This window comes from uncultured Rothia sp. (assembly GCF_916049665.1).
In the GTDB taxonomy this organism is placed as follows: domain Bacteria; phylum Actinomycetota; class Actinomycetes; order Actinomycetales; family Micrococcaceae; genus Rothia.
This window is the reverse complement of record NZ_CAJZIE010000010.1, coordinates 1-42,044: the sequence shown is the minus strand read 5'-3', so window position 1 is coordinate 42,044 and position 42,044 is coordinate 1. Positions and strand designations below refer to the sequence as shown.

General features: G+C 58.5%; 40 protein-coding genes, 1 tRNA gene and 2 rRNA genes. 28 read left to right on the top strand and 15 right to left on the bottom strand.

What is annotated here, in order from left to right; all coding sequences use genetic code 11:
• From rrf (QZ540_RS01935) to rrf (QZ540_RS01905), 7 genes are all read left to right on the top strand, one after another.
• Positions 1 to 109: ribosomal RNA gene (gene rrf, locus QZ540_RS01935) — 5S ribosomal RNA — on the top strand; the annotation flags it as partial.
• Positions 110 to 657: 548 nt separating this feature from the next.
• Positions 658 to 1,884: an inorganic phosphate transporter gene (locus QZ540_RS01930; protein WP_294627311.1), complete on the top strand. Its 1,227-nt coding sequence runs from the start codon at positions 658 to 660 to the stop codon at positions 1,882 to 1,884.
• 14 nt (positions 1,885 to 1,898) lie between these two features.
• Positions 1,899 to 2,192, top strand: a complete 294-nt coding sequence (locus QZ540_RS01925) for a hypothetical protein (protein WP_070737430.1) — start codon at positions 1,899 to 1,901, stop codon at positions 2,190 to 2,192.
• A 50-nt stretch (positions 2,193 to 2,242) separates the two neighbouring features.
• Positions 2,243 to 2,695 carry a DUF3349 domain-containing protein gene (locus tag QZ540_RS01920; protein ID WP_060824122.1) on the top strand — a complete coding sequence of 151 codons (453 nt, stop codon included), beginning with the start codon at positions 2,243 to 2,245 and terminating at the stop codon, positions 2,693 to 2,695.
• A 204-nt stretch (positions 2,696 to 2,899) separates the two neighbouring features.
• Positions 2,900 to 4,093, top strand: a complete 1,194-nt coding sequence (locus QZ540_RS01915) for an acetamidase (protein ID WP_294627308.1) — start codon at positions 2,900 to 2,902, stop codon at positions 4,091 to 4,093.
• Positions 4,094 to 4,183: 90 nt separating this feature from the next.
• A tRNA-Ala gene (locus tag QZ540_RS01910) sits at positions 4,184 to 4,256 on the top strand.
• A gap of 3 nt (positions 4,257 to 4,259) precedes the next feature.
• Positions 4,260 to 4,376 (top strand): 5S ribosomal RNA (rrf, locus tag QZ540_RS01905).
• A gap of 257 nt (positions 4,377 to 4,633) precedes the next feature.
• Here the strand turns inward: rrf (QZ540_RS01905) and QZ540_RS01900 are convergent.
• Positions 4,634 to 4,969, bottom strand: coding sequence for a hypothetical protein (locus tag QZ540_RS01900; RefSeq protein ID WP_049345994.1), 336 nt, complete (start codon positions 4,967 to 4,969; stop codon positions 4,634 to 4,636).
• A gap of 173 nt (positions 4,970 to 5,142) precedes the next feature.
• On the opposite strand from QZ540_RS01900, the gene QZ540_RS01895 reads away from it, so the two are divergent.
• The 3 genes from QZ540_RS01895 (at position 5,143) to QZ540_RS01885 (ending at position 7,546) form a co-directional block, all read left to right on the top strand.
• Positions 5,143 to 5,670, top strand: a complete 528-nt coding sequence (locus tag QZ540_RS01895; RefSeq protein WP_005508008.1) for a peptidylprolyl isomerase — start codon at positions 5,143 to 5,145, stop codon at positions 5,668 to 5,670.
• 171 nt (positions 5,671 to 5,841) lie between these two features.
• A complete protein-coding gene (locus QZ540_RS01890; protein ID WP_049338659.1) occupies positions 5,842 to 6,666 on the top strand; it encodes a rhomboid family intramembrane serine protease in 825 nt (274 codons plus the stop codon).
• 58 nt (positions 6,667 to 6,724) lie between these two features.
• Positions 6,725 to 7,546, top strand: a complete 822-nt coding sequence (locus tag QZ540_RS01885; protein ID WP_049326841.1) for a rhomboid family intramembrane serine protease — start codon at positions 6,725 to 6,727, stop codon at positions 7,544 to 7,546.
• A gap of 342 nt (positions 7,547 to 7,888) precedes the next feature.
• Here QZ540_RS01885 and QZ540_RS01880 read toward each other — a convergent pair whose 3' ends face one another.
• From QZ540_RS01880 to QZ540_RS01860, 5 genes are all read right to left on the bottom strand, one after another.
• Positions 7,889 to 8,707, bottom strand: coding sequence for a shikimate 5-dehydrogenase (locus QZ540_RS01880; protein ID WP_294627305.1), 819 nt, complete (start codon positions 8,705 to 8,707; stop codon positions 7,889 to 7,891).
• A gap of 1 nt (position 8,708) precedes the next feature.
• Positions 8,709 to 9,029: a glutaredoxin domain-containing protein gene (locus QZ540_RS01875; protein ID WP_049326839.1), complete on the bottom strand. Its 321-nt coding sequence runs from the start codon at positions 9,027 to 9,029 to the stop codon at positions 8,709 to 8,711.
• A 470-nt stretch (positions 9,030 to 9,499) separates the two neighbouring features.
• Positions 9,500 to 9,664: a ribosome recycling factor gene (locus QZ540_RS01870; RefSeq protein ID WP_294627303.1), complete on the bottom strand. Its 165-nt coding sequence runs from the start codon at positions 9,662 to 9,664 to the stop codon at positions 9,500 to 9,502.
• A gap of 433 nt (positions 9,665 to 10,097) precedes the next feature.
• Positions 10,098 to 11,495 carry a galactokinase family protein gene (locus QZ540_RS01865; RefSeq protein WP_294627301.1) on the bottom strand — a complete coding sequence of 466 codons (1,398 nt, stop codon included), beginning with the start codon at positions 11,493 to 11,495 and terminating at the stop codon, positions 10,098 to 10,100.
• Positions 11,496 to 11,773: 278 nt separating this feature from the next.
• Positions 11,774 to 12,376, bottom strand: coding sequence for a TetR/AcrR family transcriptional regulator (locus QZ540_RS01860; protein ID WP_294627299.1), 603 nt, complete (start codon positions 12,374 to 12,376; stop codon positions 11,774 to 11,776).
• A 292-nt stretch (positions 12,377 to 12,668) separates the two neighbouring features.
• Here QZ540_RS01860 and QZ540_RS01855 point away from each other — a divergent pair, with 292 nt between their 5' ends.
• The 4 genes from QZ540_RS01855 (at position 12,669) to QZ540_RS01840 (ending at position 16,670) form a co-directional block, all read left to right on the top strand.
• Entirely contained in the window at positions 12,669 to 13,619 is a 951-nt protein-coding gene (locus QZ540_RS01855; RefSeq protein WP_294627297.1) for a biotin synthase, read from the top strand.
• A gap of 250 nt (positions 13,620 to 13,869) precedes the next feature.
• Entirely contained in the window at positions 13,870 to 15,612 is a 1,743-nt protein-coding gene (locus QZ540_RS01850; protein WP_294627296.1) for a sodium:proton antiporter, read from the top strand.
• 179 nt (positions 15,613 to 15,791) lie between these two features.
• Positions 15,792 to 16,292, top strand: coding sequence for a hypothetical protein (locus tag QZ540_RS01845; RefSeq protein WP_294627294.1), 501 nt, complete (start codon positions 15,792 to 15,794; stop codon positions 16,290 to 16,292).
• 12 nt (positions 16,293 to 16,304) lie between these two features.
• Positions 16,305 to 16,670, top strand: a complete 366-nt coding sequence (locus QZ540_RS01840) for an ATPase (RefSeq protein WP_294627292.1) — start codon at positions 16,305 to 16,307, stop codon at positions 16,668 to 16,670.
• Between the two features lie 161 nt (positions 16,671 to 16,831).
• Here QZ540_RS01840 and QZ540_RS01835 read toward each other — a convergent pair whose 3' ends face one another.
• The 6 genes from QZ540_RS01835 to QZ540_RS01810 all read right to left on the bottom strand — a co-directional run bounded on the left by QZ540_RS01835 (position 16,832) and on the right by QZ540_RS01810 (position 22,745).
• Positions 16,832 to 17,356 carry a hypothetical protein gene (locus QZ540_RS01835; RefSeq protein ID WP_172855766.1) on the bottom strand — a complete coding sequence of 175 codons (525 nt, stop codon included), beginning with the start codon at positions 17,354 to 17,356 and terminating at the stop codon, positions 16,832 to 16,834.
• A 146-nt stretch (positions 17,357 to 17,502) separates the two neighbouring features.
• Positions 17,503 to 18,276 carry an HAD family hydrolase gene (locus QZ540_RS01830; RefSeq protein WP_049340065.1) on the bottom strand — a complete coding sequence of 258 codons (774 nt, stop codon included), beginning with the start codon at positions 18,274 to 18,276 and terminating at the stop codon, positions 17,503 to 17,505.
• 172 nt (positions 18,277 to 18,448) lie between these two features.
• Positions 18,449 to 19,303, bottom strand: coding sequence for a PTS system mannose/fructose/sorbose family transporter subunit IID (locus tag QZ540_RS01825; RefSeq protein ID WP_049352264.1), 855 nt, complete (start codon positions 19,301 to 19,303; stop codon positions 18,449 to 18,451).
• Positions 19,304 to 19,314: 11 nt separating this feature from the next.
• Positions 19,315 to 20,184, bottom strand: a complete 870-nt coding sequence (locus QZ540_RS01820) for a PTS mannose/fructose/sorbose transporter subunit IIC (protein ID WP_294627289.1) — start codon at positions 20,182 to 20,184, stop codon at positions 19,315 to 19,317.
• On the bottom strand, positions 20,181 to 21,161 hold the full coding sequence (locus QZ540_RS01815) for a mannose/fructose/sorbose PTS transporter subunit IIA (RefSeq protein WP_012902658.1): 981 nt from the start codon (positions 21,159 to 21,161) through the stop codon (positions 20,181 to 20,183). Before QZ540_RS01815 ends, QZ540_RS01820 begins: the two co-directional genes overlap by 4 nt.
• 714 nt (positions 21,162 to 21,875) lie before the next feature.
• Positions 21,876 to 22,745 (bottom strand): PRD domain-containing protein, encoded by an 870-nt coding sequence (locus tag QZ540_RS01810; RefSeq protein ID WP_294627286.1) that lies wholly within the window; start codon positions 22,743 to 22,745, stop codon positions 21,876 to 21,878.
• A gap of 249 nt (positions 22,746 to 22,994) precedes the next feature.
• Between QZ540_RS01810 and QZ540_RS01805 the strand changes: the two genes are divergently transcribed.
• From QZ540_RS01805 to QZ540_RS01765, 9 genes are all read left to right on the top strand, one after another.
• Complete coding sequence (locus tag QZ540_RS01805) at positions 22,995 to 23,738, top strand: response regulator transcription factor (protein ID WP_049354120.1); 744 nt, start codon at positions 22,995 to 22,997, stop codon at positions 23,736 to 23,738.
• Between the two features lie 93 nt (positions 23,739 to 23,831).
• The gene (locus tag QZ540_RS01800) at positions 23,832 to 25,496 is read left to right on the top strand and encodes a cell wall metabolism sensor histidine kinase WalK (RefSeq protein ID WP_294627283.1); all 1,665 of its coding nucleotides are present in this window, start codon (positions 23,832 to 23,834) and stop codon (positions 25,494 to 25,496) included.
• A gap of 279 nt (positions 25,497 to 25,775) precedes the next feature.
• A complete protein-coding gene (locus QZ540_RS01795; RefSeq protein WP_005507988.1) occupies positions 25,776 to 26,477 on the top strand; it encodes a TetR/AcrR family transcriptional regulator in 702 nt (233 codons plus the stop codon).
• A 197-nt stretch (positions 26,478 to 26,674) separates the two neighbouring features.
• Positions 26,675 to 29,461, top strand: a complete 2,787-nt coding sequence (locus QZ540_RS01790; protein ID WP_294627281.1) for an MMPL family transporter — start codon at positions 26,675 to 26,677, stop codon at positions 29,459 to 29,461.
• Between the two features lie 145 nt (positions 29,462 to 29,606).
• The gene (locus QZ540_RS01785) at positions 29,607 to 30,011 is read left to right on the top strand and encodes a CrcB family protein (RefSeq protein ID WP_294627279.1); all 405 of its coding nucleotides are present in this window, start codon (positions 29,607 to 29,609) and stop codon (positions 30,009 to 30,011) included.
• On the top strand, positions 30,011 to 30,463 hold the full coding sequence (locus tag QZ540_RS01780) for a CrcB family protein (protein WP_294627277.1): 453 nt from the start codon (positions 30,011 to 30,013) through the stop codon (positions 30,461 to 30,463). Before QZ540_RS01785 ends, QZ540_RS01780 begins: the two co-directional genes overlap by 1 nt.
• Positions 30,464 to 30,689: 226 nt before the next feature.
• Positions 30,690 to 31,331, top strand: a complete 642-nt coding sequence (locus QZ540_RS01775) for a VanZ family protein (RefSeq protein ID WP_294627275.1) — start codon at positions 30,690 to 30,692, stop codon at positions 31,329 to 31,331.
• A gap of 113 nt (positions 31,332 to 31,444) precedes the next feature.
• Positions 31,445 to 31,990 (top strand): ArsR family transcriptional regulator, encoded by a 546-nt coding sequence (locus QZ540_RS01770; protein WP_161799639.1) that lies wholly within the window; start codon positions 31,445 to 31,447, stop codon positions 31,988 to 31,990.
• 40 nt (positions 31,991 to 32,030) lie between these two features.
• Positions 32,031 to 32,465, top strand: coding sequence for a HEPN domain-containing protein (locus QZ540_RS01765; RefSeq protein WP_065423910.1), 435 nt, complete (start codon positions 32,031 to 32,033; stop codon positions 32,463 to 32,465).
• Between the two features lie 162 nt (positions 32,466 to 32,627).
• Here QZ540_RS01765 and QZ540_RS01760 read toward each other — a convergent pair whose 3' ends face one another.
• From QZ540_RS01760 to QZ540_RS01750, 3 genes are all read right to left on the bottom strand, one after another.
• The gene (locus tag QZ540_RS01760) at positions 32,628 to 33,635 is read right to left on the bottom strand and encodes an MIP/aquaporin family protein (protein WP_294627272.1); all 1,008 of its coding nucleotides are present in this window, start codon (positions 33,633 to 33,635) and stop codon (positions 32,628 to 32,630) included.
• 458 nt (positions 33,636 to 34,093) lie between these two features.
• A complete protein-coding gene (argE, locus tag QZ540_RS01755; protein ID WP_294627270.1) occupies positions 34,094 to 35,323 on the bottom strand; it encodes an acetylornithine deacetylase in 1,230 nt (409 codons plus the stop codon).
• A gap of 132 nt (positions 35,324 to 35,455) precedes the next feature.
• Positions 35,456 to 35,998, bottom strand: coding sequence for a flavin reductase family protein (locus QZ540_RS01750; protein WP_294627268.1), 543 nt, complete (start codon positions 35,996 to 35,998; stop codon positions 35,456 to 35,458).
• A gap of 395 nt (positions 35,999 to 36,393) precedes the next feature.
• Here QZ540_RS01750 and QZ540_RS01745 point away from each other — a divergent pair, with 395 nt between their 5' ends.
• The 5 genes from QZ540_RS01745 (at position 36,394) to QZ540_RS01725 (ending at position 42,015) form a co-directional block, all read left to right on the top strand.
• Positions 36,394 to 38,415, top strand: a complete 2,022-nt coding sequence (locus tag QZ540_RS01745) for a DUF6541 family protein (protein ID WP_294627266.1) — start codon at positions 36,394 to 36,396, stop codon at positions 38,413 to 38,415.
• A 196-nt stretch (positions 38,416 to 38,611) separates the two neighbouring features.
• A complete protein-coding gene (locus QZ540_RS01740) occupies positions 38,612 to 39,355 on the top strand; it encodes a glycosyltransferase family 2 protein (protein ID WP_294627264.1) in 744 nt (247 codons plus the stop codon).
• 2 nt (positions 39,356 to 39,357) lie between these two features.
• On the top strand, positions 39,358 to 39,735 hold the full coding sequence (locus QZ540_RS01735; protein WP_294627262.1) for a DUF2304 domain-containing protein: 378 nt from the start codon (positions 39,358 to 39,360) through the stop codon (positions 39,733 to 39,735).
• A gap of 49 nt (positions 39,736 to 39,784) precedes the next feature.
• Entirely contained in the window at positions 39,785 to 40,660 is an 876-nt protein-coding gene (locus QZ540_RS01730) for a glycosyltransferase (protein ID WP_294627260.1), read from the top strand.
• 155 nt (positions 40,661 to 40,815) lie between these two features.
• Complete coding sequence (locus QZ540_RS01725; RefSeq protein WP_294627258.1) at positions 40,816 to 42,015, top strand: hypothetical protein; 1,200 nt, start codon at positions 40,816 to 40,818, stop codon at positions 42,013 to 42,015.
• Positions 42,016 to 42,044 lie beyond the last annotated feature (29 nt).

Here is a 42,044-nt window from a genome sequence, read left to right as displayed (position 1 = left end):
TTATAGCAAGAGGGAAACGCCTGGTTCCATTCCGAACCCAGAAGCTAAGACTCTTCGCGCCGATGGTACTGCACTTTTGTGGGTGTGGGAGAGTAGGTCGTTGCCGGTTTATTTTTGAGAAAGACCCCGTATCGAAAGATGCGGGGTCTTTTGTTGTATCCGCCGAAGTGATGCGGAGGAATCGGCGTGAATACCTCGCGAAGCTGGTGTGCTGCGAGTGTTGCGGGTTGATGGGCTGGGGTTGATCCTGTGTAAGGCCTGAGGCGTGCGGTGCTAGGACATGTGGCGCTACGGAAAACCCACAGGGACATCCTGCACGGGTAGTTTGGTGGCTCAAATGAGGTCTGAATAATAAAGGTGTGTCACAAAAAGAAAGCTGGGAGGTTCCTGAAAGTGAACACTTGGTGAACACACTTTAGCCTCTTGATGGATATAATCGCCCCTCTCCCCCGCACTCTCGTATAAGCCACATAAACCAACTTAAGCATTCCGATAGGTGCACCATTTTTGCCGCGGAATATCGGGAGTATTACCCCTAGGATATGGGCTCAATAGTAAAACCCTCATGAAAACCCGCTCAATACTGTGGGTTTATCTGTTATTTCGTGTTAATTCGGAATACTTTAGATTTCACGAAAACCGACAGATAATTTTCTTGTGACTACAGAACTCATTATTCTCGTGATCGTGGTGCTTACCGCGCTCGCCTTCGACTTTACGAATGGCTTCCACGACACCGGTAACGCGATGGCAACCTCCATTGCGACCGGTGCGCTGAAGCCTAAGACCGCCGTGGCGTTGTCTGCGTCCCTGAACCTCGTTGGCGCGTTCCTCTCTGTTGAGGTGGCGCGTTCGGTCGGTAGCGGCATCGTGAACCTGGATCGTATCGATGTAACAACGGACGGTCCGGCGCTGATGCTTATCGTCTTTACTGGCCTGGTGGGCGGCATCCTTTGGAACGTTTTGACCTGGCTTCTGGGTCTGCCCTCCTCCTCGTCGCACGCTCTGTTTGGCGGCCTGATTGGTTCGGCTATTGTCGCTATCGGCTTTGACGGCGTGCAATGGATGGGCGTTCTGTCCAAGATTATTGTTCCCGCGGTCCTCTCCCCCGTTATTGCGGCTATCGTGGCGGCAACCGGCACCTGGCTGGTTTACCGTATTGCTGCTCCGGTTGCTGACGACCGTAAGCACGGCGGTTTCCGTAAGGGACAGGTTGCAACCGCATCCCTGATGTCTCTGGCACACGGTACCAACGACGCGCAGAAGACCATGGGCGTGATCTTCCTGGCTCTGGTTGCTTCGGGTACCCTGAACAACGATGATGCGATCCCCCTGTGGGTGAAGGCTTCCTGTGCTGTTGCTATTGCACTGGGTACCTACCTGGGCGGTTGGCGCATTATCCGCACCCTCGGTAAGGGCATCGTTGAGGTGGACACCCCGCAGGGTGTTGCAGCTGATGGCGCTTCCGCCGCGATTATTCTGACCTCCTCCCACTTCGGTATGGCACTGTCCACCACTCACGTGGCATCCGGTTCGATTCTGGGTAGTGGCCTGGGTCGTAAGGGTGCCGAGGTTCGCTGGTCTGTTGCTGGCCGCATGGTGGTTGCTTGGCTGATTACCCTGCCGGCTGCCGCAATTGTGGGTGCTCTGACCTGGCTGATTGGTCACGGCCTGAATGCTCTGACCGGCACCCAGTTTGTTGGCGAGATGACCGTGTTCGCTCTGCTGGTGATCTTCTGCTTCCTGATGTGGCGTCATTCCCAGAAGGACAACATTGACGCTTCGAACGTGACTGGCGACTGGGATGAAAAGGAAGGCGCTGCAGTCACCAGCGCTGACGCATCCGCAGATCAGACCCTTGCTACTGAGAAGGCAGGTTCGTAGCCGTGGAATATCTGATGGACATTGTGAACAAGGTTATTCCGGTGCTGATTGCCGGTTTGTTCTTCGGTGCGGGCCTTCCGGCGCTGTATGCGTTCGGTCTGCGTCTGCTGGCTGGTCGTACCGAGTACACTGCGGACGGCAAGCTCGTTGAAATTGAGCCTCCGGGAACGGTGGCGAAGATTGCCGCGTCCTGCATTTTTGCTATTATCGTAGCAATCGTAATCATCGGTATTCTCTGGGTCGCTAAGGACTTTATCGACCACACTTTCGGCTGGAATATCTTCGGCGTAACCGGTGGAGGCCACTAATCCCGTGAACACTAAATTGCATATGATGACTGCTTCGAAGGAGGGGCTCGATGCCTGATAAGAGCATAATCTCTCGAGTAATCGACTGGCTGAGCGTCGGGTATCCCAAGGATGTTCCGGTGCAGGACCGCGCGGCAGTGATGGCTATTTTGAAGATGCGTCTGACCGATGAGCAGCTGCAGGAAGTTGTTCGCCAGCTCATGCAGTCTCGTGCTGCTCGTGGCGAGGCGTACGTGAGTGACCAGCGCATTAACGAGTACATTCGTCGAGTGGTGGATCATACCCCGACCCCGCAGGATATTGACCGCGTCGCTAAGATTCTTGGTGCGCACGGCTTCCTGATTGCGGAGAACCACGTGAATGAGGACGCCGAGCCTACGGCTGGCGGTACCGAGTACGTGACCTACGATGATCCGACGACCGGTGAGATTCGTATCGCTGAGTTGGCTGCCGAGTCGGCTAATATTCCGGCTCCGAATGCTACTACTGCGCAGGACGACTAAATAGCCTGCTGTGAGAGTTGAGAGCTCTCATAAAGCTTGTGACCTATGGGGTGGACTGAAGTCCACCCCATAGGTTTTCTTTATGCCCTTCGAATGCTGCGCCGCGGGTTGTCAGCTCACCCATAGGTGCGGGCGGTATTCTAGAGAGACTCACTCCCTCAAACTAATGGCGGGCTTTGTTCTCGTCCTAAAACTGGAGAATCTGTGTCTTCTTCCCCTACTCCTGAACCCGAGAACTCTCACCTTACGTCCACTCAAGAACCCTCTCAGAGCGTTTCTGAGGCAGCACCCGTCGCCGTTGAGGAATCCTCCGCTAAGAGCTCTTCAACCCGTGTAGATGCCGCTAAAGAGGCTATTGCGGGGCAGGTTCGCCGCCTCGTGGTTCCTCGTCGCTCCCTGCTTCTGACCGGTGGCGTGATTGCTGCCGCCGGGGTGCTTGCCGCGATGCCGCAGATTGCCGCCACCGGTGTTCTGGGTGAGGACGCTGCGGTGGTGGTTTCAAACGAGAAGCTGTTGGCGCGCCGTGAGCGTCTGGTTCGCGAGAATATTGATACCCGCTACCTGAAGATTGAGTCGCTGGGGCGTATCTATGTGGGTCAGGGGCGTACTGAGCAGGATCTGCGTCTGGTGGGTTCTTTCTCCCTCACGGAGGCGGCGCAGGCTGATTTGGCGGCGGCTGCTACGGCGCTGACGAATCTGTCCGTTTACGGCTCTTTGCACCGGCTGAGTGTCACCTATGGCGGCGTGGACTCGGCGAATGACCCGCAGAACGTTGCTAACACCGCTACGGATGCGCCGGTGGGCCCGCTGCGCGTCAATGATTCGGCAACTCTGAAGGAAGAGCAGTGGCTGAAGGTGCTGACCGCTAACGCGGCGCTGGGTACTAATGCGAGCTACGCTCAGGTGAGTCTGCTGGCGGATGAGCTGCGCCTGAACGCCGTTGTGATTGATGAGAACTATGAGTCCCTGCTGAAGCGCTTCCGTGCGCTGGCTGAGCTGGATCTGAAGAACGAGCAGGTGCAGCAGATTCACCTGAATATTCAGTTGGCTCCGGATAAGGCGCTGACCCTGCCCTCGGGTGCGCAGTCGAAGATCTCGGTGAGCGTTGCGGAGTCTTCACGTGTGGCAACGGTGGCTGATGTGCTGTCGAAGGCCGCCACGAGAAAGGAACTAAATACCCTGGCGTCGTTCTCGCTGGTGTGGAACGCCCGTGAAAAGTACCCCTCGGCGAGCCAGTGGGACGCGTTCAAGCTGGGATTCAAGGCGCCGGAATCGAAGGAAGAGTCCGCGAAGGAGGCGCAACGCACCGCGGTTCGTAAGTATCTGCAGGAAGTGAGCGGTCCGCTGCAGGCTCTGACGAAGCGTGAGGCGACGGTGCCGGGTGAGGTTATTTCCTAACCCCTCAGTAATGTGATGGGTCTAACTAAAAAAATGCGCCTGAGGATTTGGTGAAGTCGTAAAAGGTGTTATAGACTAATAAAGCACCGCGGGGGCGTGGCGCAATTGGTAGCGCATCTGCTTTGCAAGCAGAGGGTTAGGGGTTCGAGTCCCCTCGCCTCCACTTTCCGGTGATTATAGCAAGAGGGAAACGCCTGGTTCCATTCCGAACCCAGAAGCTAAGACTCTTCGCGCCGATGGTACTGCACTTTTGTGGGTGTGGGAGAGTAGGTCATCGCCGGTTTATTTTTGAACCGAGAACCCCATGTCGAAAGACATGGGGTTCTTTGTGTATCCGGGAAATATCAAGGGGATACCCGGGGAAGGTTAGCGCTCTAGCTACAGCCACCTCCCCCCTCCAAAACCAAGAAAAACCCAAAACAATAGCCGCCCGCCAGAGCATTACACTCTAGCGGGCGGCTATCTCTCATAAAGCGCTCCCTCACGCCGCCAGCGGCGCCTCAGAAAGCCTTAGAGAAAAAGATACGGGGAACCCCACGCTTATGCGTTCTTCCAGGGATCCTCCACGGGACGAGCTGCGTTGTAAGCTGCTGCGCCTGCAACGCCCAGCGCAACCAGCAGACCCAGGAATGCCAGGCCCTTACGGGGGCGCTTGCCGCCGTTACGCTCGATACGAGCCAGTTCCTTCTCAGCGGCGCGAACGGTCTTCGCGGTAGCCTTACGAGCCTTCTTCAGGGCCTTCTTGTTGCCGGTCAGCTTCTCAGCGAACATCTCAGCGGTCTTGCCTTCCAGTGCGGACTCAACAGCAGCCAGGGAAGAGACAACAGCCTGAGCCTTAGCAGCCTTGCGTGCCTTGCGCTTCTTGCAGCAGAACATGGGGTGACCTCCATCGGTTGAAATGCGCCAGCGACTAGAAAACGCCGCCGCGCGCGTAGTGTTCACCTCTCAGGATATTCAATTCCCGCCCAAAAAGCCCGCTCGACGGTGCGCCCGGGGCGAAAAAACATGTTAGATGGCGAATGAGCGCCGCCCCGTGCCACAATAGAGCCATGACTAATGCAACTGCTAAGGCAACTATCCACACTAACTACGGTGACATCGTCGTCGAGCTCTTCGGCAACCACGCACCGCTGACTGTTGAGAACTTCATCGGCCTCGCTGACGGCTCCCGTCAGTGGAAGCACCCCCGCACCGGTGAAATCATGAACACCCCCCTGTACAAGGACGTCGTGTTCCACCGCATCATCAAGGACTTCATGATTCAGGGTGGCGACCCCCTGGGCATGGGCGTTGGTGGCCCCGGCTACCAGTTCAAGGACGAGATTCACCCCGAGCTCTCCTTCTCCAAGCCCTACCTGCTGGCAATGGCTAACGCAGGCCCCGGCACCAACGGTTCTCAGTTCTTCATCACCACCGTTGAGACCCCTTGGCTGAACGGCCGCCACACCATCTTCGGTGAGGTTACCGACGAGGCATCCAAGAAGGTTGTTGACGCTATTGAGGGCGTTGAGACCGGCTTCCAGGACCGCCCGGTCAAGGACGTTGTCATCTCCTCGATCGACATCGAAAAGCTCTAATAAACCCCATCGGAAGGCTCATACGAGCATTCTGCTGAAGGTGTTGAGAAAACACGTATAGTTCAGGGGCCCGCCAGGATTCTTCCGGTGGGTCCCTGCGCTTATATGCCCGCGCGCGCCATCCCCCGCACACCACCCCGGTTGATCCGGTACACAACCCCTGGAGGTTCAGTGGAGAACTTTCCCAACTACGCAGGCTACGGGCAGACCCCAACCGTCTGCGTCAACCACCCCAACCGCGTTAGCTACGCCCAGTGCAAGCGCTGCAACCGCACCGTCTGCGGCGAATGCCAGGTAGCGCTGGATGTGGGCATGGTCTGCCCCGACTGCTACCGCGACCTCACGGGCGGCAGCTCGAAGGCGCAAGGTTCGAAAGCACAGGGCTCATTCCTGGCGCGCCACTGGCACATTACGTACACGCTCATTCTGATTAACGTCGCGATGTACGGTCTGCAGCAGATCATTCCCAATGAATGGGTGGTTAGGCACGGCAACATCTGGTGGCCCTACGTCCAGCATGGCGAGTACTACCGCATCATCAGCTACGGTTTTCTGCACATGCAGAACGACCCGATGCACCTGGTGTGGAACATGATTAACCTCTTCATCTACGGTGTGTCCCTCGAACGCATGATGGGGCGCTGGAAGTTCCTCCTCGTGTACCTGGGCTCTATCGTCTTCGGCGCCCTCGGCGTGTACGTGCTGGCGTCTGACACCAGCGTGGTGGGTGCCTCCGGTGGTCTATTCGGCCTCATGGGCTCTTTCTTGACCCTGCTAATCATCAGGAAGCAGAAGGACACCGCACGAGTGTTCGTCATGATTACTGCCCCGAACATCATCTATAGCATTCTGACCCCCTCGAATATCTCCCACGCATGCCATGCGGGTGGTTTTGTCGGTGGTGTGCTGTTGACACTGCTGTTTGTCCCGCTTGTGGATAAGCCCGAGCCTCCTCAACAGCAGAGCCCGCAGCAATGGCAAAACGGCAGGTACTAAGCCTGAAAATACGTGAAAAATCTTCGGAAAATCCGGCACGAAAATCTTTGGAGAGGCAGTGGAGAACTTTCCCAACTACATGAATTACGGGCAGAGCCCCACGGTCTGCGTCAACCACCCCGACCGCGTTAGCTACGCCCAGTGTGGGCGCTGCAACCGAACAGTCTGCGGCGAATGCCAGACGGCGCAGGGCGCGGGTGTAGTATGCCCCGACTGCTACCGTGACCTAAATGGATTCGCCTCGAGCCCGACGCGTTCCTTCATCGCCCGGCACTGGCATATTACGTACACGCTCATTCTGATTAACGTCGTGGTGTACGGTCTGCAACAGATCATTCCATTCCGTTGGGTGTACAACCTCGGCGCGATGTCGGGTCCCAGTGTTCACCGCGGTGAGTACTACCGCTTGATCACGCACGGTTTTTTGCACTCGCAGAATGACCCGATGCACCTGGTGTGGAACATGATTTACCTCTTCATCTTCGGTGTATCTCTCGAACGAATGATGGGGCGTTGGAAGTTCCTCTTCGTATATATGGCTGCTACCCTGGGCGCTGGCTTCAGCGTGTATATCTTCGACTACTACAGTCGCACCGTGGGTGCCTCAGGCGGTGTGTATGGCCTCTATGGTGCCTTCTTCGTGATTCTGCTTCTCAGGAGGCAAAAGGACACAGCACGCCTCTTTATGCTACTCATCGGCATTGATGTGGTGCAGAGCCTCTTCCACCCGCATATTTCCCTCGCGGGACACTTTGGCGGTCTTGTCAGTGGCGCGCTCGCGACCCTGCTGATTATTCCGTTCGTGAAGAAGCCCGAGTCATCTGAATCTTCGGAGCCGCCGCAGCAGAGCCCGCGACGGTGGTTCAAGGGTCGCTATTGAGCCTGAAACCCGCGGAAATCCGCCGCAGAAGAGGGTTATCCACAGAGGTTTTCCACACTGTGCATAACTACATTCGTGTAATTCCACGATTGTGAGTACATGTTAAAAACCTGTGGATACAGGCTAAAACAACCGAATTACATAGGGTGAATTACACGGGTGTAAGAGTTTTCCCCAGATTTCTCCACAGATGTGGAAAACCTTAAGTACCAGGATGTGTGTAATTACAAAAAATTTCGGCGCGAAGCGCCGGATAGAACAAAAAGTGCCCGGAAGGATAAACCTTCCGGGCACTTTTGCGTATCGAGCCCCTCACGGGGCGAAGAAGCAGCGGGCGCGAACCTAGTTCGCCTGAGCCTCCGCCTCCTCAACCTCCTCGGGAGTAAGCTCCACGCCGGTGTACAGGCGGAACTGCTCAGCAGCCTGCAGAGCAATCACCTCGCCACCGTGAATAACTTCCTTACCCGCCGCGCGAGCCGCACGAATCAGCGGAGTCTCAACGGGCATCGCCACCACGTCAAAGACCACCTGAGCCTCAGCAATAGCCTCTTCGGGGTAGGACAGCTCCTCGCTCTCCTCACCACCAGCCATACCAATCGGGGTCACGTTCACCAGAATCGGTGCACGCAGGTTACCCACCTCCGGCGCCCAGGCGTACTCGTAACGCTCAGCCAGCGCACGGCCGGTCTCCTCGTTGCGGGCAATAATCATGCCCTGCGAGAAGCCCGCATCAAAGAACGCACCAGCCACCGCAGCCGCCATGCCGCCCGAACCGCGCAGCAGGAACGGCAGAGACGGATCCACATTATGCGAACGCAGCAGGGAAGCCACCGCAATCACATCCGTGTTGTACGCCTTCAAGAAGCCGTCAGTGTTCACAATCGTGTTCACCGCCCCAATAACCGCAGCCGAGTGGTCCATATCGTCCATCAGCGGGATAACAGCCTGCTTAAACGGCATAGACACCGAGCAGCCACGAATACCCAGAGCACGCACGCCGGCGATAGCACCCTCAATATCGGTGGTGGTCATCGCCTTGTACAGGTAATCCAGACTGTGCTTCTCGTACAGGTAATTGTGGAACTTAATACCGTGATTCGACGGGCGACCAGACAAGGAAATGCAGACCGTCGTATCGCGGTTCAGCGCTGGGCGAGCCATCTTAAGCCTCGCCGCCAGAGTTGAGGGTGTTCTCAATCAGCTTCTTCACCTTGTTGCGGCTCACCAAGTCAGCGACCACAAAGTGGGTGTCGCCGGTATCCACAGTGGGGACGGTCGCGTTGCCGTCGTTGAGGGACTTCACGTGCGCCTCAGCCTGCGGATCCTCCCAAATGTTCACCCAGGTAGCGTGGTCGCCCAGCTCGCCCAGCTTAGAATCCAGAGCCTCGCAGTAAGGGCAGCCGGGGCGCCAGTAAATGACGACACCGCCATCCTTCATAACCTCGCGTGCCTTCTGCTGATCAGACTGCTGACGTTCAAACATAGTTCCTCCATAAACAGGGTGCTCCGCGGTCTCCAGGAGGCGCTAAAACCTGCCCGAGGGCGCAGCACAATAAGTTGACATATCAAGCATAGCCTGAGGGTGCAGGGGTGGGGGAGAGGTCCTCATACGGCGAACGCCCGCGGCGCGCTCTCAAAACCCCGCGCATTAACGGCATACGCCCCACACCACGGTTGCCGGACCAATGATGCGGGGCGTATACAGTTCGCGAGAAAGCGCGAGCACTTGTGCTGAGTAAGAGTAAAAGAAGAGTGAAAACAGGCTACCCGGCGGTAGCAGAAGCTGAGCAATATGCCGAGTGAGTCAGTGAGTGAAAGAACCCAGGCGGGGCAGAACGCCCCATATATTCGAGAGAGATGTTGAGTGAAAGCCTGCAATGCAAACCCAGGGGAATGGCGCCCTACCTCATGAGGAGGCGAGGTAGGGCGCCAATCCAAAGGGAGGCAGTCGCCTTACTTGCCGAACTTCTCGGTCAGCTTGGAGACGTTGTCAGTCACGACCTCTTCAACCTTGGCAATGTGCTCGTCGGTGACGACCTCCTTGCCAGCCTTCTCGTTGATGACTTCCTGAGCCTTGTCGAGGCCCTGCTCAACGGTGCCCTTGATATCGAAGCCCACGGGGGCCTCCTTTCTGCGCTTTCGCGCTCTAAAGCCTCACTGCAAGTGAGGGGTGATTCGCCCGTGTGGGCTAAATCGGAGTGTGATGCTTTGGAGGACGAAATCTGAAAGCTGGGTTTGTATGTGACGGTAGAACCCAGTGTAGATGCCATCCATATGCCGGACTATGTGCATCGAAACTTTACAGCTCACGGATTGCGTCCGTCGATAAGTGTACATACCCGCGAAGGCAAGAAAAACCACCCTCGTGAAACGTGGCGAAGCTTTTGATCAACGACCAAAGAATCGTGGCTTATCAGTGCGTTATTTGAGGTGCTGGGCGGAGGATTTTTGCAGAAACTCGCAGGAAACTTCCAGCTATGAATATTGTTCAAACCCCAAAAATGCGCCCGTATGACACCCCGACGCTTTATGACAACCCTAGAGGACGCCCCTAAAAGACCGGAATATCCGTAGGATCCGCACCCGCCGCCCAATCATGAGAGGCTGCAAAACCAGCAACCATCGGCAAAAAACGAGGCGCCGCATAACCGTGCACCGCATAGGTGGTCGCCACCGCATCCGCGGCAGCCTCCAGCTGAGAAGTCGGAATCAGCGCCATCACCGCGCCGCCAAAACCGCCACCCACAATACGAGCACCCAGTGCACCCTGATCCAGGCACACCTGCACCGCATCATCAATCTCCGGGCGAGAAACACACAACTCATCGCGCATCGACACAAACGACTCCGTGAAAATACGGCCCGCCTCCTCAAATGCCGCAAAACCCAGCTCATCAGCATGCTGTAGCAGATAGCTCGCACGACCCACCAGAGTCATATCGTGGAACGCGTGACGCACCCAGCCACGCGGGAACGTGCACGGGCGGCCGGCATCCTCTAGCGCATCGAGGGCGTGATTCACCGAAGAGTCCACCAGGTCGGCACGCCACGCCTTCGCCGCGCGCGCATCCATACCCGCACAGGACAGGTCCTCCGGCAGAGCATCACGCAAAAAACGCAGACCCAGCGCCTCAGCGCACGCCTCAGACGCCGCACGACGCGCCGCAAAACCACCATCCGTCAGCTCATGCGGAGTGTTCGTATCAATCACCAAAAAACTCAGCCCATGCTGAGCAATATCCACCGCAACCGGCTCAATCGAAAAATCACGGAAATCAACCACCAACGCCTGCTCCGGATACGAACGCAATGACGCCGTCTGATCCAGGCCACCCGTCTGCGCGCCAGCCACCTTATTCTCAGCCGTAATACACACCTGCGCCAGACGCGCACGCAACGCATCACTATCAGCCGGGGTAGCATCCACCTCCGGGCACCCCTGACGCACCGGGCACGAAAGCTCCAACAGCGCCAACGCAGTAGAACACTCCAAAGCCGCCGACGAGGACAAACCGCCACCGACCGGAACACGAGAATTAATCAGCAGGTCAGCACCGAACTCATCGGGCAGCATAATATCCCTGCCACCCTCCTGATTCATCGCCCACGCAACACCCGCCACGTAGGTGAACCAACCCTTCAAATGACCCGGCTGAATATCGCGAATCACGACCGTGCGCTCATCTCCGGGCATCTGCAACGACGAAGCACGCAGCACACCATCACGACGCAACGCACCCGCAATATACGTGCGATACGGCAGAGGCATCGGCAGGCACGAGCCACCCAAAAAATCAATGTACTCGCCCAAAAGATTCAGACGCCCAGGCGCCGACCACACACCATCCGGCTCATAACCGTACGCGGTAATAAACTCCTCACGCACACGCGCAATCTCCGCGCTATGGTCCGGAAGAGCCGCCCACTGGGCGGTAGCGGTCATCGACATGGAACACCTCTGATCAAGCCCCGAAAAGGGCACTAGGACGTAAACGACACCCCACCCGCACCCGACACCCAACGGGCATCAGCGCAAGCATGTGTCCCCTCTAGACTAAAGCAGAGCACCAACGAACATCGACTCAGTCGCCAATCCGCACCAGTTTCGATCCGCACAAATTTCAGTGCACGGCAGGGGAGAGTGGCAGTCAACGCACGCAAAAGCCCCGCACCCCCACACAGGGGGCACGGGGCGCCATACATAACTAATAAACCAAAAGAAGGTGATTACGCATCCTGCGTATAGGGCTCCTGCACCACCATCATCGAATCAATCGCAGAGAGTAGATCCTGGCGGTAGCGGTTAAACGCATTCTCAATCAGAGGAACATCGCCACTCGCCACAGCCTCCTGCGGAGAAATCAGCGGCAGAGTCTGATACTCCTCCACCAGGCTCAACGCAATATGAGTCAACAAACGAGCACGACGCAGCGCCTCCGCATGACCCAAACCAAGTGCCTGGAACTCATGAGCCATCGCCACCACCGGCTTCAACTCACGCGGGTGCAGCGTCAAACTCAAACGCACCACCTCAGGGCACTCACGAATCGGGTAGAGCAAGGAAAACAGCGTATCGCCGCGGCGAATCATCGAAGCGCGAATAGCCTTCGGATTCGGCTCGGCCTCCTCAGACATCGACTTCGGGGCACGAGCCAGAATGTAATCCGCCAACAGAATCAGAAGCTGCTGCTTATTCTTCACGTGGTAGTACAGGGCGCCGGGAGCCACGTGAAGCTCCTGAGCGAGTCGGCGCATGGAAAGGTCCGCCAAACCGTAGGTCGCCAAGACCTCGTAGGCGGTATCTAGAATCTTTTCACGGGAAAGTACCACCCTTTCATTTTAGGGTGTTCAAATCTGTATCGTGAGCAAGATGCACCCCGCGGCAAACAAAAACCCCACAAATACGCGGCACAAACCCAAAAACCAATGTTGATTCTCACGCGCCCGGAGCGAACGTTTCGCGTTTCATCAGCGCTTCTACCACCAAAAACACCCCAAAACACGTAGAAGCAGGGTGCCGCCCACGCTCTCGGCATAAATTCACGTCTTAAACCGCCCAAAACCGCCAAGACATGCAAACCTCGCGGGCGCACACCCCAAAATCAGGTGTTTAATATTCGGTATGAGCAATGCATTTTCTGAACTAATCGAGCGCGCCACCGCAGGCGAAGGCCTCAACCGCGAAGAAATCCACACCCTCCTCGTGGACGGTGAAGGCCAGGACTTCGCTCTCATTGAGGCAGCCTCCGTCGTGCGCCGCAACGAATTCCGCAACATGATTGCAATCCACACCGAAGATGAAGCACTCGCCGATGCACTCGGCACCCGCTCCATCGCCGTAGACTCCTATGAGGTGCTGGACATCTCCCGCGACATCGACTCTGAAGAGCTCGCGGCAACCATCGAACGTATTGCTGAATCCTCCGCCATCGGCGTGACCGTACTGCTGCCCGAAAACGCAGTACCCATGATGCTGATGCGCGTGCTGTCCATCCTGCGCCTGGCGGCACCCGCCAAGGTCATTCACCTGCCCGAAGGCTACGAGCAGTCCCTGCGCTCGCTGACCTCCCTCGCAATGCACGTGGTCAGCGCCATCACCATCACCGACGACATTGAGCAGTGGCCCATGGTCAACGAGGTGCTCAAGGCACTGCGCCACGGTGGTATCGTCATCTCCGGTACCGGTGGACGCGACGCCCTCGCAGGCTACCTGCGTTACCTCTCCGACCTTGGCGTGGACCTCATGGGTCACCGCGACGCACGCGGCTCCGCCTGCGGCTCGGTTGACGGCGGCGGTTGCGGTTGCGGTTCGGGTGGCTGCGGTAGCCACGAGGAGCCGGCACCTTCCGCTGGTGGTTGTGGCTGCGGCTCGGGCGGATGCGGTTCCTCCGCTGAAGCTCCCGCTGAGCCTCACGGTCACTCTCACGGCGGCGGTGGCTGCTGCGGTGGCCACGAGGAGCCGAAGGAAGAAAAGGGTGGCTGCTGCGGCGGTCACGACGAGCCTGAGCCGGTAGTGGAGGAAGCTCCCGCCGGTGGTTGCGGCTGCGGTGCTGGTGGTTGCGGCTCGAAGTAACCCACCAGGGGCTCTTACCCCAAGCCTTATATTCCAAATATAGAATTTTCCCTTGGATAACCTGCTGAAAAGCCAGGATATCCAAGGGAAAACTCTATATTCCACCTAAGGCATTAGGCTTAGAGGTAAACAAAACCATAATAAATACCCTTCACACCCCCATATCCAAATAACGGCATGAAGTACTCCGGTAGAGTAGAAAGACGTAGCCGACTAATCCTAGCCGCGCGAAAGGAGCAACACCGGACCAATGCTTTACCTCTCCGTTATCGTGATCATCCTGCTCACGACCGTATTCATGGTCAGCGTCGGTGATCGACTCAACCTGCCCTGGCCGGTCATGATGACCCTGCTCGGCGCAGCCGCGCTCTTCATCCCCAACCGACCGGACCTCACCATCGACAGCGACATCATCCTGCCGATCTTCCTTCCGCCACTGCTGTGGGCCATCGGCGTTAAATTCTCCTGGGGTACTCTGCGTCGCCGCTGGAAGTCCGTACTGCTCTACTCGGTCCTGCTCACCACCGTCTCTGCCCTGGCGATTGCCGGCGCAGCCATGTGGTGGGTCCCCGGCATGACCATCGCCGTCGCCCTCGCCGTGGGTGCCGCCGTCTCCCCGCCCGACCCCGTCGCCGTGGAGGCAGTCGCTGAGCCCGTCGGCATTCCCCGCCGCCTCATCGGCACCCTGCAGACCGAAGGTAGCTTCAACGACGCTATCGCAATCGTGCTCTTCCATGCCGCAATCCACTCCATGACCAGTGGCCACCATATTGAGCCGCTCTCCGTTGCTAAGGACTTCGTGCTCGGTTCGATTCTCGCGGTCATTATTGGTTACATCTTCGGCTGGCTCGGCGGCTATGTTCGCCAGCGCGCCCACGACGTGGTCACCAGCAACGCCGTGACCCTCGTGATCCCCTTCGGTGCCTACCTCGCTGCTGAAAGCGTGCACGCCTCCGGCGTTATTGCCGTGGTTATCGGCGCTATCCAGTTCACCAGCACCAAGTACATGGCGGCGCTCGAAGCGGAAGAACGCCTCTCCTCCACCTCCTTCTGGCAGATCATTGAACTGCTCATGACCGGCGTCGCCTTCGGCCTCATCGGTCTGCAGGCAAGTAGCATCATTGCCACCGCCGACCCCTCCCGTATTGCCAGCCTCTTCGGCAACGGCGCAATGGTCGCAGCGGTCGCCATCCTGGTGCGCCTCATCTGGTTCACCATCGTCTGGCTCGCAGGACGCAAGAACCCCATCCACGAGGGTGCCCCCGAAAGCTTCGCCGAAGTTATCGTCATGACCTGGTCCGGCATGCGAGGCCTCGTGACCCTGATTCTTGCCCTGTCCATCCCCGTGGTCAACGGCACCGAACAGGTCCGCCAGGACGCCATTGTCATGATGCTCTCCGTACTCTTCTTCACCCTCGTGCTGCCCGGTCTCACCCTGCCCATGCTTGTGAAGGTCCTTGGTGTGCGTGCCAACCATGAAGAAGAAACCGCCGTACCTGAACTACTCCAGATCGCACAGATTGCAGCTCTGGAGGCGCTGCAGGCCGAGGCGAAGGCAACCACCGACCCCGAGACCTACGCTCGCGTGAAGGAAATGTGCGCCGCCATCACCCGCCGCGACGAAATCAGCGAGGCGCTGCCCGAAGAATACAAGCAGCACATGGAGAAGATTAAGGACAAGAGGAACGACTTCGTGCGCCTGCGCGACGCCGCCCTCGCCGCCGCACAGAACGAAGTCATTGCCGCCCAGGACCGCTACGACTCCCACGACGTGACCCGCGTGGTGCGTAAGCTGGACATCCTGGCGCAGGCAGAAAGCATCCGTTCCTCCGGCATGTTCATTCTGCCCGCCATGACCGCCGGCGCGGTCGCCCTGGAACGCTACAACCTCTGGAAGAAGCACCAGGGAGCCGCAAGCACCCGCGCAATCCCCATGGTGGAAAACGCGCCCGCATCGCCCCTGGTTACCAACGAGGTAACCCCTAACTCCTAACGGGTGCCTCCGGGTACGAACGCTACGTTTCTGCCCCTGCCTACGCCACCGAGTAAAGCCCACTGGTCTTTAGCTCACAGGCGATAGACAGGGGCAGAAGCAGATTAAGCCTCAACTATCACCTAAAATGAGAACCGAACGTTAGCTCTCTCAAACTCACGAACACATTGAAAGTAGACATGGATTTCAAGACTCTTTCGCCTGCGTACCTGACCTCCCTCGGCGTGATTTTTTGCGGCGCGCTCTTGATTGGAACCTCCAACCCCTGGCTCCTGTGGCTCGGCTGGATCCTTCTGATTCTTGCGCTGGGTCTGAACGTCCTTGCCTTCGTGCTGTCCGTGGGTAAGGCGAAGGGCAACCCGACCCCCGCGCTGGTCACCAACCTGGACGGTTTTGAGTCCTCCGTGGAGAACCGTATCCGCGAGCGCGCAGAGCACCGCCGTGAAGAGCGTGAAGCTGCTGAGCATGAGGTGGCTGAGCACGATGCCGCACAGGCTGAGTACGATGAACAGCCCGCGCAGGAAGCCGCACCCGCTGAAACCTCCGAAGCTGTTGAGGTTCGCGAGGAAGAGCCCACCGAATCTCAGCCGATTGTTGCCCCCGCCCCCGGTCGCATGAGCGTTCTGCCCTCGCGCCCCCGTTCGGGTCGCACCCCCAAGCCCCGCTCCAACGCACGCTAAGGCAGGTCGGTCGTGAATACGAAGTTTTTGCTTTCCCCGGCGTACCTGGTTTCTGTTGCCCTGATGCTTTCCGGAGCGGTGCTTTCCGGTGGTCGGTTCATGCTGATCGGCTGGATTCTGTGCATTGTGGGTGTCTGCCTGAATGCCATGACCCTGGTGGTGCTGACGAACCGCGAGCAGCTGTACAGCCTTGACGCGAAGGCTGCCCGAGGCACCCGCCGCGGCTTTGATGACCGCCCCGCTGTAGTGCAGCGATTGGACGACGCCCCGGTCACTGACGACGCCCCGGTCACTGACGAAGCAGTCGAAGAACCTGCGGAGTCTGTCGAGGAATCCGCAGAAGAGCCCGCTGAAGCACCCGCGCAGAAGACCAACTAGGGTGTAACCCCCTAAGACGTAAAGACCGTAACCGCCCCCGCATGGGGGAGTGGTTACGGTCTTTTGTACTGTGCCTAAAGGTTGTAGTGCGCCTAAACATTCAGCTCAATCAACGCTCGTCGAATACTTTTTGGGAGGGGCGAGCGAGCGCAGCGGGGTCTTTAGCGCTGAGTGCCCAGCTTCTGCGCCGCGAAATCCGCGTACTCCTGCACATGCGCGCGAGCCTGCTTGGTCAGCGCCTTATTCTCATCCAGGATGCGCGTCGACTGCGCCGCCATCAGCTCCAGGTACTGGCGGTTGCGGGTCTTTTTCCACGCGGTGCGTGCCGCCTCCAGCTCCGCAAAATCGTTGAGCGCCTGACGCTGCATCGTGTAGCGAACCCACATGAGCACCAGAATCAGCACCAGCGGGATGAGACACGCCCAGCTCTGCCACAGCCCGTACAGCGCCGCCGCAATGGCGCCCAAAACAATCAGCACCGGGGAAATCGAGACGATGGGGGAGTCCGGGCGGTTCTTCTGGTTCTTCACGAGTGATTCACGCGCCATAGCGCGGAAGGTGTCAGAGAAGCTGGACGGGTCGTAAGACTGGGCAGGCTCCGGTTGCTGGCTCTTCTGGGACTGGCTCTTGGGAAACTGATCCTTGCCGGGCTGGTTCTTACGGGGCTGAGAAGCGGAAGGGCACATAGAAACCTCACGGGGGTACACGGGGAGTAACGGGAAAGCGGTGTTTCACGTGAAACGGGGGAGCGGATGTGACGGGGAGGGGGAGCTGCGCAAGAGAAAGCGGCTAGACGGGTTCAGCGCTCGCCTAGCCACCGCCTTCGAATCAGCTACAGGGAAGCCTCAATGAACTCGTACGCCTTATCCACACAATCGGTGGTGACGGCCTTGACCTCATCGGGGGAGTAGCTGAAAGACGCCGAACGGTCGGCGTAGCGGTGCATGTCGATATCGTTCCACGAGTCGCCAATCGTGTGCACCTCATAGGAGGTGCCCGGATGCTCCGACTGCAGGTACTCCACCAGGTGCTGCAGGCCGGTGCCCTTGGTGCAGGCGGGCGGCACAATATCTAGGAAGTCCTGGTTCTTGTGGCAGTCCACCGAATCACCAAAACGCTCCAGAATCCAGGTGTACGCCGCCTCGCGAACCTGAGCATCCGGAATCCACAGGGGCACACCCACGTACTCGTGGTTCTGCAGGTCGTCAGCCGGCAGGGGAGTGAACTCCGGCAGGATATTCGTCGAGGAGCCCACCCGGTCGCAGAGGCTGTAATCGTTATCCAGAGTCGTCGCGAACAGAGCCACGCCGTCCACGGTGCTGAAATGCTCGTAGCACGCCTGCACAACACTCACCGGAAGAGGCTGATGGTAAATCACCCGGTACTGCCGGTCAGTAATCACCGCACCCGTGTACAGCACGTGGTAATCAAAACGGATGGCGGTCGGGTTCAACGCCAGTTGCGTGGCAAAAATGCTCTTGCCCGTGCACGAGACCGCCAGGTTACCCTCCGCCTGCCAGCGGGCAATCGCCTGCTCAGTGGCAGGCTCCACGGCACGGTTAAACAGGATCGTGCCGTCAAGATCGAAAGCCATCAATTTGGTCATAGAAACTCCTTCGCGGGAGGGCTGCATTGCCGCGAATTGTGCGCCGCAACCCATAAAAAACGGGGGTGCCGCCGGTACTTTTAAGTGTACCGACCGCACCCCCACCACTTGAGATATAGCCCCTGAATCTCACGCCTTCACTGAAGGGTGAAAGGGCTCATTCCTCATATTTTTAGAGAGCCAGGAATCCCAGGTAGGAACCGAGGATGCCCACGCCAAAGAGGGCGAAAATCAACCAGATGGCGTTAATCTTCTTCTTCAGAAGCCACATGCACAGGAAGCACAGACCCAGCGAGGCCAGGCCCGGCAGCAGATCGTTCAGCACGGACTGGACGGTCACATTTACCGTCTCGCCCGCCTGGTTTGTGTAGCTAGTCAGTGGCAACGGAATGTTCACGCTCGTCCAGCGGTACACCAGAGCACCCATCACGAACAGGCCCATCACGGAGGCGCCCTGAGTAATCTTCTGCAGGGTGTTGCCGCCCGCCTCGGTCACAATCTGGGTGCCCTTCTCGTAGCCGTACTTGAAGCCGTACCAGCGGGTTGCCCAACGAATTGCGGTCATGCCGAAGAAGAACAGCAGCGGGCCCAGAATATTGCCGGTCACCGCCAGGGATGCGCCCAGAGCCGCCAGCACGATACGTGCGGTACCCCAGAAAATCGGGTCGCCCACGCCGGCCAGTGGGCCCATCAGGCCCACCTTAACGTTGGTGATGGCGGCTTCGTCAATGTCCTTACCGGCTGCCTTCTCACGCTCCATCGCAGCGGTCACGCCCATAATCGAGGATGCAACCCACGGCTGGGTGTTGAAGAACTCCAGGTGGCGGGTCAGCGCCTCCGCCTGGTCTTCTTTCTTGGTGTAGAAGCGCTTAATCGCCGGAATCATAGAAACCGCGAAACCGATGGACTGCATACGCTCAAAGTTGAACGAACCAAGCAGGAAAGTGGAACGGAAGTAGGTTTCGACCTTATCGCGCTGGGTGAGCTCGGGAACTTCAACGAGCTCGACGTTCTTGTTCTCAGTCATGATGATGCTCCTTACTCGAGCTCGTTATCGAGGTCGTTTGCTGCGGCTGCCGGTGCTACGGCGGGTGCCTCGCTCTTATGGAAGAGCGGGTTCAGCTGCGTGTACAGCAGGCCCAGGCAGGCGCCGACCAGGCCGATAGCAACCAGGTTGAACTGTGCCGGGGTGGACAGTGCCACGAGGACGTCCTTTGAGCTTCCGCCGGGTAGCGGCACAATCGACTGGGTTGCCGGGATAGCGGCGGCGGCGATGAAGCCGAGGAAGAAGAAGGGCATGAGGGCCTTCGAACGCATCATGTTGATGACCATTGCGAAACCGACCACGGTGATCATGCCGCCGGCGATGCGCAGGCCGGTGGTCACCTCGGCAGGAATCATGTTCAGCAGGCGGGTCAGCTCGTCGGAGCTAATCAGCGCCACAATAGCGGTCGGGATAGCCACGCGCAGACCCTGCAGAGCCATACCGCTAATGTGCATCAACTCAATACCGCGGAAGTTCGCGGTCTTCGCGAAATTATCAGCCTGATGCTGGAAGAACACCGTAATGGTACGAACGAAAATGGTCAGAACCTGACCTGCCGCAGCCAGCGGCACAGCAATAGCAATACCGGTGGTGATGTCCTGGTGACCCTGAATCACAACAACAGCGGAGATGGTGGATGCCAGAGCCGAGTCGGGAGCCATAGCCGCACCGACGTTCATCCAGCCCAGTGCGATGAGCTCCAGTGCGCCACCGAGCATAATGCCGGTAGTCGGGTCACCCAGCGCAAAACCCATCAGGGTACAAGCGACCAGGGGGCGGTGGAACTGACGCTCGTCCACCACGGATGCGACGCCCGCAATGAACGCCACGAGAACAACGAGAATAAACGTCAGGGCGCTCATGCGTCCAGGCCTTTCTGCTTGAGGATCTTTTCCAAATCAACCGGGGAGTGGTTGGGCAGCTGCTGCACCGTCAGCTTCACACCGCGCTTAATGAGTTCGCGGTAGGCTTCCAGGTGCTCCTCGGAGGCGTACACTGCGTCCGAGAGCTGAACCATGCCGGTCTTGAAGGTGACGCCACCAACGTTCACTTCGTTGATCTTGACGCCTTCGTCGAGCAGTCGCACCACGTCAACGGGGGATTCTACGACGAACATGGTCTTCATGCCGGTGTACTTGGGGTTGTTGTACACGCGACCAGCCTTAGCGATGTCCAGGACGTTGGTCTTCACACTGGTCGGCGCGACCTGCAGCAGCAGGGACTTGCGCAGCTGATCGTGTGCCGCATTATCGGATGCCGCGATGAAGGTCTGCGGTGCGATGTGCGGAACCCAGGTGCCTGCCACCTGACCGTGAATCAGGCGGGAGTCGATGCGGGTGAAGATAGCGTCCATGGTGCCGCCGGGAACCTGCTGAGCAGCCGGAACCTCGACCGCCTTGGTCTCTGTGGGCTTCGCCTCGGCGGGCTTGGCGGCTGCGGGCTGGTTCGCCTCCTGGAAGGAGCGAATACCCTTAGTGCCAGCCTTGTGCGCCTTAGCGACCAGGGACTTGAGGGTTGCGTTCTTACGGCCTGCGCCGGAGATGACCTCAATAAGCATCGGTACGTTGACACCGGAGACGACGTCGACGCCCTCGCGGGTGGCTGCGAACTGCGCACCGGCGTTGTAGGGGCTACCGCCGAAGAGGTCGACCAGCAGCAGGGTTTCTTCTGCTTCAGACGCCTCAACGATGCGGGTGTACTCTTCGACGAGATCTTCGGGGCCCTGACCCGGCAGGAAGGTGACCGGGTGGACGTTTTCGAAGTTACCGAGGATCATGCCGGCGGTCTTCAGCAGAGCCGGAGCCGACTCGCCGTGTGCCGCCACAATGATAGTGACCATAGTGGTCCTCTCGTTTTCGTGACATGGTGTGTATAGGGCCCGTGAGGGGCCTCATAATTCTCAGATGGTAACACGTATATTGTGTGTTTTGTGGGTTTTTCTGGTTATGCACACTTTAGGTTCTGGTGACATTTTTTCAAGTGTTGGAATATGGGTTTTTGATGTCAAAACACGTATTTATTACCGGGGTGCGAAAAATTTAAACAGAACACCGAAAAAAGGTTGCCGGCGAGAGAAGCAGAGTGTTATTTTCGTGAAAAATCGGGAGTCTTGGCATCTCGCAAGCGGGCTGACGAGGCGCTTGTTATAGGATATTTTGGACTGTGATAGTGCAAGAAAATGATTTACAAAGAAAATACCCAACAAAAATGGGTGCGTGAGTCAAAAGATGTGGGATTTATACAAAACCAACATTTTCTTGCGGTCTGTCCACAGAATGGTATTTCTGGAATACGTCGCTATAAACCGTCATTTCAAAATTTAAATCGATGCGCTAACGCGCGAAGGAAAACCCGGGAAAACGACAATTTAGTGACAGGTTGTATATATAAATAGCAACCCACCTTTAAAGGCTACGTTCCGCCCGGCAGCACCCCTCTAGAATCCTCACTCCCAGATTCCCCACCCGAACCCCTCACCGGGATTCTGGGGTATAGCTTTCGTAGCGTAGAGAAAGCGACCGAGAACCCCCGGTCGCCTTCTGTCAAACACGCGTTACGCGTTAATGCCCCACATATCCCGCGCCAGACGCGCAATATGAATCGTCAAATACGTCAACTCATCACGAGTCAGGGTCTGCTTCAACTGCATCTGCAGCACCAACAAAACCTTCTGCGCACACGCGTAGGCGCGCGGTGCATCCGCACGAAGAGCCGCCAACAAACTCGGCTGTGACACCTCATCAACACCCTCCGCATAATTCGCGGAGGCGCGGCTCGCCCGCACAAATAGGTACCGTAGATGCGTCACAAAACGTGCCGCGCTCATTGAATCCGGGTCGAGCTTCCGCTCGTAGCTTGCCTCAATAATTTCAAAAACCTGCGCGAAAACCTCAGTCATGCGGAATGCCTGAGACATATCCGCCGTCGCAAATTGCGCGTTGACAAGGTGCAACGCCAAAGGAATAGCCTCATTCGGGTCTAGTTCAACCTGCAGGCGCTCGCGAACCATCGCCAACACTGCGCGGCCGTACTCCACCTCGCGTGGGTAGAGAACAGTCACCTCCGGGGCGAGCGGATACTGCACCCGCACCCCGTCACGCGCACGAACCACCGCATAGTGCAGGTGATCAGCCAGCGGAAGAATAAACGAGTTCGACAGCTCCAGCGCACCCTCGGCGCGCACCTTCGACTCCAAAAGCGTGGCAATCGACAGAATCTCCGCCGGAATCTCAGACAGAGTCATACTCAAACGCTCACCCGACATGCCCTGCTCCGGCACAAACGTCTGCTCCACCGCAGACGGGTCAATCAGCTGACCCTTACGCTTACCAAAGGCAATGCCGCGACCAATCATCACGGACTCCTTGCCCAAATGATCCACAGTGAGGACAACATTATTGTTATAGATACGGCTAATGCGCATGTGTCCTCCTTTGCGGGTGTTGGTCGCCGGAACAGAAACGGCAAATTCAAAAGATACGCAAAGGTGATTGAGCGTTACCTAAGCTAGTACAAATTCTACCGAAAGTTTGAAGCTGTCATGAAGGGTTGACGCGCAAATGCGGGGTAAAGCTGTGCCCCAGCTGTGACGCGGGCAAGCATTCCATAAGTTTGCGGCTGAAAACCGGCTCCCGCCTCACCGCGAACCCTAAATCGCGATACCCTTAATCACATGAGCAGCAAAGCAACCGAAATCGCAAAGAACCTTCCCACACTAGAGCATCCGGACGGTAGCCCCATCCGCGCCCTCGTTGTTGACGATGAGGAGATGCTCAAAGAACTCGTCAGCATGGGTCTGAAAATGATCGGCTGGGATGTGCAGTCCGCAGGCGACGGCCCCTCCGCGCTCGCGATTGCGCGCGATTGGCGCCCGGACGTGCTCGTGCTGGACATTATGATGCCCGGCTTCGACGGTCTGGAGTTGCTCTCCCGTATCCGCAAGTTCTACCCCGAGGTTCCCTGCCTCTTCCTGACCGCTAAGGATTCGGTTGATAACCGTATCGAGGGCCTTGCCGCTGGTGCGGACGATTACGTGACTAAGCCCTTCTCCATGGAAGAGGTCATGATCCGTCTGCACCGCCTGGTGCAACGCTCCGGCGTTGCCGCCATTGATGATGCTGAGCTGGTCGTTGGCGACCTGGTGCTGAACCAAGACACCCGTGAGGTCACTCGCGGTGGCGAGCAGATTAACCTCACCGCAACGCAGTTCGACCTGCTGCGCTACCTCATGGAGAACGCGAAGCGCGTGGTCTCCAAGAGCCAGATTCTTGATAACGTCTGGAACTACGATTTTGGTGGTCAGGCAAATATTGTGGAGCTGTACATCTCGTACCTGCGTAAGAAGATTGATGTGGGTCGCGAACCGATGATTCACACCGTGCGCGGTGCCGGTTACGTGCTGCGTCCCGCCGTCTAAGTTTATTCTCTGCTCTTCATATGGCGCGGTATAACACCCGGTTATACCGCGCCATATCAGTTATATTCTGTATTTCGAATATAGAAAGAAAGGATGTTCGTGGGCTCCTACTCACCCGGTGAAACCGCCTCCCCGGATAACGAAGCAACCCGCCCCCTACGTGCGGGTTCCCCCGCGCAGGATGGTGCTACACCCTCCCGCGGGAACTTCTTCGTGCGCCTACGCGCCGCCTGGAAGAGCATGAGGAATCCCGAAGCATCCCCCGAAGAACTGGGCTACGTGCCCCATCTGCGTTCGCGCCTTATCGTCATCCTCGTGACAGCCCTCGGCATTGCATGCCTCATCATTGGCCTGTCCACCTACGTGACCCTGCAGAACTCCCTCTACCAGCAGGCGCAAAGCGACCTCAAAGAAACCAGTCACCGCGTAGTGCAGCCGACCTCCCGAGACGGCAAGCGAGAAGAAGTGGACTGCAGCGACCTGCAGAAGAGCAGCTCTCTCTTTGCGCCCGGTCAGGCGTCCGGAACCATCATTACCTGTGTTGAGTCCGAAGGCGCTGTGGAAATCGCCAGCAAGCTCGGTAAGGACGGTACCGTACAAACCCTCTCCGCCAATGACCAGGTAACCCTCGGAACCATGGCGCTGAATGCCACCAAAGAAGAAGTCCGAGAGGTCAAGCTGGAATCCGGCCTGTACCTCATCAAAATCACCCCGAAGGCTAATAGCAGCGCCGACGCCCAGGTGGTTGGTATTCCGCTTGCCAACGTACAGCAGACCCTCACCATCTTCGTGATCGTGGTGTCCCTCGGCTCCATTGCCGTCATGGTTGGTGCCGGCGTGGCGGGCTCCTACATTATTCGCGGCACCATGAAACCCCTGGAACGAGTCTCCGCGGTGGCAACCGATGTGGCGCACCTGGACCTGGAAGAACACACCATCTCCTCGGCGGTGCGAGTGGATCCGCGAGATTCCGACCCGCGCACCGAAGTCGGTGCCGTAGGCTACGCCCTCAATCAGCTGCTCGATAACGTGAACTCTGCTCTGGAGGTGCGCGAACGCACCGAACACCAGATTCGCGCCTTTATTGCGGACGCCTCCCACGAGCTGCGCACGCCCCTCGCCGCCATTAAGGGGTACTCCGACATGCTCCGCTGGACCGAGCCGCTCAGCGAATCCGGCCAGTCCTCCCTGGCGCGCATCGATTCGCAGACCGAGCGTATGTCACGCCTCGTCGAGGACCTTCTGACCCTTGCTCGCCTGGACGAGGGTCGCGAACCCAAGCTGGAGCAGGTTGACCTGACCGAGCTGGTGCTTGAATGCACCTCCGACATGCAGGCGGCAGCGCGCACCCACGAATGGCACCTGAACCTGCCCGACGAGCCGGTTGAGGTTGTTGCCGATCGCTCCCAGATTCAGCGCGTGATCTTGAACCTGCTCTCGAATGCTCGCAAGCACACGGACGAGGGTACTCGAGTGACCGCGGGCCTGTCGGTGGATGCTGCACGCCGTGAAGCTGTGGTGACCGTGGCCGATAACGGTCCGGGTATTGCCCCGGACTTCTTGCCGAAGATTTTTGACCGCTTCACCCGTGCCGATAAGGCGCGTTCCGGTTCGGATGGCACCACCGGCCTGGGACTGGCAATTGTGCAGGCGATTGTGCAGGCGCACGGCGGTTCGATTCAGGTGCAGAGTCAGCCTGGGCATACGGTCTTTACGGTGCGCTTGCCCCTGGATGCGCGTCTTCAGCCTGTCGCCTAGTTCCGTTGTCACCTAGTTCAGTACTTGGTCTACCGCCTGAGTTGCGCGTGTCCATTCTGTGAATGGCTGCTTGAGGGGGTGGGGTGTGCTGTGTGCGCATTCTGCTCCCCCGCGGTGTTTTTGAGGGTTTATAGCGCCTTGAGGTGCCAAAACGCTTAATTACTTGTTGAGTAAACATTAAATCTGCACTTCAAGTTTATTACCTAGAGTGCAAATATGTGGTGAATCTAACCCCCAAATAGTTACCCCCAGTGAAACAATGCGCGTATTGTAAAAAGCATGGCTAATCTTGTTGAATCCCCCGCAAACATCGCGGACAAGCGTTCCGCCCGCAAGGCAGAGAACCGTATCGCAATCGTTGAGGCAGCAGAATCCCTCATCCTCGAGGGCGGCTACGGCGCCCTCAACGCAGAAGCACTCGCAGAACGCGCAGGCGTCTCCCGCCGCACCATCTTCAACCACTTCGCCTCCGTAGATGACGTACTGGTCACCCGCATGAACCAGTACTTCAACCGCATCTTCGAAGAATGCGACTTCACCGTCTCCGGTGAAAACGCAAGCATGGAAGCCGAAATGCTCTCTATTGCCCGCAAGGTCTTCAAGAGCAACACCCTCGAAGAGTACATCGCACCCTTCGCGCACCTGCTCTACGCCCTCGAAATGGACAGCCCCGCGAAGTTCGAAGAATACTCGCACGTCATCCTCGAGCGCACCTACGACATCTTCCTCGAACGGTACCTCGCGGCATACCCCGACCTGCCCTACCTGCGCGTGGCAGTCTTCGCCTCCAACCTCGCCGAAACCATCGGTGAAGGTGTCTACTACTACCTCACCCGCGCCGAAGAAATGACGGTCAAGGTTGCAGCAGAAGCCCCCGAGGGCACCCACCCCGAAGCACTCGCCATCGAAGCGATGCGCCAGTGCGTCCTCGAAGCACTCGACTACCTGGGCCGTCTGGTTCAGGGCGAATTCGCAAGCTAAGCCCCATAGCGTTAACGCTCAAACACTCTCGCTTCGGGCACCTCACCTGCAGGTGCCCGGGGCGGGGTGTTTTTTGCCTAAAAACAGGACACAGCGTTCGTAGTGTAGGGCAAAACTATTGGGTAAAACGGCAGGGCAAACACCACGCGCACCCAACACCCAAACTCTTCACTCACTCAACTTCAAAGGACTGAATCATGGCTACATGGCTCTACCGCATCGGTGAAGCCGCCGCCCGTCGCGCATGGACTGTCATCCTCATCTGGGCACTCATCATTGCCGGTGTAGCGGGTGCCTACACCGCGTTCCACGGCAAGCTCAGCAACACCTTCACCATGCCCGGAACGCAGACCCAGCAGCTCTCCGACGAGCTCGCACAGCGCTTCCCGAGTGCCAACCGCGGCTCCGGCCAGATCATTCTCACCACCGGTGACGGCACCGCCCTCACCGAAGAGCAGAAGCAGGCATTCTCCGCCGCACTGAGCGCACTGCCCAGCGAGGTGCCCTCCGTGGATGCGGTCACCGACCCGTTCACCACCACCTCCAAGCTTGCAGAAGCAAAAACCCAGCTCGACGAGGCGCACGCCAAGATTGACGCCGCCCCCTCCCAGATCGAGGGCGGCAAAAAGCAGCTGAATGCCGCTACCTCGCAGCTTGAGGACGGCATGAAGCAGATTGCCGAGAACGAGAAGAAGCTCGACGACTCGCAGGAGCAGATTAGTGCAGGTCGAAAGCAGCTCGCCTCCGCGCAGAAGCAGCTGGACGACGCACAGGCACAGCTGAAGGACGGCTACGCCCAGGCGGAGACGGCCGGCTCACCCGCCGCCATGATCGAGCAGCTCAACACTCAGCAGGCGCAGCTGACCGAGCAGCAGAACGCGCTCAATCAGCAGCGCGATACCCTGACCGAGAGTCAGAAGCAGGTTGACGCGGGTCGCGCAGAAATCGCCTCCAAGAAGGAGGAGCTGGCTGAGGGCAAGAAGAAGCTGGACGAGCAGCGCAACCAGCTTCAGAAGACCGAGAGTGAGCTGCCGGCACAGCGTGAGCAGCTGGAGCGTCAGCAGAAGCTCTACGACTTCACCTCCGGCTACCGTATGGTCTCTGAGGATCAGTCCACGGCGATTGCGACTGTCTCGTTTAAGAAGAAGATTTACGAGGTGCCGTCCGCCGAATTGCAGAAGGTCATGTCCGACATTGAGTCGGCGAACCTGCACGGGGCGACCGTCCAGTTCGACGCGAACCTGAGCGAATCTGCCCTCGGCGGCGGCTCGCACACCGGTGAGGTTGCGGGCATGGTCATCGCCTTTATCGTGCTGATGGTTATGCTCGGTACCCTCGTGGCTGCCGGCCTGCCGATTCTCATGTCCCTGGTGGGCGTGGTGGTGGGTGTGCTCGGCACGCTTTCGCTGTCTTCCATCATTCAGATGAGCTCGACCGCCTACACCCTGGGCCTGATGCTCGGCCTGGCGGTCGGTATCGACTATTCGCTGTTCATTCTGAACCGCTACCGCACGAACCTGCTTGACGGCATGCCGAAGATCCAGGCGATTGCCCTGGCGAACGGCACGAGCGGTAACGCCGTGATTTTTGCGGCAAGCACCGTGATTATTGCGCTGGTTGCGCTGAATATGACCGGTATTCCCTTCCTGGGCGTGATGGGTAACGCCGCCGCGTTCTGTGTGGTTGTTGCCGCCCTGATCGCGGTCACCCTCACCCCGGCGGTGCTGTCCCTGGCGGGCACCAAGATCATGCCGAAGAAGCTGTGGGCTTCCATCGATACCCCGCAGAAGATTGCGGAACGCCGTGCGCAGGATGCCGAGCGCACCGAGAAGCCGAATGGCTGGTTGCGCCTCGTGCTGGCGCGTCCGCTGCTGACCCTGGTGGTGGGTACGCTGGCGCTGCTGGCGGTTGCCGCTCCCATGTCGCAGATGCGCCTGGGCCTGCCGGACGCCTCGAACTACCCCTCCGATAGTGCCGCGTATAAGTCGTACGCGCTGGTCAAGGACAAGTTCGGTGAGGGTATGAGCTCTCCGCTGGTTGCGGTCGCGCACACCCCCGGGAATATGAGTGAGGAGCAGGCTCAGCAGGCGCAGATTGATATCGCCTCTGCGGTGAAGGAGCGCGGTGGCTCGAACGTGCAGGCTGTGGTTCCCGGCGGCATGACGGATGACCGTACCCTCATGATTTTCCAGGTGATTCCTGCCCACAGTGCAAGCTCCGTGGAGACCGAAGAGCTCGTCCACGAACTGCGTGCCGTGACCGTTCCGGTTCAGGGCTCCGAGGTGTCTCTCGGCATTGCGGGTCAGACCAGCGGCAATATTGATGTCTCCGAGGTGCTCGCGCAGAAGCTGCCCCTGTACCTGGGTGTGGTGATGGGTCTGTCCTTCCTGGTGCTGATTCTGGTGTTCCGCTCGATTCTGGTTCCGCTGGTTGCCTCGGCGGGCTTCCTCTTCTCGGTGCTGGCGAGCTTCGGTGCCGTGGTGTCCATCTACCAGCTGGGCTTCATGAGTTCCCTCTTCGGCGTGGACCACCCGGGCCCGGTGCTGTCCTTCCTGCCGACCCTGCTCATCGGTATTCTCTTTGGCCTTGCCATGGATTACCAGATGTTCCTGGTGACCGGCATGCGTGAAGCGTACGTGCACGGCAAGGACGCGGCGACCGCCATCGTGACCGGCTATAACCATGCGGTGCGTGTGGTGGTGGCTGCCGCGATCATCATGATTTCGGTGTTTGGCGGCTTTATTTTCGCTGATTCGACCATGATCCGCCCGATGGGCTTCGGCCTGGCATTCGGCGTGCTCGTGGATGCGTTCATTGTTCGCATGACACTGACCCCGGCGATTATGGCTCTGCTGGGCGATAAGGCGTGGTGGATGCCGAAGTGGCTGGACCGCCTCACCCCGAATATGGATGTTGAGGGCGCCGCGCTGAGTGAAAAGATTCAGCACGAGCGTGAGTCTGCCGCCGATTCGGGTAACAGCTAAAGCCTGGGTAACCGCTAAAGTATTAGTGTGCGTTTGTGCGCTGTTATAGCGCACTTTGAAGACTAATACGAGACGAAAGGGCAGGTGCACGGTGATGAGGAACCGCGCGAGTATCCGGCAGAGGATAGGAGGCGTTCTGAACCGTGTGCCTGCCCCTTTTCTTGTCTTTTTGGGCGGCGGCACGGGTGCGCTGTGCCGCGTGTACACCCCCGGCGGCGTGCTGGTGGCGAACCTGTTGGGCTCGTTCACGCTGGGCCTGCTGACGATGGTGTGGAACGCCTACGCGCGCCGTGACGGTGAGGAGCAGATTCACTCGTTCCGCCTGCTGTTCGGTGCCGGCATGATGGGCGGCTACACGACCTATTCGTCGATTGCTGCGGTGCTGGCGCAGACGATTTTCCTGCCGTACACGGTGCATGAGGGGTACATGGTGTTGGCGGTGCTGGTGCTGCTCGTGGGTGGCTTGGTTGCCGCCGCTGCCGGTATGCTGACCGGCAGTTTCGTGGCGTCCCGTCTGGTGCCCGCCCGTGATGCTGAGGATGGCCGCTAATGTTTTTCGCTCTGATGGTGTTCCTCTGCGGCGGTTTGGGTGCGATGACCCGTTTCTTCCTCGATAAGGCGATGTCTCCTCGCCTGCGTACGGAGTCGTCGATTATTAGCCCGGTGTTCGTCATTAACCTGGTGGGGTCGTTCCTGTACGGTCTGCTGATTTTGCCGGTGTCGAATCCTCGCGCGCTGGGCGTGCACTATAACGCCACGGATCAGGTGGCGTTCTGGTGCACGGTGATTACGACCGGTCTGCTGGGTGGTTTTACGACCTTCTCGACCGCCATGGTGGAGGCGTTGACCGCCCGCGCTGAGGGCAAGATGGTGAAGTTCCTGATGCTGTGGCTGGTGCAGGTTGTGGGTGCGATGGTGGCTGCGATTGCGGGCGCGTTCTTGTTTGTGCTGTTGTTTGGTCGGTATATTGCGCCGGTGTTCCCGCCGGATGTTCTGTACTGACGGTGCTGGCTGTAGCGGTTTGTTTGGCGTGTCCGGGTGGCATGTACAGCTTTTTCACAGTTTCGCCTAGGGTGAGCCATAGAGCCGTCTTTTACACTGGTGGTGAATGATATGCGGCGGGCATGAACAGACACCCGCTATATACCACTGGAAATATATGTTAGAACAGGTATATATACAGGTGGAAAGCGTATAACTCACTCTCACGACCTAAGGAACACACAGCATGCAGGACCTACTGAGTAAACACATGATTGGCACCTTTGCCATCGAGATTGCGGTGCTCACCGTGGCGCTCTCCATTATCGGCTTCATTGGTATGCGCTTGCGCACCAAGAAGACCGGCCGTGCGCACAGCATCCGCCAGTACCTGCTGACTGCATCCTTCGCGCTGTTCCTTGCGTCGATTCTTTCGCTGACGCTGACTCCGATTGGTAGCGCGAATAGCGTCACGAACCCCGAACTCTACTACCCGCGTTTCTATGTGGGCTGGAGCTGGCAGCAGGCGTGGGACCTGACGGCTGGCATGGGTCTGCGCCGCTTCGCCACCACCGTGTACGCGCAGCTCTTCTTCAATATCGCGATGTTCATTCCCCTGGGCTTCTTTACGGCGGGCTGTCTGCGGTGGGGTCTGCGCGCCACTGCATTGAGTGGCTTTGCGCTTTCGAGCTTCATTGAGCTGAGCCAGCTGACCGGTAACTGGGGTCTGGCGGGCTTCACCTACCGTACTTTCGATGTGGATGACATTGTGAATAACACCGCCGGCGCGGTGCTGGGTGCGGTCTGCATCTGGGTGGTACGCGCGATTCAGAAGCGCCGCCTCGCTAAGCATGATCGGGTGCTGGCAATGGCATCCGCCGCAGCCTAATACCCCTCCAAATTAACAGACGTTTTCATAACATGATTGATATAATTCATGTTATGAAAACGTCTGCTCCTAGTCTCCTTCCTATCTTGCGTAGTGACCTGCAGGGTGAAGTGATGGCATTGCTGTTCTCTCACCCTGAGCAGCAGTACACGGTGTCGCAGATTGCTGATGCGACACGTGCATCGTTGCCGACTGTCTCCCGAGAGGTGAACCGTCTGGAACAGTCCGGTTTGGTGACTGTCCAGAATGTTGGTAGGACCCGTATGGTGCAAGCCAAAGTTGATAATCCGGTGGGTCAGGCGATGCGTCAGCTGATTCTGGTAACTTATGGCCCTGTTCCGGTGCTCCGGGATACTTTGCAGGGTGTTTCCAATATTGAGGGTGCCGCTATTTATGGCTCGTGGGCTAGCCGTCGTTCTGGGGTGGCTGGGCATGTGCCGAACGATATTGATGTGCTGGTTGTTGGCTCCCCTTCACGTCAGAAGCTGTATGAGGCTATTGATGATGCTGAGCAGAAGCTTGGCTATGAGGTGAACGTAAAGCGGCTATCTCATGAGGCATGGAACTCGCAGGATGGTTTCGTGCAGACTGTGCGCTCGCGCCCGATGGAGGTTCTCTTTGGGCAGCTGGAGGTGAACGATGTCGACGCTGAAGCCTAATGCCCCGACTCCTGGTCCTTGGACTGTTGGCCGGGAGCGCATGCTTGAGCTGATTAATGCCGGTGAGTTGGAACGGGTCGCTGTAAATCGTGAGCATGCTCAGGGTCTGTTGTTGCGTGCTCATCGGCATCTAAAGACGGCGCATCGTCTGGTGGTTGATGATCCGGAAGGTGCCTATACGCTCCTCTATGATGCTTCGAGGTTGGCGATGACTGCTGCCTTGGCGGTGCAGGGTCTGCGGCCGACTACTCGGGGAGGTCATATTGTGGTGGGTGATGCGTTGCGTGCTCAGCGAGGCCCTCATGATGTGGTGGGTAAGCTGTATTCTCGCTTGCGTCGAACTCGCCATGAGGTTGAGTATCCCGGTTTGGATTATGAGCCTATAGCTGTGGAAGAAGCTGAAGAGGCTTTGGAAGATGCAGAGTATATCGTTCAGGAGATGACTCTTTTTATTCCTAAGCTAGGACCTTTCTAGACGGTATTTCTTTTCGGTACCTCTGAATGAACCTCCTTGCATGAGGCAGACGCAACGAACCCCTCATTTTTATAACCTGAACAACATAAGTCAGGTGATGAAAATGAGGGGTTCGCCGTTTTTAGATGAAACCCTAGACAGGGAAGTTCCCAGGCGGGAAGACTACTCGTCGTCGGTCACACGGTTGACGACGCGGGTGCTACGGTTCTCCTTCACCTCTTCGGGCAGCAGGACCGGCATGGAACCGGTCGGGGTGTAGGTTGCCGCGCGTGCCGCCGCGGTAGCGTGGGTGTCCTCAAATTCGGGGACGACCTCGGAGCTGGGTGCACGGTACAGGTGGCTGTTAGCCCACCACGCGAAGAGCAGAACCACAACCGCCAGAGCGCTGGAAACGAACAGCCACGGGCTGACCTGACCCTCGTAGTAGAGCTTGAAGAACGCGCCACCCATGAAACCACCGGCAATCGGGCCGCAAATTGGAACCCACGCGTAGAACCAGCGCGAGGAACCCTTATCGTGGATGGGTAGCAGGGCGTGCATGAGGCGCGGACCGAAGTCGCGGGCGGGGTTCAGCGCGTAGCCGGTCTGACCACCCAGACCGATGACGAGCACGGCGACCATGAAGCCGAAGGCGAGGGGCTTGAGCACGTCGTTGAGGTTGAGTGAGAGTTCCACGCCGCCGCTGATGGTCGGCTTGAAGTTCACGCCGGTGTACAGTGCCGAGAAGACCAGCATGAAAGTGCCAATCATTTCGGAGAGCGCGTTGGTGAAGTAGTTGTGAATGGCGGGGACGGTACCGAAAATGCCGAGCTTAATCTTCTTGTCGGCGGTTGCCTTCCAGTGGGGCAGGTAGTTGAGGTAGACCAGTCCGGCGCCGACCATCGCGCCGAGGACCTGCGCGATGATGTAGCCGGGAACCTTCTCCCAGGGGAATTCGCCGAAGGCTGCCAGGCCGATGGACACGGCGGGGTTTAGGTGGCCGCCGGAGTAGGCGTGGGAGGCGTAGACGCCGAAGGTGACGGCGAAGCCCCAGCCGAAGGCGATGGTGAAGAAGTTGTCGCCGTGGCCTTTGGAGCGTCGGAGTTCGACGTTGGCGATGACGCCGCAGCCGATGGTGCACATGATGAGCGTGCCGAGGAATTCGGCGAGGTAGGGGCTGATGGTGTACACGGGGTGTCCTTCAGGTAGTGAACTGCGGGTGGTGAACCGGGGTTCGACCGGGTGTGCAGTGCCGAGTGTGAGGGAGGTGTGGTTTTGTGTGGGTTATGCCGCCTGGGTGGCATGTTTAACCTTTGGCATCTATGGAACCTTGAATACCCCTGGAAGACAATACTTTTGTGTTATTTCACCCTTAGACATAAGCGGTTTTTCGGGTTTTTCGTTTAAAAATAAATGTGGCGAATGAGGGGAAAAACGGGCATAGTCCACACCTTGGACTCATTCCATAAACCCACAGCTCAACCCACAGGTAAATCCATGGCTCAACCAACACTTGAATCCCCACCTTCACTACCCGCCATCAGCACAAAAATGCCCGGGCACCGCATGAGGTGCCCGGGCATTTTCTGTGGTTTCTACATGGCTCTTATGAGCCGCCGTGGTCTGGGGTCTACGCCGCTACACGGCTACTACTTGGCGCTCGCCCAGTCGAGAATCGCCTCGAAGAAGCGCTCGCATTCGCTCAGCTGCTCCAGTTCAATCCACTCGTTCGGGGAGTGCGCCTGCGCAATATCGCCGGGGCCGCAGATGATGCTCTGCACGCCGGCGCGCTGGAACTGGCCCGCTTCGGTGCCGTAGGTGACCTTCTGCGGTGCGTCGTTGGTGCCGAGCCACTCGTGGGCGAGGCGCACGATGGGCGCGTCGTCTTCGGTACCGAGGCCAGGTACGGCGGCGAGCAGCTCGTGCTTCACGCCCACGCGGGAGGTGAGGCTACCGGGCTCCGCGCCGGTCAGCTTCTCTGCGCGCGCGGCGCGCGCCTGCAGGTCGGGCAGGATGACCTCGGAAAGCTCGCGGTCAATGCGCTCGACGAAGGACTCGGTGGTCACCTGCGGCAGGGTGCGCACATCGTACTCCACGACCGCCTGCTCGGCGACGATGTTGTACTGCAGGCCGCCGTTTGCCAGGTTCACGCTGCCGGTGGAGTGGGGAATGATGAACGACTCGTCGAAGGGGCCTTCTTCTTCCCACTGGTCCGCCATGTCGGTGAAGAAGGTGATGAACTCGCCAGCGGCAGCAACCGCGTTCACGCCATGGGTTGCGAGGGAGCCGTGCTTGGGCACGCCGGTGAAGGTGACGCGGCCGCGGTGCGCGCCCTTGTGCGCGTCGATAATGCGCATGCTGGAGGGTTCACCCACAATCGCGTAGCCGGGGGCGAGGTCGCGCGCCACGAACTCCTCGATGAGGGAGGGGGCGCCGACGCAGCCGATTTCTTCGTCGTAGGAGAACGCGAAGTGCAGGGGAGTGCGCAGCTTCGCCTCCGCAACGCGCGGTAGCAGCCAGAGGGCGACTGCGAGGAAGCCCTTCATATCGCAGACGCCGCGACCGTAGGCGCGGGTACCCTCCACGCGCAGGGTGAACGGGTCGGCGTCCCAGTCCTGACCGGCGACGGGTACGACGTCCGTGTGGCCGGAGAGAATAACACCGCCGCGGGTGGTGCCGTCCGCTGCGGGGATGGTGACGAGCAGGTTAGCGCGGGTGCCGTCCTCGTTGTAGGTGCGCACGCCGCTGTAGCCGTAGCGGGCGAACTCGGTTTCGAGCAGTTCAATGAGTTCGAGGTTGGAGCTGCCGGAGATGGTGGGAATCGCGATGAGCTTTTCGAGCCAGGGGAGGGATGCGGGCTGGGTGGTCTGAGCCGTCATAACTATTCCTTCTGCGTTGTAATGCTGTGCGCTGTCATGTGCCGCGTGCGCTTGTTATGTTCAGGGTACGCCGCGGGGCGGTATTCGTCGCCTCATGGTCGTCGAATACCGCCCCGTGACCCCTGCGCGGGGTTAGATGCTGTAGTTGTTCACGTTGGAGTGGTCGCCCAGCGCGTGGAAGTTGCGCGAGTGGTAGACCAGCGGGGTGCCTTCGCAGTCGTTACGGATGAACTCTTCAACCTGTGCGGTGAAGACGAGTGCGGGGCCTGCCTCAACGCGGCTGAGCGGGGTTGCGCGCAGTACGCGGCGCACGCCGTGGACGAGGGGCTCGCCGCTGTGGACGAATTCCCAGGTGCTGGGGTCCTCAAAGCGGGGGTAGTCGTGGGTTGCGAAGTTCTTCGCGAGGGTGACATTCTCAGCGTCGAGCATGTGCACGAGGAAGGAGGAAGCAGCCGCGATCTTTGCTGCGGAGCCGCTGTTTGCCTTGAGGGAGAAGGCGATGATGGGCGGTTCTGCGGCGACGGAGGTCAGCGAGGAGGCGGTGAAGCCTGCGGGGTCACCGTTTTCGTCGGTTGCGGTGATGATGGCGACGCCAGCGGGCTGGTGGCCGAAGGCGAGCTTGAACTGCTCGGAGGTGTCGGCGATGGGTGCCTGTGCTGCAATGGTTTCGGTCATGATCGACCCTTTCTTCTGCGGCTGCGTTTGAGGGTTCGTCCAGATGTGTATGCGTTGGGCGACCCTTTGTTAAGGGGAGATATGTTTCAGGGTAAAGCTAATGGGTGCTGAACACCTTATTTATTGCCCTATGTTTCTTAGGTGCACCTTTCATGACATAGGGCGCGAAATATTACGTCATATTCTTCGCCGTTTGGGGGCGTCCCGGAGGTGTTCCACGGGGCACCCCGTGAAAGGTTCGGAACGCATGGTTTTGGGTGCTGTCCCTCTCTCTTCCGCGGGGTTTCGCGGGGGTGATGAGGGCTCTAGGGTATCCTTGCTTGGTACGCGAAAGCGCACCGCGCCCCTTCTTTGAAGGGTTTTCCGGTGCGTGAACTGTGGGGAGAAGAGGGTTAATGAGCTGGTTGGCAACTATTCCGCTGCTACTTTTTGCGGTCGTGTTGGCTTTTGGCCCCGGCTATGCAATGGGCTGGGCGCTGCGTGTTCCCGCACGTCTGCGCGTTTTTTATGCGCCGCTGCTGTCCTTCGCTTTGGTGGCTGTTTCCGCGATTGTGCTGGGTAAGACCGGTATTCCGTGGAGCCTGATTTCTTTCGTGCCGGTTGCCGCCGTGCTGGTGGCTGCCGCCGCGGGTGTGATGCACCTGGTGGGCCGCCGCTGGCCCTCCGCCCTACCCGACGCCTCCAGCGAGGCTGCAGAGAACTGGGCGGGTAACACCGTGCCCCTCGCCTGGCCCGTCATCGGCGCGGTGCTGGGCGGTTTCTTGACCCTGCACGCAACCCAGCATATGGTCTTTGGGCCCGAGGCGTTCTCGCAGACCCTCGATAACTCATTCCATATGAATGCGATTCGCTGGATTCAGGAGCACGGTGACGCCTCCAGCCTGACTTTGGGTGCAATTGCCGCCGCGAATCAAGAACCTACTTTTTATCCTGCCGGCTGGCACGACTTCGTGTACCTGATTTACAGCACGACCGGCACGAGCATCGCTACGGCAACCATCGTCATGATTCTGCTGGCGGCAGGCATTATCTGGCCCTGCTCCCTGATTGCTATGTGCTTGAGCATTCCGCACCTGCGCCCCCTGCAGACGCTCGCCATTCCGGCTCTGACCTGCGGTTTCTTTGCGTTCCCCGGTCTGCTGCTGTTCTGGGGTGTGCTGTTCCCGAACCTTCTGGGTTATGCCCTGCTGCCCGCGTTCGTGGCGCTACTGCTACACATGATTCAGCTCATGGCGCGCCGTGAGTACTCCTTCGTGCTGTCCCTGTCGCTGACGATTCTGGTGGGCCTGGGCGGTTTGGCTCTGGTGCATCCGAACGCGGTGGTTTCTGCCGCAGTGTTTGCGGTGCCCATGCTCCTGGGTGGCGTGGTGCAGGTGCTGCGCACCCGTGGCGCGTCCACCCGTGAGCGTCTGGTGGGTACCGGCGTTCTGGTCGCTCTCATCGCCGGATGTGTCACTATCTGGTTGGCGTTGCGTCCGAGTGAGGAAGCCAGCGACCTGTGGACCGCCATCATGAGCGAGGGCGAGGCGGTCTATCAGTTCCTGTTCCTGGGCCTGGAGAACGCAAACCCGCTGGGTGGTAATTTTGCGCCCGCATATCTGCTGGGCTTCTTGGCGCTGTGGGGTGTTGGCTACCTGCTGTACAAGCGCCGTAACCTGTGGCTGATTGGTAGCTGGATGCTGGTCGGCTACATGTGGATCATTGCGGCTTCGGTGCCGCGCGGCGACTTCCGCCTGCTGATGGTGGCCCCCTGGTACACCGACCACTTCCGCCTGGCGGCTCTGGTGGTGTTCCCTGCAGTGCTGCTCGCCGGTATCGGCCTGGGCGGCGCCGTGGAGGGCATCTTCGTGCGCATCATGCATGCTATTCCGCGTGAGAAGCACGCGAAGGTTGCCCCGGCAATGATGGGTGTCTCCATGGTGCTGGTACTTGCGGTTGCGGGCCTGTCCTCGCGTACTCCCGCAATGCATGACGCAACCCTGCAGGTGGCGGATAGGTACAAGGTGACCCCGACCTCCGACATCCTGAACCAGGATGAGATGAACGTCATTAACGAAATCCCGAAGATCGTGCCCAAGGGCGACACCATCGTCAACAACCCCTGGGACGGTAGCGCCTACATTTATGCGCTGGCTGACCGCCACCTGACCAGCTACCACTTCGAGTTCCAGACCTCCCCGAAGTACGCGGCAATCCTGAACGATTTGAAGGATGCCCGCACGAACCCGGAAGTCTGCCGCGAAGTGAACGAGTACAAGGCTCACTGGTATGTTCACCTGGAGAACCAGGGCAATTTCGGTCCTGCTCAGCAGAAGAACTATGACGGCATGGTGGCTGCTATCGACACGGACGTTCTGACCCCGGTCTATTCTTCGGGTCCGATGACTCTGTACCGTATTAGCGCCTGCGATAACTAATGCAATAACTAGAGGGTGCGCCAGCACCCCTCATAAAGCGTATGTATCTCAGAGAATAAGTGGTGCAGTCTACAATCTGTCGCCAAATCTGAGATGCCGCGGAACCACTGATATGATGAAAGCCGGTATGTCCACTAGGGCATACCGGCTTTCACACGCACGGTAAGACACATTCGTTAGGAGGGGTAACTGCCCTATGGGTTCTCCCACATCGTCCCTTACCCCCCGCACGTTCCCTCGTACGCTGGTGATTATGCCCGCCTGGAACGAGGAAGAAGCGCTGCCCGGCACTATTACTGAGCTGCAGGAGACGGTGCCCTACGTGGACCTGGTGGTGGTCAATGACGGCTCCACCGACAACACCTCCGCAGTGGCTCGTGAGGCGGGCGCCTTCGTGATTGACCTGCCCTACAACATGGGTGTGGGTGCCGCCATGCGCACCGGCTACAAGTACGCGCAGCGCATGGGCTACGACTACGCCATGCAGGTGGATTCGGACGGCCAGCACCACCCCGAGAGCATCCCCTCGCTCATTGAGGCGGTGGAGGATTACGACATCGTGATTGGTTCCCGCTTCGCTGACGGTGCGGCGGACTATGAGGTGTCCGGCCCGCGCAAGTGGGCGATGAGCCTGTTGTCGTTCCTGTTTACTCGCGCGGCGGGAACCCCGTTCACGGACGTGACCAGCGGTTTTAAGATTGCGAACCGTCGCGGTATCGACTTCTACTGCCGTAACCTGCCCGCCGAATACCTGGGCGACACGATTGACATCACCGCCATGGCAATTAGCAATGGTTTGAAGGTGCGTCAGGTGCCGGTGCATATGCGTGAGCGTCAGGGAGGTACTCCCTCCTCCGGTCCGCTGAAGTCTGCCATCTATCTGGTTCGTTCACTGTTTGCCTACGGCATTTCGGTGAGCCGCCGCCCCGAGGAGAAGTAGCCGTGAGCGCCAGTGTTTTCTTCTTGATCCTTGCCATTCTGGTCTGTACTTTTGTGGTGATTCAGGTACGTAACCAGCGCATGAAGGAGCGCTACGCCGCCCTGTGGCTGATTATTGGTGCCATCATCATTGTGTTGGGTGCTTTCCCGACTCTTCTCAATGGTGTGGCGGACTTTGTGGGGGTCGCCCTGCCGGTGAACCTGCTGTTCCTGCTGTCGATTCTGCTGCTGATGGGTGTGAGCATTCACCTGACCCTGGAGCTGTCGCGCCTGTCGGAGAAGACCCGCATCCTGGCTGAGGAAGTCGCCATTTTGAAGGCGCTTCAGGAGCAGCCGGAGGGTGCCGCCGGTGCGAAGAAGCGTGACCAGCAAGATTCTTAGTCTTTATCTTTCAGTACTTTTCACCCCTTGTGAGTTGGAGTAATACCCCATGACCGTTGATATTCTGTTCCCCTACTACGGCGACGTCGCCATGATGAAGCAGGCTGTGCTGTCTGTGGTCGGTCAGACCAACCCGGACTGGCGCCTGATTGTTGTCGATGACGGCTACCCCGACGACTCGATTCCCGGCTGGTTCGAGTCCCTGAAGGACGAACGCATCACCTACATGCGCAACGAAACCAACCTGGGTGCGAACGCGAACTACCGCAAGTGCCTGACCTTCGTGGAGAACGAGCTGGTCACCGTCATGGGTGCTGATGACGTCATGCTCCCCAACTATGTGCAGTGGCTCGTGGACGCGGCGGCTAAGCACCCCGAGGCGTCCATCTTCCAGCCCGGCGTGGTTGTGATTGATGAGAACAACGGCCTGTCGAACACCCTGGTGGAGCAGACTAAGGCGTTCTACCGCCCCAAGGGTGAGGCTGTTCTGCAGGGCGAGGAGCTGGCCACCTCCCTGCTGCGTGGCGCGTGGTTCTACTTCCCGTCCCTGGGCTGGCGTAAGGACGCTATCGTGGGTACCGGTTTCCGTGAGGGCCTGAACGTTATCCAGGATATGGCGCTGATTCTCGACATCACGATGCGCGGCGGCTCCCTGTACTACGATCCGCAGGTTGCGTTCATGTACCGCCGTCACGGTGGTTCCGACTCGTCCTGGCGTGCCCTGGAGGGTACCCGCTTCGAGGAGGAGCGCCGCTACTACAACACCATGGTTGAAGAGATGAGCGCCCTGGGCTGGACGAAGGCGGCTCGCGTGGCTCGTATTCGCTTCTCCTCGCGTGCTCACGCGCTGACTCTGCTGCCGAAGGCGGCTCTGGCGAAGAAGTGGCAGGGTGTTAAGAACCTTGCCGAGCACGTCGTAAAGTAAAGATTTCAATCTTATAGGTGCGACCAGTAGAGAACGGAGATAGCGTGGAATCATCGGCAGAGTCCCAGCCGAAGAAAATGACTCGTGGTCATTCGATGGCAATTTTGGGATCGTCCGGTTTAGCTGCACTATCTTCTCTAGGAATTACCGTTGTCGTGAAACGGTTTCTGGAGGGCGAAAGCCTGACGGAGTTCCTTCTCTTCTGGTCGCTTCTTTTTGCCCTCTACGGTGTGGTGGTCGGTATCCAGCAGGAGGCGACCCGCGCCGTGGGCACTGCACGCCGCGACGGTAAAACTGGGGCACGTATTGCCCCTGTGGGTGCTCTGGTGGGTCTTATCGTGGGCGGTCTGACCTTAGTGACGAGCCCTCTGTGGGCTCCCGCCCAGATTCCCTTGAGCGGGTTTAACGGTGTGCTTCTTCTGAGTGTCGGTGTGGCCCTCTACGCCATGCACATGACTCTCTACGGTGCGTCTGCTGGTCAGGAAAGCTGGTACCTCTTCGCGAGCGTATCGGGGTTTGACGCTATTTGGCGCATTGTGGCTATCTGTGCGGTCGGTCTGGTCTCTGCGCATCTCGTCGGTCTTGAAGCCGCAGCGGTTTCTCCGGTGCTTCTGTGGCTGCTGATGGTGCTTCTGCTGCCGGAGGCGCGGCGAGTTTTTGGCTCTCGTGCGGATGTTTCATCGGGTCGTCTGCTGTATAACTACACGCTGTCGATGGGGTCGTCGACTGCTAACGCGGTTCTTATGATGGGCTTGCCGCTTCTGCTGAACGCGAGTATTGATTCGAACGACTCGCTGCAACAGGTTATTTTGGCGGTTCTGATTCTCGCGATTTCGATTACGCGCTCGCCGATTATGATTCCTCTGCAGGCTTTTCAGGGTGTTGCGGTGTCTGCATTCTTGAAGCAGCAGAACCATCCGTTGCGTGCTTTTGCGAAGCCTGCTGGTGCACTGTTGGGTGTGGGTCTTATGGGCGCTGCAGCGGCTTATGTGCTGGGACCGTGGCTGTTTGGTCTGCTTTATCCGCCGAAGCCTTCAGAGGTTGAAGCGTACGCCCAGGTGGTGACTTCTCCGATGCTTGCGCTTCTGGTATTTGCTTCTGCCTTCTTGGCGCTTTTGGTGCTGTCGGGGTCGCTGGTGATTGCGTTGAATATGCACCGTTCGTATGTGGCTGGTTGGGTGCTGGCTGCTGTGGTTGCTTGTGTTGTGGCGGTGTCGCCGTTGCCTCTTCTGACGCGCACTCTTCTTGCCCTGTATGCGGGTCCGATGCTTGGCCTGCTAGTGCATTTGGCCGCGATGGTGTGGCATGCGCGTTCTGCGTCGAATAGCGGTAGTGCTGAGATGGAGAATATTTAATAAATAAATGATGAGGGGTTGAGCAGACG

What these genes read in the sequence shown, in the direction of transcription:
- QZ540_RS01925 (WP_070737430.1), top strand. Translation starts at nt 1,899, where the DNA reads ATGGACATTGTGAACAAGGTTATTCCGGTGCTGATTGCCGGTTTGTTC.
- QZ540_RS01920 (WP_060824122.1), top strand. Translation starts at nt 2,243, where the DNA reads ATGCCTGATAAGAGCATAATCTCTCGAGTAATCGACTGGCTGAGCGTC.
- QZ540_RS01900 (WP_049345994.1), bottom strand. Translation starts at nt 4,969, where the DNA reads ATGTTCTGCTGCAAGAAGCGCAAGGCACGCAAGGCTGCTAAGGCTCAG.
- QZ540_RS01895 (WP_005508008.1), top strand. Translation starts at nt 5,143, where the DNA reads ATGACTAATGCAACTGCTAAGGCAACTATCCACACTAACTACGGTGAC.
- QZ540_RS01880 (WP_294627305.1), bottom strand. Translation starts at nt 8,707, where the DNA reads ATGGCTCGCCCAGCGCTGAACCGCGATACGACGGTCTGCATTTCCTTG.
- QZ540_RS01875 (WP_049326839.1), bottom strand. Translation starts at nt 9,029, where the DNA reads ATGTTTGAACGTCAGCAGTCTGATCAGCAGAAGGCACGCGAGGTTATG.
- QZ540_RS01865 (WP_294627301.1), bottom strand. Translation starts at nt 11,495, where the DNA reads ATGTCGATGACCGCTACCGCCCAGTGGGCGGCTCTTCCGGACCATAGC.
- QZ540_RS01855 (WP_294627297.1), top strand. Translation starts at nt 12,669, where the DNA reads ATGAGCAATGCATTTTCTGAACTAATCGAGCGCGCCACCGCAGGCGAA.
- QZ540_RS01850 (WP_294627296.1), top strand. Translation starts at nt 13,870, where the DNA reads ATGCTTTACCTCTCCGTTATCGTGATCATCCTGCTCACGACCGTATTC.
- QZ540_RS01845 (WP_294627294.1), top strand. Translation starts at nt 15,792, where the DNA reads ATGGATTTCAAGACTCTTTCGCCTGCGTACCTGACCTCCCTCGGCGTG.
- QZ540_RS01835 (WP_172855766.1), bottom strand. Translation starts at nt 17,356, where the DNA reads ATGTGCCCTTCCGCTTCTCAGCCCCGTAAGAACCAGCCCGGCAAGGAT.
- QZ540_RS01830 (WP_049340065.1), bottom strand. Translation starts at nt 18,276, where the DNA reads ATGACCAAATTGATGGCTTTCGATCTTGACGGCACGATCCTGTTTAAC.
- QZ540_RS01825 (WP_049352264.1), bottom strand. Translation starts at nt 19,303, where the DNA reads ATGACTGAGAACAAGAACGTCGAGCTCGTTGAAGTTCCCGAGCTCACC.
- QZ540_RS01820 (WP_294627289.1), bottom strand. Translation starts at nt 20,184, where the DNA reads ATGAGCGCCCTGACGTTTATTCTCGTTGTTCTCGTGGCGTTCATTGCG.
- QZ540_RS01815 (WP_012902658.1), bottom strand. Translation starts at nt 21,161, where the DNA reads ATGGTCACTATCATTGTGGCGGCACACGGCGAGTCGGCTCCGGCTCTG.
- QZ540_RS01810 (WP_294627286.1), bottom strand. Translation starts at nt 22,745, where the DNA reads ATGCGCATTAGCCGTATCTATAACAATAATGTTGTCCTCACTGTGGAT.
- QZ540_RS01805 (WP_049354120.1), top strand. Translation starts at nt 22,995, where the DNA reads ATGAGCAGCAAAGCAACCGAAATCGCAAAGAACCTTCCCACACTAGAG.
- QZ540_RS01800 (WP_294627283.1), top strand. Translation starts at nt 23,832, where the DNA reads ATGTTCGTGGGCTCCTACTCACCCGGTGAAACCGCCTCCCCGGATAAC.
- QZ540_RS01795 (WP_005507988.1), top strand. Translation starts at nt 25,776, where the DNA reads ATGGCTAATCTTGTTGAATCCCCCGCAAACATCGCGGACAAGCGTTCC.
- QZ540_RS01790 (WP_294627281.1), top strand. Translation starts at nt 26,675, where the DNA reads ATGGCTACATGGCTCTACCGCATCGGTGAAGCCGCCGCCCGTCGCGCA.
- QZ540_RS01780 (WP_294627277.1), top strand. Translation starts at nt 30,011, where the DNA reads ATGTTTTTCGCTCTGATGGTGTTCCTCTGCGGCGGTTTGGGTGCGATG.
- QZ540_RS01775 (WP_294627275.1), top strand. Translation starts at nt 30,690, where the DNA reads ATGCAGGACCTACTGAGTAAACACATGATTGGCACCTTTGCCATCGAG.
- QZ540_RS01770 (WP_161799639.1), top strand. Translation starts at nt 31,445, where the DNA reads ATGGCATTGCTGTTCTCTCACCCTGAGCAGCAGTACACGGTGTCGCAG.
- QZ540_RS01765 (WP_065423910.1), top strand. Translation starts at nt 32,031, where the DNA reads ATGCTTGAGCTGATTAATGCCGGTGAGTTGGAACGGGTCGCTGTAAAT.
- argE (WP_294627270.1), bottom strand. Translation starts at nt 35,323, where the DNA reads ATGACGGCTCAGACCACCCAGCCCGCATCCCTCCCCTGGCTCGAAAAG.
- QZ540_RS01750 (WP_294627268.1), bottom strand. Translation starts at nt 35,998, where the DNA reads ATGACCGAAACCATTGCAGCACAGGCACCCATCGCCGACACCTCCGAG.
- QZ540_RS01745 (WP_294627266.1), top strand. Translation starts at nt 36,394, where the DNA reads ATGAGCTGGTTGGCAACTATTCCGCTGCTACTTTTTGCGGTCGTGTTG.
- QZ540_RS01740 (WP_294627264.1), top strand. Translation starts at nt 38,612, where the DNA reads ATGGGTTCTCCCACATCGTCCCTTACCCCCCGCACGTTCCCTCGTACG.
- QZ540_RS01730 (WP_294627260.1), top strand. Translation starts at nt 39,785, where the DNA reads ATGACCGTTGATATTCTGTTCCCCTACTACGGCGACGTCGCCATGATG.